The organism is Luteimonas campi (assembly GCF_051162505.1).
Lineage (GTDB): Bacteria > Pseudomonadota > Gammaproteobacteria > Xanthomonadales > Xanthomonadaceae > Luteimonas.
Genome location: NZ_JBNWEM010000005.1, coordinates 169,436 through 224,828, shown reverse-complemented (window position 1 = coordinate 224,828; position 55,393 = coordinate 169,436). Strand labels below are relative to the sequence as shown.

General features: G+C 70.7%; 55 protein-coding genes, 1 tRNA gene and 1 pseudogene (2 of these 57 cut by a window edge). 32 read left to right on the top strand and 25 right to left on the bottom strand.

What is annotated here, in order from left to right; all coding sequences use genetic code 11:
- The 8 genes and pseudogenes from ychF to ACQYVW_RS15050 all read right to left on the bottom strand — a co-directional run.
- Positions 1-189 carry the 5' end (the start) of a redox-regulated ATPase YchF gene (gene ychF / locus ACQYVW_RS15085; protein ID WP_434932314.1) on the bottom strand. It extends 903 nt beyond the left edge of the window, so 189 of the gene's 1,092 nt are visible here — the first part of the coding sequence; it begins with the start codon at positions 187-189; its stop codon lies off the left edge, out of view.
- Positions 190-257: 68 nt separating this feature from the next.
- On the bottom strand, positions 258-839 hold the full coding sequence (gene pth / locus ACQYVW_RS15080) for an aminoacyl-tRNA hydrolase (RefSeq protein ID WP_434932313.1): 582 nt from the start codon (positions 837-839) through the stop codon (positions 258-260).
- Between the two features lie 122 nt (positions 840-961).
- Complete coding sequence (locus ACQYVW_RS15075) at positions 962-1,612, bottom strand: 50S ribosomal protein L25/general stress protein Ctc (RefSeq protein ID WP_434932312.1); 651 nt, start codon at positions 1,610-1,612, stop codon at positions 962-964.
- Positions 1,613-1,691: 79 nt separating this feature from the next.
- Positions 1,692-2,651, bottom strand: a complete 960-nt coding sequence (locus ACQYVW_RS15070) for a ribose-phosphate diphosphokinase (RefSeq protein ID WP_434932311.1) — start codon at positions 2,649-2,651, stop codon at positions 1,692-1,694.
- Between the two features lie 122 nt (positions 2,652-2,773).
- Positions 2,774-2,849, bottom strand: a tRNA-Gln gene (locus ACQYVW_RS15065).
- A 67-nt stretch (positions 2,850-2,916) separates the two neighbouring features.
- The gene (gene ispE / locus ACQYVW_RS15060) at positions 2,917-3,807 is read right to left on the bottom strand and encodes a 4-(cytidine 5'-diphospho)-2-C-methyl-D-erythritol kinase (protein ID WP_434932310.1); all 891 of its coding nucleotides are present in this window, start codon (positions 3,805-3,807) and stop codon (positions 2,917-2,919) included.
- 369 nt (positions 3,808-4,176) lie between these two features.
- Positions 4,177-4,794: pseudogene (gene lolB / locus ACQYVW_RS15055) on the bottom strand (lipoprotein insertase outer membrane protein LolB); the annotation flags it as partial.
- Positions 4,791-6,470, bottom strand: a complete 1,680-nt coding sequence (locus tag ACQYVW_RS15050; protein ID WP_434947556.1) for a tetratricopeptide repeat protein — start codon at positions 6,468-6,470, stop codon at positions 4,791-4,793. The gene ACQYVW_RS15050 and the pseudogene lolB, both read right to left, overlap by 4 nt.
- Positions 6,471-6,566: 96 nt before the next feature.
- Here ACQYVW_RS15050 and hemA point away from each other — a divergent pair, with 96 nt between their 5' ends.
- The 5 genes from hemA (at position 6,567) to ACQYVW_RS15025 (ending at position 10,699) form a co-directional block, all read left to right on the top strand.
- The gene (gene hemA, locus ACQYVW_RS15045) at positions 6,567-7,862 is read left to right on the top strand and encodes a glutamyl-tRNA reductase (protein ID WP_434947555.1); all 1,296 of its coding nucleotides are present in this window, start codon (positions 6,567-6,569) and stop codon (positions 7,860-7,862) included.
- On the top strand, positions 7,840-8,925 hold the full coding sequence (gene prfA / locus ACQYVW_RS15040; protein ID WP_434947554.1) for a peptide chain release factor 1: 1,086 nt from the start codon (positions 7,840-7,842) through the stop codon (positions 8,923-8,925). The genes hemA and prfA overlap by 23 nt, the downstream gene beginning before the upstream one ends.
- A 3-nt stretch (positions 8,926-8,928) precedes the next feature.
- On the top strand, positions 8,929-9,375 hold the full coding sequence (locus ACQYVW_RS15035) for a GNAT family N-acetyltransferase (protein ID WP_434936569.1): 447 nt from the start codon (positions 8,929-8,931) through the stop codon (positions 9,373-9,375).
- Positions 9,376-9,440: 65 nt separating this feature from the next.
- Complete coding sequence (gene moaB / locus ACQYVW_RS15030; RefSeq protein WP_434947553.1) at positions 9,441-9,965, top strand: molybdenum cofactor biosynthesis protein B; 525 nt, start codon at positions 9,441-9,443, stop codon at positions 9,963-9,965.
- Positions 9,966-10,189: 224 nt separating this feature from the next.
- Positions 10,190-10,699, top strand: coding sequence for a hypothetical protein (locus tag ACQYVW_RS15025; RefSeq protein ID WP_434947552.1), 510 nt, complete (start codon positions 10,190-10,192; stop codon positions 10,697-10,699).
- Positions 10,700-10,803: 104 nt separating this feature from the next.
- On the opposite strand, the gene yccX is transcribed toward ACQYVW_RS15025, so the two are convergent.
- The 3 genes from yccX to ACQYVW_RS15010 are packed head-to-tail and all read right to left on the bottom strand — an operon-like array spanning position 10,804 to position 12,964.
- Entirely contained in the window at positions 10,804-11,076 is a 273-nt protein-coding gene (gene yccX, locus ACQYVW_RS15020; RefSeq protein ID WP_434947550.1) for an acylphosphatase, read from the bottom strand.
- Complete coding sequence (locus ACQYVW_RS15015; RefSeq protein WP_434947549.1) at positions 11,073-11,693, bottom strand: TlpA family protein disulfide reductase; 621 nt, start codon at positions 11,691-11,693, stop codon at positions 11,073-11,075. Before ACQYVW_RS15015 ends, yccX begins: the two co-directional genes overlap by 4 nt.
- The gene (locus ACQYVW_RS15010) at positions 11,690-12,964 is read right to left on the bottom strand and encodes a YihY family inner membrane protein (protein ID WP_434934948.1); all 1,275 of its coding nucleotides are present in this window, start codon (positions 12,962-12,964) and stop codon (positions 11,690-11,692) included. The genes ACQYVW_RS15015 and ACQYVW_RS15010 overlap by 4 nt, the downstream gene beginning before the upstream one ends.
- A gap of 89 nt (positions 12,965-13,053) precedes the next feature.
- Here ACQYVW_RS15010 and wrbA point away from each other — a divergent pair, with 89 nt between their 5' ends.
- The 3 genes from wrbA (at position 13,054) to ACQYVW_RS14995 (ending at position 14,559) form a co-directional block, all read left to right on the top strand.
- Positions 13,054-13,644 carry an NAD(P)H:quinone oxidoreductase gene (wrbA, locus tag ACQYVW_RS15005; protein ID WP_434934950.1) on the top strand — a complete coding sequence of 197 codons (591 nt, stop codon included), beginning with the start codon at positions 13,054-13,056 and terminating at the stop codon, positions 13,642-13,644.
- Entirely contained in the window at positions 13,644-13,988 is a 345-nt protein-coding gene (locus tag ACQYVW_RS15000) for a DUF2069 domain-containing protein (protein WP_434947548.1), read from the top strand. Before wrbA ends, ACQYVW_RS15000 begins: the two co-directional genes overlap by 1 nt.
- Before the next feature lie 82 nt (positions 13,989-14,070).
- Positions 14,071-14,559 (top strand): asparaginase domain-containing protein, encoded by a 489-nt coding sequence (locus tag ACQYVW_RS14995; protein WP_434934955.1) that lies wholly within the window; start codon positions 14,071-14,073, stop codon positions 14,557-14,559.
- Between the two features lie 10 nt (positions 14,560-14,569).
- Here the strand turns inward: ACQYVW_RS14995 and ACQYVW_RS14990 are convergent, their stop codons facing one another.
- From ACQYVW_RS14990 to sufT, 4 genes are all read right to left on the bottom strand, one after another.
- Entirely contained in the window at positions 14,570-14,998 is a 429-nt protein-coding gene (locus tag ACQYVW_RS14990; RefSeq protein WP_434947547.1) for a hypothetical protein, read from the bottom strand.
- A 220-nt stretch (positions 14,999-15,218) separates the two neighbouring features.
- On the bottom strand, positions 15,219-17,534 hold the full coding sequence (locus ACQYVW_RS14985) for a proprotein convertase P-domain-containing protein (RefSeq protein ID WP_434947546.1): 2,316 nt from the start codon (positions 17,532-17,534) through the stop codon (positions 15,219-15,221).
- A 113-nt stretch (positions 17,535-17,647) separates the two neighbouring features.
- Positions 17,648-19,993 (bottom strand): S8 family serine peptidase, encoded by a 2,346-nt coding sequence (locus ACQYVW_RS14980; protein ID WP_434947545.1) that lies wholly within the window; start codon positions 19,991-19,993, stop codon positions 17,648-17,650.
- Positions 19,994-20,247: 254 nt separating this feature from the next.
- On the bottom strand, positions 20,248-20,799 hold the full coding sequence (gene sufT, locus ACQYVW_RS14975; protein ID WP_434947544.1) for a putative Fe-S cluster assembly protein SufT: 552 nt from the start codon (positions 20,797-20,799) through the stop codon (positions 20,248-20,250).
- Between the two features lie 95 nt (positions 20,800-20,894).
- On the opposite strand from sufT, the gene ACQYVW_RS14970 reads away from it, so the two are divergent.
- Positions 20,895-21,308, top strand: a complete 414-nt coding sequence (locus ACQYVW_RS14970) for a hypothetical protein (protein ID WP_434947543.1) — start codon at positions 20,895-20,897, stop codon at positions 21,306-21,308.
- A 6-nt stretch (positions 21,309-21,314) separates the two neighbouring features.
- On the opposite strand, the gene ACQYVW_RS14965 is transcribed toward ACQYVW_RS14970, so the two are convergent.
- A complete protein-coding gene (locus tag ACQYVW_RS14965; protein WP_434947542.1) occupies positions 21,315-22,712 on the bottom strand; it encodes an NAD(P)(+) transhydrogenase (Re/Si-specific) subunit beta in 1,398 nt (465 codons plus the stop codon).
- A complete protein-coding gene (locus ACQYVW_RS14960; protein WP_434947541.1) occupies positions 22,709-23,008 on the bottom strand; it encodes an NAD(P) transhydrogenase subunit alpha part 2 in 300 nt (99 codons plus the stop codon). Before ACQYVW_RS14960 ends, ACQYVW_RS14965 begins: the two co-directional genes overlap by 4 nt.
- A gap of 211 nt (positions 23,009-23,219) precedes the next feature.
- Between ACQYVW_RS14960 and ACQYVW_RS14955 the strand changes: the two genes are divergently transcribed.
- Genes ACQYVW_RS14955 through ACQYVW_RS14945 form a run of 3 tightly spaced genes read left to right on the top strand, consistent with a single transcriptional unit; the run spans position 23,220 to position 24,595 of the window.
- The gene (locus ACQYVW_RS14955; protein WP_434947540.1) at positions 23,220-23,774 is read left to right on the top strand and encodes an RNA polymerase sigma factor; all 555 of its coding nucleotides are present in this window, start codon (positions 23,220-23,222) and stop codon (positions 23,772-23,774) included.
- Positions 23,771-24,157, top strand: coding sequence for a hypothetical protein (locus ACQYVW_RS14950; RefSeq protein ID WP_434947538.1), 387 nt, complete (start codon positions 23,771-23,773; stop codon positions 24,155-24,157). Before ACQYVW_RS14955 ends, ACQYVW_RS14950 begins: the two co-directional genes overlap by 4 nt.
- Before the next feature lie 3 nt (positions 24,158-24,160).
- Positions 24,161-24,595 (top strand): DUF3106 domain-containing protein, encoded by a 435-nt coding sequence (locus tag ACQYVW_RS14945; protein WP_434947537.1) that lies wholly within the window; start codon positions 24,161-24,163, stop codon positions 24,593-24,595.
- A gap of 335 nt (positions 24,596-24,930) precedes the next feature.
- On the opposite strand, the gene ACQYVW_RS14940 is transcribed toward ACQYVW_RS14945, so the two are convergent.
- Both ACQYVW_RS14940 and ACQYVW_RS14935 read right to left on the bottom strand, forming a co-directional pair.
- The gene (locus ACQYVW_RS14940) at positions 24,931-26,025 is read right to left on the bottom strand and encodes an NAD(P) transhydrogenase subunit alpha (RefSeq protein ID WP_434947536.1); all 1,095 of its coding nucleotides are present in this window, start codon (positions 26,023-26,025) and stop codon (positions 24,931-24,933) included.
- Between the two features lie 103 nt (positions 26,026-26,128).
- Positions 26,129-28,528, bottom strand: a complete 2,400-nt coding sequence (locus tag ACQYVW_RS14935) for a DUF1631 family protein (RefSeq protein WP_434947535.1) — start codon at positions 28,526-28,528, stop codon at positions 26,129-26,131.
- 115 nt (positions 28,529-28,643) lie between these two features.
- Here ACQYVW_RS14935 and ACQYVW_RS14930 point away from each other — a divergent pair, with 115 nt between their 5' ends.
- Genes ACQYVW_RS14930 through ACQYVW_RS14915 form a run of 4 tightly spaced genes read left to right on the top strand, consistent with a single transcriptional unit; the run spans position 28,644 to position 31,547 of the window.
- Positions 28,644-29,243, top strand: coding sequence for a nitroreductase family protein (locus ACQYVW_RS14930; protein ID WP_434947534.1), 600 nt, complete (start codon positions 28,644-28,646; stop codon positions 29,241-29,243).
- Positions 29,244-29,273: 30 nt separating this feature from the next.
- On the top strand, positions 29,274-30,218 hold the full coding sequence (locus ACQYVW_RS14925) for a 5'-3' exonuclease (protein ID WP_434947533.1): 945 nt from the start codon (positions 29,274-29,276) through the stop codon (positions 30,216-30,218).
- Positions 30,215-30,769, top strand: a complete 555-nt coding sequence (locus tag ACQYVW_RS14920) for an NUDIX hydrolase (RefSeq protein ID WP_434947532.1) — start codon at positions 30,215-30,217, stop codon at positions 30,767-30,769. The genes ACQYVW_RS14925 and ACQYVW_RS14920 overlap by 4 nt, the downstream gene beginning before the upstream one ends.
- Entirely contained in the window at positions 30,741-31,547 is an 807-nt protein-coding gene (locus ACQYVW_RS14915; RefSeq protein WP_434947531.1) for an N-formylglutamate amidohydrolase, read from the top strand. Before ACQYVW_RS14920 ends, ACQYVW_RS14915 begins: the two co-directional genes overlap by 29 nt.
- A gap of 7 nt (positions 31,548-31,554) precedes the next feature.
- Here the strand turns inward: ACQYVW_RS14915 and pip are convergent, their stop codons facing one another.
- A complete protein-coding gene (pip, locus tag ACQYVW_RS14910; RefSeq protein WP_434947530.1) occupies positions 31,555-32,502 on the bottom strand; it encodes a prolyl aminopeptidase in 948 nt (315 codons plus the stop codon).
- 123 nt (positions 32,503-32,625) lie between these two features.
- A complete protein-coding gene (gene prmC / locus ACQYVW_RS14905) occupies positions 32,626-33,465 on the bottom strand; it encodes a peptide chain release factor N(5)-glutamine methyltransferase (RefSeq protein WP_434947529.1) in 840 nt (279 codons plus the stop codon).
- 402 nt (positions 33,466-33,867) lie between these two features.
- Between prmC and ahpC the strand changes: the two genes are divergently transcribed.
- From ahpC to rnk, 4 genes are all read left to right on the top strand, one after another.
- A complete protein-coding gene (gene ahpC, locus ACQYVW_RS14900; protein WP_434934765.1) occupies positions 33,868-34,431 on the top strand; it encodes an alkyl hydroperoxide reductase subunit C in 564 nt (187 codons plus the stop codon).
- A gap of 183 nt (positions 34,432-34,614) precedes the next feature.
- On the top strand, positions 34,615-36,210 hold the full coding sequence (gene ahpF / locus ACQYVW_RS14895) for an alkyl hydroperoxide reductase subunit F (RefSeq protein WP_434947528.1): 1,596 nt from the start codon (positions 34,615-34,617) through the stop codon (positions 36,208-36,210).
- A 4-nt stretch (positions 36,211-36,214) separates the two neighbouring features.
- Positions 36,215-37,168 (top strand): LysR substrate-binding domain-containing protein, encoded by a 954-nt coding sequence (locus ACQYVW_RS14890; RefSeq protein ID WP_434934768.1) that lies wholly within the window; start codon positions 36,215-36,217, stop codon positions 37,166-37,168.
- A 148-nt stretch (positions 37,169-37,316) separates the two neighbouring features.
- Positions 37,317-37,727: a nucleoside diphosphate kinase regulator gene (rnk, locus tag ACQYVW_RS14885; RefSeq protein WP_434934770.1), complete on the top strand. Its 411-nt coding sequence runs from the start codon at positions 37,317-37,319 to the stop codon at positions 37,725-37,727.
- A 262-nt stretch (positions 37,728-37,989) separates the two neighbouring features.
- Here the strand turns inward: rnk and msrA are convergent, their stop codons facing one another.
- Positions 37,990-38,643, bottom strand: coding sequence for a peptide-methionine (S)-S-oxide reductase MsrA (gene msrA / locus ACQYVW_RS14880; protein ID WP_434947527.1), 654 nt, complete (start codon positions 38,641-38,643; stop codon positions 37,990-37,992).
- Between the two features lie 68 nt (positions 38,644-38,711).
- Complete coding sequence (locus tag ACQYVW_RS14875) at positions 38,712-40,841, bottom strand: diguanylate cyclase (RefSeq protein WP_434947526.1); 2,130 nt, start codon at positions 40,839-40,841, stop codon at positions 38,712-38,714.
- Positions 40,842-41,128: 287 nt separating this feature from the next.
- On the opposite strand from ACQYVW_RS14875, the gene ACQYVW_RS14870 reads away from it, so the two are divergent.
- The 6 genes from ACQYVW_RS14870 (at position 41,129) to ACQYVW_RS14845 (ending at position 46,870) form a co-directional block, all read left to right on the top strand.
- Complete coding sequence (locus ACQYVW_RS14870) at positions 41,129-42,892, top strand: glutamine--tRNA ligase/YqeY domain fusion protein (RefSeq protein ID WP_434947525.1); 1,764 nt, start codon at positions 41,129-41,131, stop codon at positions 42,890-42,892.
- 2 nt (positions 42,893-42,894) lie between these two features.
- Positions 42,895-43,278 (top strand): hypothetical protein, encoded by a 384-nt coding sequence (locus ACQYVW_RS14865; protein ID WP_434934778.1) that lies wholly within the window; start codon positions 42,895-42,897, stop codon positions 43,276-43,278.
- Positions 43,275-43,856, top strand: a complete 582-nt coding sequence (locus tag ACQYVW_RS14860; protein WP_434934780.1) for a nucleoside deaminase — start codon at positions 43,275-43,277, stop codon at positions 43,854-43,856. The genes ACQYVW_RS14865 and ACQYVW_RS14860 overlap by 4 nt, the downstream gene beginning before the upstream one ends.
- 33 nt (positions 43,857-43,889) lie before the next feature.
- Positions 43,890-44,948, top strand: a complete 1,059-nt coding sequence (gene rlmM, locus ACQYVW_RS14855) for a 23S rRNA (cytidine(2498)-2'-O)-methyltransferase RlmM (protein WP_434947524.1) — start codon at positions 43,890-43,892, stop codon at positions 44,946-44,948.
- A 95-nt stretch (positions 44,949-45,043) separates the two neighbouring features.
- Entirely contained in the window at positions 45,044-45,793 is a 750-nt protein-coding gene (locus ACQYVW_RS14850; protein ID WP_434947523.1) for an EF-hand domain-containing protein, read from the top strand.
- 135 nt (positions 45,794-45,928) lie between these two features.
- On the top strand, positions 45,929-46,870 hold the full coding sequence (locus ACQYVW_RS14845) for a DUF808 domain-containing protein (protein ID WP_434947522.1): 942 nt from the start codon (positions 45,929-45,931) through the stop codon (positions 46,868-46,870).
- Positions 46,871-46,885: 15 nt separating this feature from the next.
- On the opposite strand, the gene ACQYVW_RS14840 is transcribed toward ACQYVW_RS14845, so the two are convergent.
- Both ACQYVW_RS14840 and ubiH read right to left on the bottom strand, forming a co-directional pair.
- Positions 46,886-48,064 carry a UbiH/UbiF family hydroxylase gene (locus ACQYVW_RS14840; RefSeq protein WP_434947521.1) on the bottom strand — a complete coding sequence of 393 codons (1,179 nt, stop codon included), beginning with the start codon at positions 48,062-48,064 and terminating at the stop codon, positions 46,886-46,888.
- A complete protein-coding gene (gene ubiH, locus ACQYVW_RS14835; protein ID WP_434947520.1) occupies positions 48,061-49,278 on the bottom strand; it encodes a 2-octaprenyl-6-methoxyphenyl hydroxylase in 1,218 nt (405 codons plus the stop codon). Before ubiH ends, ACQYVW_RS14840 begins: the two co-directional genes overlap by 4 nt.
- A 108-nt stretch (positions 49,279-49,386) precedes the next feature.
- On the opposite strand from ubiH, the gene ACQYVW_RS14830 reads away from it, so the two are divergent.
- From ACQYVW_RS14830 to pdxA, 6 genes are all read left to right on the top strand, one after another.
- Positions 49,387-49,983 (top strand): DUF6580 family putative transport protein, encoded by a 597-nt coding sequence (locus ACQYVW_RS14830; protein WP_434934918.1) that lies wholly within the window; start codon positions 49,387-49,389, stop codon positions 49,981-49,983.
- Between the two features lie 14 nt (positions 49,984-49,997).
- Positions 49,998-50,546, top strand: coding sequence for a cob(I)yrinic acid a,c-diamide adenosyltransferase (locus ACQYVW_RS14825; RefSeq protein WP_434934916.1), 549 nt, complete (start codon positions 49,998-50,000; stop codon positions 50,544-50,546).
- A gap of 19 nt (positions 50,547-50,565) precedes the next feature.
- Positions 50,566-51,495 carry a histone deacetylase family protein gene (locus ACQYVW_RS14820; protein ID WP_434934923.1) on the top strand — a complete coding sequence of 310 codons (930 nt, stop codon included), beginning with the start codon at positions 50,566-50,568 and terminating at the stop codon, positions 51,493-51,495.
- 80 nt (positions 51,496-51,575) lie between these two features.
- Positions 51,576-53,945: an LPS-assembly protein LptD gene (gene lptD / locus ACQYVW_RS14815; RefSeq protein ID WP_434947519.1), complete on the top strand. Its 2,370-nt coding sequence runs from the start codon at positions 51,576-51,578 to the stop codon at positions 53,943-53,945.
- Complete coding sequence (locus ACQYVW_RS14810) at positions 53,942-55,258, top strand: peptidylprolyl isomerase (protein ID WP_434947518.1); 1,317 nt, start codon at positions 53,942-53,944, stop codon at positions 55,256-55,258. Before lptD ends, ACQYVW_RS14810 begins: the two co-directional genes overlap by 4 nt.
- A 1-nt stretch (position 55,259) precedes the next feature.
- A protein-coding gene (gene pdxA / locus ACQYVW_RS14805; RefSeq protein ID WP_434934910.1) for a 4-hydroxythreonine-4-phosphate dehydrogenase PdxA crosses the window boundary here: on the top strand, positions 55,260-55,393 show its start. The gene runs 838 nt beyond the window's last position; 134 of the gene's 972 nt are visible here — the first part of the coding sequence; it begins with the start codon at positions 55,260-55,262; its stop codon lies off the right edge, out of view.

Below are 55,393 nucleotides of genomic sequence, written 5' to 3'. Positions count from 1 at the left end.
GACCTTCTCAGGCTTGACGATCTCCGCCAGCGCGCCGAGGCGCGGGTCGGGCACCGGCACCACGCCGACGTTGGGTTCGATCGTGCAGAACGGGAAGTTGGCCGCGGCGATGCCCGCCTTGGTCAGCGCATTGAAGAGGGTCGACTTGCCGACGTTCGGCAGGCCGACGATGCCGCATTGGATGCCCATGAGAATCCGGGATTGGGAATTCGGGATTGGGGATTCGGAGAACGCTCCGAATCCCCAATCCCCAATCCCTAATCCCTGCTCGTATGCAGCCGCTTCATTGCCTCGTTGAAGTCGCCGGCCACCGCCAGCGGCAGTACGGCGCGCGCGTCGTCGATGGCGCGGTTGATGAGGATGTCGTCGTCACTGCCGGGCCGGCCCAGCACCCAGGACACCACGCGGTCCTTGTGGCCCGGATGGCCGATGCCGATGCGCAGCCGGTGGAAACGGCCATGCCCGAGCAGCTTGATCGTGTCGCGCAGGCCGTTCTGGCCGCCGTGGCCGCCATCGAACTTCAGCCGCGCCACGCCCGGCGGCAGGTCCAGCTCGTCGTGGGCCAGCAGCGCCTGCTCCGGCTCGATCTTCCAGTAGCGCAGGGCCGCCGCGACCGACTTGCCGCTGAGATTCATGAAGGTGGCGGGCCGCAGCAGCCAGACTGGACGCCCGCCGATGTCCACCCGCGCGGTCTCGCCGAACAGCTTGGCCTCGATGCCGAAACGCACGCCGGCGCTGTCGGCAAGCGCGTCGACGAAGCGGAACCCGGCGTTGTGCCGGGTCCGCGCATGCTCCGGCCCCGGATTGCCGAGGCCGACGATGAGTCGCAATCCTTCCATCGGGACAGCCCCGGGCCGCAAGGCGGGCTCCGAACGCAGGAACGGCGGGCGCGGAACACGCCACGCCGCCCCTGGACCGGCCCCCTCGCCTGCGGCTCGGGATGGCCTTCGCTAGGCGAAGGTCACTTGTCGTCGCCGACCTTGCTGGCCGGCACGTCGCCGCCCTCGGCCGCCTCGTCGTCGGCGGACTCCTCGCGGCCGTGCTTGGCGATCACCACGGCGTCGTCGTGGTCCTTGCCGAGCTTTAGCTGCGGGATTTCCACGCCTTCGGGCAGCTTGAGGTCGGACAGGTACACGATGTCGCCCAGCTTCAGGTCCGACAGGTCGACTTCGATCGACTCCGGCAGGTTCGACGGCAGGCACTCGACCGCGACTTCCTTGAGCTCGTGGGTCACCACCACGTCGGCGGACTTGCCGGCGGGCGAGGTGTCCTCGTTGACGAAGTGCAGCGGCACCGAGGTGCGCAGCAGCTCCTTGTCGTTCACGCGCTGGAAGTCCAGGTGCATGATCAGCTGGCGGTAGGGATGGCGCTGGATGTCGCGCAGCAGCACCTTCTGGATGTCGCCGCCCAGGCTCAGGTCGAGGATCGACGAGTAGAACCATTCGTGCTGGCTGGCCAGCCACACCGGCTCGTGGTCGAGCTGGATGCTGACCGGGGCCAGGTCGCCGCCGTAGACGACGGCCGGGATCTTGCCCGCGTGACGGAGGCGGCGGCTCGCACCCTTCCCTTCGTCTGCGCGGCGCTCGACCTTGATTTCATGAGTCGTTGCCATGTTTGCTTCTCTTCTTTGCGTAGGTAGACCGCCTCGCGGCGGTCGATAACGCTCACCCGCGACCAGGTGAGCGGCGGTGTCAGTCCAGGTAGAGCGAACTGACGGATTCTCCGAAGGCGATCCGGCGGATCGTCTCGGCCAGCATCTCGGCGACGCTGAGCTGGCGGATGCGGCTGCAGGCGCGCGCGGCATCCGACAGCGGAATGGTGTCGGTGACCACCAGCTCGTCCAGCTGCGAGCGGGTGATGTTGTCGATCGCCGCGCCCGACAGCACCGGATGGGTGCAGTAGGCCACGACCTTCTGCGCGCCATTGGCCTTGAGCGCGCCGGCGGCGGCGCAGAGCGTGCCGGCGGTATCGACGATGTCGTCGACCAGCACGCAGGTCTTGCCGTCGACGTCGCCGATGATGTTCATCACCGTCGCCACGTTGGCCTTCGGACGGCGCTTGTCGATGATCGCCAGGTCGGCATCGTCCAGGCGCTTGGCGATCGCACGGGCGCGGACCACGCCGCCGACGTCCGGCGAAACCACCACCATGTTGTCGGTACCGTGCGCCCGCCAGATGTCGGCCAGCAGCAGCGGCGAGGCATAGACGTTGTCGACCGGGATGTCGAAAAAGCCCTGGATCTGATCGGCGTGCAGATCCACCGTGAGCACGCCGTCGGCGCCCGCGGCGGTGAACATCTTGGCCGCCAGCTTGGCGGTGATCGGCACGCGCGAGGAGCGCATGCGGCGATCCTGCCTGGCGTAGCCGAAGTACGGCACCACCGCGGTCACCGACGAGGCCGAGGCGCGCTTGAGCGCGTCGATCAGCGCCAGCAGCTCCATCAGGTGCTCGGCCGAGGGCGCGCTGGTCGGCTGGATGACGAACACATCCTGCCGCCGCACGTTCTCCTCGATCTCGACCTGCGCCTCGCCGTCGGAGAACGTCGAGACCAGGGCCCTGCCCTGCCGCACCCCGAGCTCGCGGCAGACCGACTGCGCCAGCGGCCGGTTCGCGTTGCCCGAGAAGATCAGCAGGTTTCGATCTTCCTTCATTGTGCTGCTCCGCTCCGCTCTGACCGTGCGGTTGGGTGTGTAAAGCGATGGTGGACCGGGACCGGAACCTCGGCCCGGGGGCCGACCTCCTTTCGGATCATCCGTTCTCCATCACGGCAATCTGGCAGGGGCGGAAGGATTCGAACCTACGCATGCCGGGATCAAAACCCGGTGCCTTAACCACTTGGCGACGCCCCTGTTGAGACGCGATGGATGACCGGTGATTCGTGATGGCCAGCAGCCCGGCGCTCCTGGCCATCACGAATCACGACTCATCCCTCACGACTCCCCACGCTTCGAGCGCATCCAGCAGCGGTGAGCGCGCCGCACCCGCCGCCACCCACGCCCTGAGCGATGATGGCAACGCCGCCAGCGCGGCTTCGGCGGACTCGCGCGTGGCGAACTCGACGAAGCAGCCGCTGCCCGACCCGGTCAACCGCGGCGTGCCGACCCGCGCCAGCGCATCGAACACCGCCTCCACGGCGGGTTCGCGGCGGCGCAGCACCGGCTCGAACGCATTGCCGAGCCCAGCTCCCGAAACGAAGTCCGCTATTGTCGCGGGTGCGGCATTTCGCGTCAATTCAGGGGCTTGGAAAAGGGCGGCGGTCGGTACATGAACCCCAGGGTCCGTCAGCAGATACCAGGCCGGAGGCAGGTCGAGCGGAGTCAGGATCTCGCCCACCCCTTCGGCCCAGGCGTTGCGACCGCGGACGAACACGGGCACATCCGCCCCCAGTCGCAGGCCCAGCGCGGCAAGCCGGTCTTCCCCAAGATCCAGCCCCCAGAGCCGGTCCAGAGCGAGTAGCACGGTGGCGGCATCGGAGGAGCCGCCACCCATTCCGGCCCCGGACGGAATCCGCTTTTCAACCCGGATGTCGACACCTTCGGCGACTTTAGCCTCGCATGCCAGCAATTTGGCGGCGCGAACCACCAGGTCGTCCGCCTCAGCCACGCCCGGTGCCGAGGTCCCGATCCGGCGTACCTGTCCATCCGCGCGCAGCCGCAGGTGCACGGTGTCGCCCCAGGCGAGGATCCGGAACACGGTCTGCAGGTCGTGGTAGCCATCCGGCCGGCGCCGGGGAATGCGCAGGAACAGGTTGAGCTTGGCGGGCGCCGGCCATGACGACCAGCCCTCGCCCGCGGGGGGCCTCGCCATGCCTCAGTCCGCCGCGTCGACGCCGGAGGCGGTGGGTCGCGACCGCAGCCAGGCGGCCAGCGCACGGTTGTAGGTCTCGGCGTAGGCCTGGGCCTGCCGCTTGAGCGCCAGGTGCCGCTCGCCGAGGATCGCATCGCCGCTGCCGTCGATGACGCGCAGGTCCTCCGCCCGTCCGGCCACGGCCCCGCCCTCCGGGCCATAGCCCGGTGCCAGGCAGGCAAAACCGCAGACCGCGACCGGGCGCAGGTCTCCTGCCGAGGTGCGTTCGCGCATGTCTGCGGCAGGATCCTGCAGGCGCAAGGACTGCAGCGTCCGCGCCAGCGCCGCGTCGGGCGCCTCGTCCTCAGCCGCGGTCGCGGGCGCCGCCCCGGGCACCACCGTCCAGCTGTCGACCAGCAACCGCACCCGGGCCTCTCCGCGCGCGGCCTCGATCCGGCGAGGCAGCGCGGGCTGGCCGATACCGGCCTCGTACCAGTCGCGGTATTCGATGCGCCAGCCCGCCTGGTCGATGCGCGCGGGAAGTCCATTGGCGCCGGCACTGAGCTGGGCCGGGCCATGCCTGTCTTCCGCCGCCGCGACCGCACGCACCCAGTCCACCATCGCCCGCACGGGCACGTCCCAGCCGGTGGCGGCATACAGCAGTTGTTCGACATCGGCGCTTTCGCGCGGGCCGCCCTCGACCCCGTCGAGTCGCGCCGAGCCGGCATCGCCGCTCAGGCGCCAGCCCTGCCGGGTGATGGGGGCCGCGAGGGTGATGTCGTAGCGGTCTGCGCGCTGGGTCCAGTCGATCCGGCCGCTGCCGCCCTGGCGAGTACCCGAGATCGCGACCCGCCCGGACAGGCTCCAGTCGGCCAGTGCAGCGCGCTGCGCCGCGGCCTGCCGCGCCTGCTCCGGATCCACCGGCGGCGTGCGGACCGGCTGCGATACGCAGGCGGAGAGCGACAGCGCCGCGAGCGCGGCCAGCAGCGGAATGCGCATACGGCTCATGCCCCGGTCTTCTCCAGCGCGCGCCGCAGCGAGCGGTTGTCCGGATCGAGCCGCCGCGCGTCGTCGAAATAGCGGCGCGCCTCATCGCGCCGGTCCAGCATCCACAGGACCTCGGCGATATGCGCGGCGATCTCGGCGTCCTTCTGCAGGGTGTAGGCACGGCGCAGTTCCACCAGCGCCTCGTCCAGGCGGCCCAGCCGGTACAGCACCCAGCCGTAGCTGTCGATGATCGCGGCGTTGCCCGGCTCCGCCACCCGCGCACGGTCGATCAGCTCGAGCGCCTCGTCATAGCGGTCGGTGCGGTCGGCCAGGGTGTAACCCAGGGCGTTGAGCGCGGCCACGTTTTCCGGCTCGGCCACCAGGATGCGGCGCAGGTCCGCCTCGGCGCGGGCGATATCGTCGCGCCGCTCCCACATCAGGGCGCGCGCGTAGAGCAGCGAGGGTTCGTCGGGCCAGTCGCCGAGGCCGCGGGCGTAGGCATCGTTTTCCGCGTCCAGATCTCCATCCTTGACCCGCAGCTCGCCTTCGAGCAGGTACGCGGCGCGACGCGCGCTCTCGTCGATCGAACCGTCCACCTGCAGCCGCTGCAGCGCGGCATACGCCTCTTCGCCGCGCCCCAGTTCGTGCAGCACGTTGGCCGCGCGCAGCCGGGCCTGCAGGCGCGCCTCGCCACCGGGCACGCCGTGGTACCAGTCCAGCGCCTCGGCGTGGCGATCGAGGAATTCGGCCACCTGGCCCAGCAGCAGGCGTTGCTGCGGCTCGGGATCGGCCGCGCCGCGGCGCAGCTCGTCGTACAGCGCGGCCAGCGACACCTTGTCTTCCGCGCGCGCCAGCAGCGAGGCGCGCAGGGCGTAGCTGCGACGGTCCTGCGGGCCCTGGGCGAGCACCCGCTCGGCAGCGACCAGGTCGCCCAGCGCGTCGTACTCGGCGGCCATGGCCAGGCGCAGTTCGGGAGCGCCGGCGGCGGCATCGCCCACGCCCGCCAGCGCCTCGCGGGCACCGGCGAGGTCGCCCGCCTCGCGCAGCAGCGAGGCCCTCAGCAGCCCGATGCGGGGTTCGCCAGGGAACCGCTCGACGATGCGTTCGACCACCAGGCGGGCGAGTTCCGCCTGCTCCAGCCGCTGGGCGAGGTCGCCGAAGGCCAACCAGGCCATCAATTCGTCGGGCACCGCTCCGGCCTCGAGCAGGCGCCGCATGATCCGGCCGGACACCTGCGGATCGCGTGGCCCGGTAGCGATCACCGACAGCGCGTGGCGCCAGCCGGACCGATCGGGCTCGGCGATCAGCCGCTTCAATCCGCGCAGGGCGGCCCGCTCCCGGCCCTGGCGTAGGGCCAGGGTGGCCTCGGCCGCACGCATGGCCATCGAATCGGGCGCGCGCGCGCTCCACAGCGCCAGGGCGCGTGCCGCCAGATCGTCGTCCTGGCCCAGCAGGGCGATGCGGGTGGCCCGCTCGGCCAGGCCGGCCTCGTCGTCCCCGGCGGCGCGGGCGGCGTCCAGGTACCAGGCCGCGGCCTCGTCCAGCCGGCCCGCCTGCAGCGCGAATTCGCCGGCCATGGTGGCGCCCAGCACGTCCTCGCGCAGCGGGTCGGCGCTCGCGGCAAGCGCGCCGGCCGACATGGCCAGCAGCAGGCAGGACAGCGCGATCCGGCGGACTGGGTTCGGAAAAGCGGGCATCGACGTCGGCCGGGCCTTAAAATGGTGTCCTGACGACCCGGAAGCTTATCGCAACCGCCTGAACGGCAATCGCCGGCGGGCAGCCAGCCAACGCGCATGACCCTGTACGCCCTCGGCATCAACCACCAGACCGCCCCGGTCGCCCTGCGCGAACGCGTGGCCTTCTCCGACAGCACGGTTCCCGCCGCGCTGGACGAGCTGCGTGCGCTGCCCGGCGTGCGCGAGGTGGCGCTGCTGTCCACCTGCAACCGCACCGAGCTGTACGCCGCGGCCGAGGACGATGCGGTGCTGGCCGACTGGCTGGCGGCGCAGCCGGGCGCGGGCGAGGCCGGGCAGGATCCGGCGCAGGGGCTGCATGCCTATCTGTACCGCCACGCCGGCGACGCCGCGGCGCGGCACCTGTTCCGGGTGGCCTGCGGGCTGGATTCGATGGTGCTGGGCGAACCGCAGATCCTGGGCCAGGTGAAACAGGCCTGGTCGATGGCGCGTGGCGCCGGCGCCCTGGGCAGCGAACTCGACCGCCTGTTCCAGCACGCCTTCGTGACCGCCAAGCGCGCGCGCACCGAGACCCGGATCGGTTCGAGTCCCGTCTCGGTGGCGTCGCTGGCCGTGCGCCTGGCGCAGGAGTCGTTCGCCAGGCCGGATGACTCGGTCGCGCTGCTGATCGGCGCCGGCGAAACCATCGAGCTCACCGCGCGCCATCTTTCCCAGGCACGGGTGAAGCGCCTGCTGATCGCCAACCGCACCTACCGCCACGCGCAGGAACTGGCCGAGCGGCATGGCGCGGTGGCCTTGCCGCTGGACGAACTGGAGCGCCACCTGTTCCTGGCCGACGTGGTGTTCTCGGCCACCGCCAGCCAGACGCCGATCCTGACCCGGAGCCAGGTCGCCCAGGCGCTGGCCCTGCGCAAGCGCCGGCCGATGCTGCTGATGGACCTGGCGGTGCCCCGCGATATCGAGCCGGAAGTGGCCGACCTGGAAGACGCCTTCCTCTATACCGTCGACGACCTGGACCGGGTGGTCGAACAGAACCGCCGCAGCCGCGGCGACGCCGCGCAGCAGGCCGAGACCATCGTCGACCTGCAGGTCGGGCGCTACGCGCAGGCGCAGGCGCTCGGCGCGCGCAACGAGCAGCTCAAGCGCCTGCGTGCCCACGGCGAGGCCACGCGCGCCGAACTGGTGGCGCGCGCGCGCCAGCAGCTCGCTTCCGGGCAGGACGCCGGCGCGGTGGTCGACCAGCTGGCCCACGCCCTGACCAACCGGCTGCTGCACGTGCCCACCGCGGTGCTGCGCGACGCGGCCGCGCGCGGCAACCTCGACCTGCTGCGCAGCTTCGAACCCCTGCTGCCCGCTTCCACGCCCGACGACGATGCTGCCGACCCTGCGCCGTAAGCTGGAGGCGCTGGCAGAACGCCGCGACGAACTGGAACGCCTGCTCGCCGACCCGGCGGTGGCCGGCGACCAGGCGCGCTTCCGCGTCCTGTCGCGCGAGTTCTCCCAGCTCGAACCACTGGCCGCGGCCCTGGCCGACGAGCGCCGCGCGCGCGAAGACCTGGCCGCCGCCGAGGCGATGCGCGGCGACCTGGAATTGCGCGACCTGGCCGAAGAGGAGATCGCCGCCGCGCAGGCGCGCCTGGCCGAGCTCGACGACACCCTGATGGCGCTGCTGGTGCCGCGCGACGCGCGCGACGATGGCGGCCTGTACCTCGAGATCCGCGCCGGCACCGGCGGCGACGAGGCGGCGATCTTCGCAGGCGACCTGCTGCGCATGTACACCCGCTACGCCGAACGGCAGGGCTGGCGGGTGGAGGTGGAATCGGCCAGCGCGGGCGAGCACGGCGGTTTCCGCGAAGTGATCGCCCGCGTCGATGGCGAAGGCGCCTACGCCCGGCTGAAGTTCGAGTCCGGCACCCACCGCGTGCAGCGCGTGCCGGAAACCGAATCCCAAGGCCGTATCCACACCTCGGCCGCGACCGTGGCGATCATTCCCGTGGAGGAAGACGGCGAGCCGATCGAGATCAACCCGGCCGAGCTGCGCGTCGACACGTTCCGCTCCTCCGGCGCCGGCGGCCAGCACGTGAACAAGACCGACTCCGCGATCCGCATCACCCACCTGCCCAGCGGCATCGTGGTCGAGTCGCAGACCGAGCGCAGCCAGCACGCCAACCGCGACAAGGCGATGAAGCGCCTGCGCGCCACGCTCGCCGAGGCCGAGGCCGAACGCCGCGCCGCCGCCACCGCCGCCAGCCGCAAGCTGCAGGTGGGCAGCGGCGACCGCAGCCAGCGCATCCGCACCTACAACTACCCGCAGGGCCGCATCACCGACCACCGCGTCGAGGGGCTGACCCTGTACGACCTGCCCAATGTGCTGGAAGGCAATATCGACGCCCTGGTCGACCGCCTCTCGCGCGAACACCAGGCCGACGAACTTTCGCGGCTGACCCAGGGACACTGATCGATGGACACCACCGTCACCCACGCCCAGCCCGCCGATCTCGACGCACTCGCCGCGCTGTTCGATGCCTACCGGCAGTTCTACGGCCAGGCGTCGGACGTCGCCGCAGCGCGCGACTGGCTGCGCAACCGCCTGCGTTTCGGCGAATCCAGGGTGCTGCTGGCGCGCCGCGGCCGCGATGCGGTCGGTTTCGCCCAGCTCTATCCGATGTACTCGTCGGTGCGGATGGCCCGCATCTGGATCCTCAACGACCTGTTCGTGCTGCCGGCCACGCGCCGGCAGGGCATCGCACGCAGCCTGCTCGACGCGGCCGCCGGATTCGCGCGTGAGGACGGCGCGGCCGCGATCCAGCTCGAGACCATGCGCGACAACGCGGCCGCCCGCGCCACCTACCGGGCCGCCGGCTGGCAGGAGGACGCGACCCAGTGGTACTCGCTGTCGCTGCGGTGAGCGGTGCACGCGGTGTCGCCGGGAGTCCCGATCCGGTTTGCTCCGGTGTGCGGTAGGCTGCCGGCATGACCGCTACCCAGGACAGGATCCCGCTCGCGCTGTGCGTGCTGACGGTATCCGATTCGCGCACGCTGGCCGAGGACGGGTCCGGCGAGTATCTGGCCACCGCCCTGCAGGCCGAGGGCCACCGCCTGGTCGAGCGCGCGCTCCTGCCGGACGATCGCTACGCCATGCGCGCCCTGGTGTCGAAATGGATTGCCGATCCCGACGTGGACGGCATCCTGGTCACCGGCGGCACCGGCTTCACCGGCCGCGACTCGACGCCCGAGGCGCTGCTGCCGCTGCTGGACAAGCAGATGCCCGGCTTCGGCGAACTGTTCCGCGCGATCTCGTTCGAGAAGATCGGCACCTCCTCGCTGCAGTCGCGCGCGTTCGCAGGCCTCGCCAACGCGACCTTCCTGTTCGCCCTGCCCGGCTCCACCTCGGCTTGCCGCACGGCCTGGGAGCGGATCATCCGCACCCAGCTCGACTCGCGCACCCGCCCCTGCAATCTCGCGACCATCCGGCCGCGCCTTTCGGAGCCGGCCTGAACGGTGCCGGCCCGCCGTACCGCGCCTGTCGCCTGCCGGCGGCCGTCACCCGGTGCCGCTGACCCGCTGACGCGGGACGCGGGCCTGGTCGGCGTCACGCGCGGAGGGCGCGACGCGCGGCCCGGATCCGGGGTCGACTGATGCGCGCAGGACGCCGCGCCGATGCCGGGCTTGCCGCGACCATCTGCCGGTGGCGACCGCTTGCACGACCCTGCGCTCCGCTTGTGCTCCGCCGCCGTGCCGACCCGGCCGGCCTGCTCGCCCGCTACCGGCGCCATCCAGACACCGACCTGCGCCGCCCACTCGCCGCCCTGACGCTGTTGCTGGCCCTGCATGGACACGCCCAGGACCTTCCCGAGGCTGGCGACGGGCAGGCGGCGCACCCGCCCGCGACCGAGATGGCGCCGGTGCGTGTGATCGGGCACCGACCCGATCCGTTCGGCTTTCGCAATCCGGTGGAGACGGACTCCACCGTGTTCGATCGTGCCTGGGACGAGCCGCCGGGCCTGGAAGAGATCGGCATGCGTGGCGGAATCGTGCAGATGGGGATCAACAAGGGCCTGGAACTGGCCGCGAAGGGCATCCGCTCCCTGCCCAACTGGCAGAACCAGGTGATCGGCGCCGAGGCGCGGCCCCCGCCGCTGGACGAAGCGCAGCTCGAACGCGCGATGCGGCTGCACGAGGGCGGCCGCCCTGCCGCGGCCAGCAGCCCGCCCTCCGACACGCCCAGGTGACCCGGCCCGGGCCTCGCCAGAGGTCGGCGACGCGTCCTGCCCGGTGGACGCCGGAGACCCGCCCTGCGCAGGCCGCGGGGCGGCACCGGCGCCAGGGCACGCGTTCAGAGCACGTGGAAGCCAGTGTCTGGCGCGGGGCCGGCATGGACGAACCGCTGCACGTGGTCCACCCGCGCTGTAGGCGGGCCGTCCTCGAGCCACTGCGCCAGGGCCTCGATCGCCTGCGTCTCGCCCGCCGCGAGGACCTCGACGCAGCCGTCGTCCAGGTTGCGCGCGTATCCGGCCAGGCCGAGGCGCAGTGCCTGTTCGCGGGTCGAGGCACGGAAATAGACGCCCTGCACCTGCCCGCTGACCAGGAAGCGAACCGCGCTGCTCACGCCTGCGTGGGCTCTGCCGCCGGCGGCGCGTCGAGCTTCGGACCGCCGCTCCCCTCGATCGCGGTTTCGATTTCCTTCGCCGTGACCGGGCCGAGGAACTGGCGTGCCACCTTGCCATCCGGGCCGATCAGATAAGTCATCGGCAGCCCGCGCGGCGTCTCGAAGTCCGCCGGCGGGTCGTACACATCGATGATCGCGATCGGATAGGCCACCGGGTGCTCGGCGAGGAACGACTGCATGGCCGGGACATCGATCTCCTCGTAGGCCAGGCCGACCACGCTGATGTGTTCGCGCATGGTGTGCAGCGCAGACAGCTCGGGCATCTCCTTCAGGCAGGGCGAGCACCAGGTGGCCCAGAAGTTGACGACCACCCACTGGCCCCGCAGTTCCGCCAGGTCGTACTGGCTGCCGTCGAGCGTGGTGACCTTGAGGGTGGGTTCGTCCGGCCGCTCGGGCTCGGCCGCCTGCACCGGGTTGGCAGGCGCTGCATCGGGCGCTGCCGGTGCATCCGGGCCTTCGGCCGGCTCGGCGGCGGCGCCGGCCGGCGCGTCCGATGCCTGGCGGCAGCCGGCCAGGAGCAGTGCGAATAGGACGGTGGCGACGGCGGCGCGGTTCATGCGGAGGTCCCTGCGGTTGGATAGAGGTGGGAGACGTTGCGCTTGAGGAGGTCGCGCAGCGGCAGGCGGAGTTCGTCCAGTGCGGCGATCGCCGCCGCACCGAGCGGATCGTCCCTGCAAGGCAGCCAGGCTTCGGACACCGGCACGCGCAGCTGGCAGGCCTCGTAGAGGTCGGCCAGCGACAGGGTGTCGAGGTCGCGGGCGAGCAGCCATTCGCCGGTTTCAGCGCGCTGCAGCAGCTGGATCTCGCCGAGCTGGCAGAGGAACTGCTGCAGCTGGCTGTCGGTGAGCATCGGCTCGAGCTCGAGCATCTGCGCGGTGTGCAGGCCGCGGCCGGAGCGCCGCGCCTCGGCGAAGCGGCCGAGCAGGCGCAGCAGGCCATACATCTCGTACCCCTCGGGCAGGCGCATCGCGGCCGGCTGGTAGCGGAAGGCCGAGATCGCCGAGGCGAAGGAGGCGCCCAGCAGCACCGCCACCCAGCCCAGGTAGATCCAGATCATCAGGATCGGCAGCGCCGCCAGCGCGCCATACAGGCGCTGGTAGGTCGTGAACATGCCCAGGTAGACGCCCAGCCCCCACTTCACCAGCTCCAGCAGCACCGTTGCGAGCAGCGCCCCGGCGAAGGCGTGACGCAGCGCCACCGAGCGGTGCGGCACCACCCGGTACAGCGCCGTGACCAGCAGCAGCTCGATCGTGAACGGGGCCAGGCGCAGGGCGACGCCCGACAGCACCTGGCCTTCGCTGGTGCTGAACACCGGCAGCGCGAACAGCCAGGCGGACATCGCCAGCGACGCGGCGGCCAGCAGCGCGCCCAGGGTGAGCACCGTCCAGTACACCAGGAACCGGCCCAGCTGCGGCCGCGACGAAGGTACGCGCCAGATCTGGTTGAAGGTGGCCTCGACGCTGTTGAGGGTGATCAGCAGCGATGCGATCAGGCCGACCGCGCCGGCCACGGTGAGCGTGGTGGCGTCGCCCACCAGTCGCAGCAGCGTCTCCTTGACCGTGCTGGCGGCGCTGGGCACGAAGTTGGAGAAGATGTATTCGGTCAGCTGGTCGCGCCACTCGCCGAACATGGGGAAGGCGGACAGCACGCCCAGCACCACGATCGCCAGCGGCACCAGGGCGAAGATGGTGGTGTACGCCAGCGCGGCCGAGGCCTGGAACAGGCGGTCGTCGAGGAAGCGACGCGCCAGGAAACGGGCGAACGTGCCGACGCGCTCGCGGTCACGCACCCGGTCCATCCAATGTTCGAGCGTTGCCAGCGGCTGCATCGGCGCAGCGTAGCAAAGCCGCGCGTCCTGCCGGTGAGCCGCACGGCAAAGCCTGTCAGAATTGGCGGCCTGTTTTCGCGGAGCCGCGCATGCCCGACATCCTGGTGCTCTACTACAGCCGCAACGGCTCGGTCGCGCAGCTGGCCAGGCAGGTGGCGCGCGGCGTCGGCGAGGTGCCCGGCATGAGCGCACGCCTGCGCACCGTGCCGCCTGTGGCCGCGGTCACGCGCACTGCCGAGCCGCCGGTGCCCGACAGCGGCGCGCCCTACGTGGATGCGGCCGACCTGGAGGAGTGCGCCGGCCTGCTGCTTGGAAGCCCTACCCGTTTCGGCAACATGGCCGCGCCGCTCAAGCATTTCCTCGATGGACTGGGGGCGCAGTGGGCCAGCGGCACCCTGGTGGGCAAGCCGGCCGGCGTATTCACGTCCACCGCCTCCATGCACGGCGGCCAGGAATCGACCCTGCTGACGATGCTGCTGCCGCTGCTGCACCACGGCTGCGTGATCGCGGGGATTCCCTTCACCGAGCAGGCGCTGAGCAGCACCCGCAGCGGCGGCACGCCCTACGGCGCCAGCCATGTGGCCGGTCAGTCCGACGATCCGGCATTGACCGACGAGGAGGCGGTGCTGGCGCGCGCCCTGGGCCGGCGCGTGGCCACGCTTGCCGGGAAGCTCGCCTGATGGTGGCCCGCGCCCGCAACCCGCGACGCATGCTCGCAGCGACCCTGCTGGCGCAGGTGGCGCTGTACGTCGCATGGTTCCATGACGACCGCCACCTGCTGGCCGCCATGCTGGTATTCGTGCTGCCGCCGGCGCTGCTGCTCGTCGCCACCCTGGCGGGCAGTACCCGCGCCGCGTTCTGGGCCGGAGTGCTGGGCCTGTTCCTGTTCTGCCACGGGGTGATGACCGCATGGGCCGAACCTGGGCAGCGCTGGTTCGCGCTGGGCGCCACCGTCCTGTCCGTGCTCGCGGTCTTCGCCTCGAGCTGGGACGGGCTGCGCGCGCGCTTCGGCCCGCGACGCTGACGCCCGGCGGGCAGCTGCCGCGGTCCGCGTTGTCCGACAATCAATTCAAGCGCTTGCGCGCGTCGCAGGCAGGAGCTGTGCAATGGAAGAGCTGCTGATCGTCACCACCGGTGGCACGATCGACAAGATCTACTTCGACGACAAATCCGACTACCAGGTTGGCGATCCGCAGATCGGACGCATCCTCGAGGAGCTCGGGGTGGCGTTCCGTTTCCGCGTGATCCCCATCCTGCGCAAGGACTCGCTGCACATCAGCGACGAGGATCGCGAACTGGTGCGCGCCACCATCGCCGCGCAGCCGGCGCGCCACGTGCTGCTGACCCACGGCACCGACTCGATGGTCGAGACCGCGCGCGTGCTGGCTTCGATCCCGGACAAGACGATCGTGCTCACGGGCGCGCTCAATCCCGCCCGCTTCCGTGGCTCGGATGCCGAGTTCAACATCGGTACCGCGGTAGGCGCGGTCCAGTGCCTGCCGCCGGGCGCCTACATCGCCATGAACGGCCGCATCTGGGATCCCGCGAAGGTCCGCAAGAACGTGCTCGCCAACCGCTTCGAGGCCGCCGGCTGAGCGGCGGGCGTCAGTCGCCGTCGCGCAGCGGCATGCGTGGCTGCGGCCAGATGCCCATCATCCGGTCGACCTCGATGTACTCCACGTCCGGGTCGCGGCTGAAGGCCGTCATCAGCGCCATGGCCGACGCGCGGTCGAGCGGCCGGTCCAGGGTGAACACATCCGCGCCGACCGCCAGGCGCCGCTGCCAGTGTGGCACCGGGGCCGGACTCAGCGACGCCGCCATGGCGCTCTGCTGGAGGCGCGCTGGTACCCGCTCGCGATCCTGCGCCGGAACGCTGCCATCGCGATAGCGCACGATGAAACGCTGGAACGGGCCGTCGCCCTGCAGTTCGAACGGTGCCATGGCCTGCTCTCCCGTCGCCGTCGCACATGCTGCCATCAGCAGTCCCGGCAGCAGGACCGCCAGGGCCAGTTGGCGTCGCAGCGCATTCGTCATCGTCTCCGTCCTTTTGCGATCCGCCGAAGGGGCGGATCGTGGGCAACGCCGGGTTTGCGCCAGGTGAACGGCCGCCGTCAGTCGCTCTCGCTATGTGCGCCGCGCAGCTTGCGGATCCACGGCATGCCGCGGTCGCGACCGGCGACCCGAAAGAAAGACCCCGGCCAGGGCCGGGGTCCGGATCGCGGATGGGCTCCGCCACGCGGAGCCCTCGCCCGCATCAGAAGGTGATGCTCCACTGGTTCAAGGTGCCGGTGTCGGCGCCGGCGTTGTCCGACACGTGCAGGCGCCAAGAGCCGTTCTTGGGCTCGCTCGACAGGTCGACCGTATAGGTCGCCACGATGTTGTCGGCGCTGCCACCGGTGCGGTTGTGCAGCACGTAGGCCGTGCCATCCGGCGCACGCAGGGTGACGATCAGATCGCCGATCCAGGTGTGGGTGATGTTGACCGACACCTCGGTCTCCGAGGAGGCATTGCCGGTGGCGCCGGACACGGTGATCGGGCTCTCCACGCCCGCACTGCTGTTGTCGGGGATCGGATATGCGGTGGTGTTGCTGTAGGTCTCGCTCAACCCGTGCGCGGCCCCCAGGCGCACGCCCGAGTACGCGCTCTCTCCGCGCACCAGCACGTAGTACACGCCGGGCTCCGGATCGGCGATGACGATGGCCTCGTTGTTGCCCGGACGGGTGGAACGCCAGTCATAGGCGCTGGTGGTGGGCACGTCTTCATGGCTCACGTACAGCGAAACGTTGCCGCTGCCGCTGTAGGTGCGGAAGCTGAGCGGACCGGTCCCGTTCTCCGGAACTTCCAGGCGGTACAGCGTGTCGCTGCCGGCGGCCCCCGAGATGGTGCTCACCTCGCCATTGACCAGTTCGATCGCATCCGGGATCGCCTCCACGTCCACGGTCGCGGTGTGCGTATCGGTGTTGCCGTCGGCGTCGGTCACCGTCAGCGTGACCGTGTAGCTGCCATCGGCGGCGTAGGTGTGGACCGGATTCTCCTCGGTCGAACTGTTGCCGTCGCCGAAGTCCCAGGCATGGGTCAGGTCGGCGCCGTCGTCGGTGGAGGTATTGCTGAAGGTGACCGTCAGCTCCTCCGCCGTCCAGGTGAAGCCGGCGACAGGCAGGGTCGGGTCGGTGGGCGTGGAATCGAGACCGTCGATGAACTCGGCGCCGGTGCCCGCGGGATCCAGCCAGTTGCTCAGGCGCGAAGCGTCGGTCCCGCCGCCGGTCCACGACACGAACACGCGGCCGTAGTAGTCGCTGTGGTCGGCGCCGCTGGTCGCGCACGAGGCCAGGCCACCGTGCAGCTGCCCGATCACGCGACCGTCGGGGCTGTACAGCGGCGAGCCCGAAGAACCGCCCTCGGTCGTGCCGGGCTGGTCCCAGAACACGTGCAGGTGGCTGGTGCCGGTGGCGAAATAGCCACTGATCTCCAGGGGATTGGAGGAATGGGTGATGCGCTTCTCGGCCACGCGCGGGTGGTGGATGCCGGTCGCGCCCGGGAAGGTCGTGTCGCGGCGGTCCCAGCCGGCCCAGTAGAGGTTGAACTCCTCGTTCGCCGGCGCATCCAGTTCAAGCAGGGTGAAGTCGGATGCGGCGTAGCTGGCCAGCGGGGTCGCGCCGGTCTGGTTCTGCGCCAGGCTGCCATCGCCGTTCTGCCCGCTCTCGGCGCTGCCCGGCGTACGGCAGAACGAGTTCTGGTAGTTCCAGTACACGACGATGCTCGCCGCCGCTTCCGGCGTGCCCATGCTGCAGTGGTTGGCGGTGAGGAAGTACATGCTCTGGTCGTTGGCCGTGTTGTTGACCAGCGAACCGGAGCAATAGAACGTGCCGAATCGCGAATAGGCGCCGACCGAGCGGATCTGGTCGCGCCAGCCGTCGCCGGCCGGGCACGCCACGTCGATGTTGCAGCTGCCCGACACGCCCTGCGGCTGCACCAGCCCGCTGCGCGCCAGACGGTCGAAGCCGACGTAGTCATGGTTGACGCTGGTCAGGCGCAGCCGCAGTTCGCCCGCGCGCGCCTTGGGCACGGCCACCTCGATGACGGCATGGTCGCCCGGCACCACCGGCGTCCACAACCGACCATGCGTCTTGTTGTCGGCGCTGGTGAAGGCGCGGATCAGGTCCGGGCTGGCATTGCTGCGCAGGCCGGCCGGATAGATCAGCATGTGCCCGCCTTCGGGCATGTGGTATTCGCTGAAGCCGAAGTTGAGCGTCAGCGCATCCCTGGACTGCACGCGCAGCCGCCAGACGAGCATGTCGCCGGCCTCGTCCCAGTCGCCTGCCGTGGCGGGCGTGATGTCGACCGCGAGCGGGGCGGCGAACCGCACCGGGGCATTGGCGAGCTTGGCCGAGCGCCGGGCATCCTCCGCACGGAGACGCGCGACGTCCACGCCGGGCAGGCTCTTCACCTCGACGGTGTGCTCCGCGGGCAGCCTGTGATTGAACGCTGCTGGCCGCGCATCGCTGGTGGCGGCCTGCGCCGCCCCCGCTGCCAGTAGTCCCGCGATGATCCAACCGGTGAACCGTTTCATTCCTTCGACTCCTCTTGCGGTGGGCTTCGCCCCGATAAGGAAAGACGGCACGCCGGTTGCCCGGCGTGCCGCCCCTTGTCACCCTGCCTTGCGGTGGTTGCTGCGCGGGCGCATCAGAATGTGATGCTCCAGCTGTTGATGTAGCCGGTGTCGCCGGCCGCGTTGTCGTTGACCCGCAGCCGCCAGTTGCCGTTGAGAGGCTCGCTGGAGAGATTGAGCGTGTAGGTACCGATGATGTTGTCGGCACTGCCGCCGCTGCGGTTGTGCAGCACGTAGACGCTGCCGTCCGGCGCCACCAGGTCGACCTTGAGATCCCCGCGATAGGTGTGGCGGATATCCACCGCGACCGGCGTGCTGGCCGGCGCGTTGCCGCTGCGGCCGGAGACGCTGATCGGGCTTTCGACCGTAGCATTGCTGTTGATCGCGTAATCGGTGCCGTTGCTGTAGGTCTGGCTGCCGCCGCCTCCGCCGGCGCTGTAGCTGCCCACCAGGCTCACGCCGGAGAACGCGCTGTAGGCGCGCAGCGACACATGCCAGGTGCCGGCCTGCGGCGATGCGAACGTGCAGGTCTCGGTATTGCCGGTGCGGTAGGGACGGCAGTCGTAGGCGCTGGTCGTGGGCTGGCTGCCGTAGCGCACATGCAGGTCGGCGTCGCCACTGCCGCCGGAAGCGCTGATATTGAGGTTGGACGCGCCCGCCGGCACGACCATCGTGTAGTGCACCCAGTTGCCGCTGCTGGCAGACAGGCCCGTGACCGGCACGCCGTTCTGCAGCACGCTGCCGCCGCCACCACCGCCGCTTACCGTGACCGACTGGGTGCGCGTGTTGCTGGCACCGTCGTCGTCGGTGACGGTCAGCGACACACTGTAGGTGCCTGCCGCGGCATAGGTCTTGGACGGGTTGGCGGCGGTCGAGGTGGTGCCGTCGCCGAAGTTCCAGCTGCGCGAGGCGATGGAGCCGTCGCTGTCGGTGGAGGTGTCGGTGAACTGCACGGTCAGCCCGTTGACCGTCGATGTAAAGGAGGCGGCCGGCGCGGCATTGCCGGGCGTGCCGCCCATCACCGCGGTCACCGCGGCATTGGCGTCGATGATGCCCGCGCCGATCGGCTGGCTAGGCGTGGACGGGAATGCGCGCGCCGTCTGCTTGATGATCGTTTCGATCTCGGCCGGAGTCTTCGGCGAGGACGCCGCCGCCTGCATCAGCGCCACCACGCCGGCCACGTGCGGCGCCGCCATCGACGTGCCGCTGTTGTTGGCATAGGCGGGGCTGGAGCCGGAGCGATAGGTCGACAGGATGTTGGTGCCCGGCGCGGCGATATCGATCAGGTTGCCGTAGTTGGACGCCTGCCCGCCGGTCCAGATCGAGCGCGCGCCGTTCTGGTCGTTGGCGGCCACCGAGATGATGCTGTTGCAGTTCGCCGGCGATGCGCCCGACACGTTGACGTTGCTGTTGCCGGCGGCGATCACCACCGTGCTGCCGCGCGAGATCGCACTGTTAATCGCGTTCTGGTAGGTGGCGCTGCACGAGCCGCTGCCGCCGAGGCTCAGGTTGATCACCTCGGCCGGGTTGGCGTTGGCCGGCACGCCCGAAACGCTGCCGCCCGAAGCCCAGACGATCGCATCGACGATGTCGGAGGTGCTGCCGTAACCGTTGTTGCCCAGCACCCGCAGGTGCAGCAGCCTGGCGTCGGGCGCGGTCCCGGCGACGCCGGTGTTGTTGTTGGTGACCGCGGCCACCGTGCCGGCCACGTGGGTGCCGTGCAGCACGCCCGAGGCGTCGGTGGGGTCTGGATCGCGGCCGTTGCCGTCGCCGGAGCCTGCATTGCCGGTGCTGGTGGAGCTGACGAAGTCGTAGCCCCCGACCGAGTTCGCGTCGAGATCGGGATGGGCGATGATGCCGCTGTCGACGATCGCCACCACCACCCCGGCGCCGGTGGATTCGTCCCAGGCCGCAGGTGCGCGGATGCCGCCGGCGCTGCTGTGGAAGCCCCACTGCTCGGCGTAGCGCGGATCGTTGGGCGTCATCAGCGCGCGCATCAGCTGGTCGACCTCGACGTACTCGACGTTGGGGTCCGCCGCCAGCTGGCGCATCAGCGTCTCGGCGTCGGCGCGGTCGAGCTTGCGGTTGACGCGGATCACGTCGGCACCCACCGACAGGCGCCGCTCGTGCGCGACGCGCAGCGCACCGGCACGCACGCCCTGGCGTTGCAGGGTGGACGAGACCGCCGCGAGCGAGGCGGCCGCGTCATCGAGTCCACGCGCGCGCAGCGCGGCATCGGCGTGCTCGGGCGCGCCGTCGCGGTACTTGACGATGAACTGGTCGAACGCGGTGTCCGATTGGAGCCCTTCGAGGTTGGCCTGCCCGGCCGACGCCGGCGCGACCACGAGGACGGACAGGGCGACCGCGGTCGCCGCGGCAAGCGCGTGCAGGCGGATGGGACGCCTGGGAGAGTGCTTCATCTGGATGACCCCCGGAAAAGGAGCAAGCCGCCTCGGCGGCGAAATGCCGGCGGGCACGGGACCAGGCAGATGGACGAATCGTGGAACATCCCTGTGTCCTCGCGTCAGTCGGACGTGTGCGAACTGACAAAATCGTCCGCAAACTGACGCTACACGACAGCTGAATGGTGCCGCAACGGGATGACGAGAATCAGTTGCATGTGAAATCGCGACTCCCGTCACGAATCCAGCATGTCGAGCGCTGTCTGCGCCCCTCAGAGCATGCCCGTTTCCAGCCTAGCGGCCTCGGACATCATCGACCGGTTCCACGGCGGATCGAATACCAGCTCGACGTCCGCCTCCTCCACCGTCGGAATCAGCTCCAGCTTGCTGCGCACGTCCTCGACCAGGATGTCGCCCATGCCGCAGCCGGGGGCGGTCAGGGTCATCTTCACCTCCACCGCACGTCCGCCGGCTTCCAGCGCGCGCACGTCGGCCTCATAGACCAGGCCGAGGTCGACCACGTTGATCGGGATCTCGGGGTCGAAGCAGGTCCGCAGCTGCTTCCACACCAGCTGCTCCACGGCGGCATCGTCCGCGCCTTCCGGGAGTTCCAGCGGTTCCGGCGGCTCCTTGCCGATGGCGTCGGCGTCCTTGCCGGCGATCCGGAACAGGTTGCCTTCTACGAACACGGTCCAGCTTCCGCCCAGCGCCTGGGTGATGTAGCCGACGCTGCCGGCAGGCAGGGTGACCTGTTCGCCCTGCGGGACGAGGACGGCATCGGAGTCGCGCTCGAAGCGCACCGGTTCGCTGCTGCGGGAATACATGCGGGGAAGATGGGGCCGCCGGCCCGAGGTGCAATGCGCCATTGTACCGTCGTGCGCCCGGTATCCTGTGCGACCTTCCGCAACGCAGCCTTCCGATGCCGCCAGCGCGCCGCCCCGTCTCACCGATCTTCGCCGCGGCATTGCTGGGGCTGGCCAGCCTGGGCGTGGCCGCCGTCTGGGTGATGCTGTCGATGCGCCTGGACCGGCAGTGCAGCTGGATGGCGGTGGTCGCGGCGCTGGACGCCGCACTGGTGGTGCGGCTGTTGCGCATGCGCCCGGGCGCGGTGCGCGCCGTGTGCGGCGTGCTGGCCACGCTGCTGGCGATCCTCGCCGCCAACTGGGCGATCGTGGCCACCTGGCTGGGCAGGCACATGGGCCTGCTGCCGTGGGAATCCCTGGTCAAGCTGGGACCCGAACTGGGCGCCCTGCTGGTGCGCCTGTTCAACAGCCCGGCCGACCTGGCCTGGATGGCGGTCGCGCTGGTCGCCGCGGTGCTGGCGTCGCGCTGACGGCGGTCAGTGGCCGCCGTCGAGCGCCTTGAGTTCGCTCACCAGAGCGCTGGCCATCTCCGCCCCGTCGCCGTAAAGCATGCGGGTGTTGTCGGCGTAGAACAGCGCGTTCTCGATACCGGCAAAACCCGTACCCTTGCCACGCTTGATGACGATGGTGTTCTTCGACTCCACCACGTCGAGGATCGGCATGCCGTAGATCGGGCTGGCGGGGTCGGTCTTGGCGACGGGGTTGACCACGTCGTTGGCGCCGATCACCAGCGAGACATCGGTATTGGCGAACTCCGGGTTGATGTCGTCCATGTCGGCGATGAGGTCGTAGGGCACCCCGGCCTCGGCCAGCAGCACGTTCATGTGCCCGGGCATGCGCCCGGCGACCGGGTGGATGGCGAACTTCACCTTGACCCCGCGCTCGACCAGGCGCTGGGTGAGCTCCCAGATCTTGTGCTGCGCCTGCGCCACGGCCATGCCGTAGCCGGGCACGATCACCACGCGCTCGGCGTAGGCCATCATCGCCGCCACGTCGCCGGCCTCGATCGGCTTCTGCGCGCCCTCGATCGCCTGCGCCTCGCCACCACCGCCGAAGTTGGAGAACAGCACGCTCTTGATCGAGCGGTTCATCGCCTTGGCCATCAGGCGCGTCAGCAGGATGCCGGCCGCGCCGACCATCATGCCGGCGATGATCAGCGCCTCGTTGCCCAGCACATAGCCCTCGAAGGCCACCGCCAGGCCGGTCAGCGCGTTGTACAGCGAGATCACCACCGGCATGTCCGCGCCGCCGATCGGCAGCGTCATCAGCACGCCCAGCGCCAGCGCCGCGACGAAGAAGGCGACGATCCAGGGCACGCCCAGCGACCAGATCACCAGCCCGCCCAGCACCACCGTGCCCAGCGCCACCAGCGCATTGAACGCCTGCATCCCGGGGAAGGCGTAGCGCTTGTCCATGCGACCGTCGAGCTTGGCCCAGGCGATCACCGAACCCGACAGCGCCACCGAACCGATCAGTGCGCCCAGCACCGCCAGCACCAGCGGCACCGGCCCGCTCGCCTGGCCCAGCGCGGACCAGCGCAGCAGTTCGACCGCGCCGATCGCCGCCGCCGAACCGCCGCCCAGGCCGTTGTACAGGGCCACCATCTGCGGCATGTCGGTGATCGCCACGCGCCTGCCCGACACCCAGGCCAGCGCGGTGCCGATCGCCACCGCCGCCAGGATCAGGGGAATGTTGTGCAGATCGGGCAGGAAGAAGGTCGCGACGGTGGCGATCACCATGCCCAGGCCCGCCCAGCGGATGCCGCTGCGGGCCGTCATCGGCGAGGCCATGCGCTGCAGCCCCAGCAGGAACAGGGTCGCGGCCACCAGATAGCTGGCCTTCACCACGAACTGGAGGATCTCCGCGCCGCTCATGCCTTCGACCCCGGCGTCTTCGAGGACTTGAACATCTCCAGCATGCGTTCGGTGACCACGTAGCCGCCGGCCGCGTTGCCCGCGCCCATCAGCACCGCGAAGAACCCGATCGCCTTCTCAAGCGTGGTGTCGGCGTGGCCCAGGACCACCATCGCGCCGATCAGCACGATGCCGTGGATGAAGTTGCTGCCCGACATCAGCGGCGTGTGCAGGATCACCGGCACCCGCGAGATGATCACGTGCCCGGCGATCGCCGCCAGCATGAAGATGTACAAGGCCACGAACCCGTCGCTCATCCCCTTCCCCAAGGCCGCTGCAAGAGGCCCGCATCATAACCGCGGCTGAACCCGGCGGGTGCCGGTCAACCTCCCCGCTGTCCGCGCGTTGTCAGTCCCCGACCCCACGGGAATTCCGGTGCGACCGGCGATGGATGGCGGCTACGACATGAGTCCTGCAGGGCGCGGTACAACGGCGCGCGCGGACGCGGCACCGGTTAGGCTGGCTGGCGTGGACAGCCCCGCCTTCACAGCGCCCGTTTCCGCAGCGGCGCCCGCCGCCAGCCTGGAGCAATTCCTGGCAGGCGTCTCGGCCCGCGCCTTCCGCTTCGCCGAGCTCGGCCTGCGCCATCGCGAGGATGCGCTGGACGCGGTGCAGGATGCGATGGCGAAGATGCTGGGCTACCGCGACCGCAGCCCGGAAGAATGGACCCCGCTGTTCTGGTCGGTGCTGCGCAGCCGGATCATCGACCTGCAGCGCCGGCGCAGCTTCCGCCTGAAATGGATGAGCGATGCGCGCGACCCCGACGGCGAAGAGATCGACTGGTCCGACGAATCCACGCCGGACCCGTCCCGGGCTCACGACAGCCGCGAGGCCTGGGGCCGGCTGGCCGCCGCGCTGCGCGGCCTGCCCACGCGCCAGCGCGAGGCCTTCAGCCTGCGGGTGCTGGAGGAACTGGACGTCGGGGCCACCGCAAAAGTCATGGGCTGCAGCGAGGGATCGGTGAAGACCCACCTGTTCCGCGCCCGCGAGGCCCTGCAGAAACAACTGGAGGATTTCCGATGAACCGTTCCGACCCGGGCCAGGCAGGCTTCGACCAGGCTGCCCGCGCCGCGCATTCCAACGCGCTGGCGCACGTGTCCGCCAGCACCATGGCGCAGCTGCATCGCCGTCGGCATGCCGCGCTGTCCACGGTGCCCGCCCGCGGCCTGAAATGGCGTCTGCCGGCCGCGGCATTCGCCTCGGTGCTGGTGGTCGCCGTCGGGCTGGGCGTTGGCCTGAACTGGTCCGGCGACACGCCGCAGGCGCCGGCGGTGCCGACACCGGCACTCGCTGCCGCGCCAGTTGCCGAGCCGGGGATCGAGGCGGTGCTCGACGATCTGGACCAGGCCCCCGACTTCTACGTCTGGCTCGCCTCGGGCGATGCCGACCTGATCGCGATGGAGTGAACCATGTCGCCACGCCGCTTCCTGCCTGTCCTCGTCCTGCTCATGGCCCCGCTTGCGGCCAGCGCAGCACCCGCCACCACCACCGCACTTCCGGCCTGGGACCAGCTCACCGCCGAGCAGCGCGAACTGTTGCTGGCGCCGGTGCGCGAGCGCTGGAACCGCAGCGAGCCGGCCAAGCGCGCGCACATGCTCGAGCATGCGCGCCGCTGGCAGACCATGACGCCGGAGCAGCGCGAACACGCGCGCCATGGCATGAAGCGCTGGCGCGACCTGCCGCCGGAGAAACGCCACCAGGCGCGCGCGCTGTTCGAATACACCCGCGGCCTGCCGGAGGCCGAGCGCAAGGCGATGATCCAGCGCTGGAAGGCGATGACGCCCGAACAGCGCAAGGCCTGGGTGGACGCGAATCCGCCGCAGTCGCCGGAGCGGTCCAACTAGGCCGCAGGCCGGTCCCGCCTCGCGGCGCATCCGTTCGCCGTTGCGGCAGGCCGGCGCGCGATCTTCAGCCGCGGATCGGCCGGCCGCCGCGACGCGCGCCGGATCGTCACGCCGATGGCCGCCTGCTCCCGCGCGCGGTCACCCGGACCGGGCCAAGGGCAATCGTCTCCCTGCGGACCCGGATCCAGCCGGCCAATCCGGAGCAGTCGGGTCTCCCTGCGCAGGGAGACCACGTCATGCGGCAAGTCCCGCGGGTCCAGCCTGGCCGGTAGCGTCATCGCCGGCAGCAGGGAACCAGTGACACCGGCTAAAGGACGTGCGACCCGGGAGACCCCTCAGCCTGGCGGCGCCCGCTCCGGCCACACCGTCCTGGACAGCAGTTCGTCGTCCCAGTCGAACGTGAGCGCGCCGTCCCGCAGCAGCAGCGACACGAAGTTGTAGACGTTGCGCGCAAACATCTCGCTGGCGTGCAGTGCGCCCTGGCTCGCCAGGTCGAGCGGACCGGCAATGGTGACGCCGCCGCTCTCGATGGTTTCCCCTCGACGGGTCAGTTCGCAGTTGCCGCCCGTCTCGGCCGCCAGGTCCACCAGCACGCTGCCGGGCTTCATACCGGCCACCATCGCCGCGGTCACGATCCTGGGCGCGGGGCGCCCGGGCACGGCCGCGGTACAGACGATCACGTCGATTCCGCGGAGGTGCTCGGCCAGGCGCTGCTGCTGCAGCGCGCGCTCATCGTCGGTGAGCTGGCGCGCGTAGCCTCCCTCGCCTGCCGCGCTCACGCCGAGGTCGAGAAAGCGCCCGCCCAGCGATTCGATCTGCTCGCGCGTCTCGGGTCGCACGTCGAAGCACTCGACCTGCGCGCCCAGGCGCTTGGCCGTCGCCACCGCCTGCAGGCCGGCCACGCCGGCGCCGATGACCAGCACCTTCGAGGGCCGGATCGTGCCGGCGGCGGTGGTGAGCATGGGGAAGTAGCGCGGCGCCAGCTGGGCCGCGATCAGCACCGCCTTGTATCCGGCGATGCCGGCCTGCGAACTGAGGATGTCCATGGCCTGGGCGCGCGTGGTACGCGGCAGGCGCTCCAGCGGGAAGGCGAATACGCCGGCACTGCGGATGGCCTCGGCGCGGGCGTCGTCGGCCTGCGGATGCAGGGCGCCGACCAGCACCGCGCCGGGCTTCATGCGCGCGATGGCGGCGGGCGGCGGCGACTGCACGCACAGCACGATGTCGGCGCCATCCAGGACGTCCCCGTCGACCAGCGTCGCGCCGGCATCGGCATACGCCTGATCGGGGAAGTGGGCGAGCGCGCCCAGGCCCTGCTCCACGCGCAGCGTGGCGCCGGCCGAGGTCAACTTCTTCGCCGTTTCCGGGGTCAGCGCCACGCGCCGCTCGCCCGGCGCGCGCTCGCGCGCGACCGCAATGATCACTGTCATGCATCCACCCCCGCGAAAGTCGCGCCATCCTAGCGAATCGCCCGCGCAGGCGCGACGCGCCGGCCGTGGGGTGCCCCACCCGGAAAGGCGCCTGCCTTGTCGCTCAGCCCAGCCGGCGCCTGGGCTGCTGGGTGGCCGCGGCATCCTCCGCGACGGCGTTGATCCGCTGCCACAGCTGCTTCATCGCCTCGTCGAATGGCGAATCCACCGAGCGGACCTGGGCATTGCCCTGCGCCACCATCACCGCGAGTTCCTCGGGAGAGACCACGGTCTTGCGCAGGCCGCGACGGTTGACGATCAGGAAACGGCCCGTCAACGGGCTGATCCAGGCGATGCGCCCGGCGCTGTCCTGGCCGTCCTCATCGACCAGCCGCAGCCCCTGCCCCACCCGCAGCCGGCGCATGCGCGCGGCGATCGCGGGATCGAACCCCAGCTGCGCACTGCCGCCGGCCACGCGCAGCACGCCGTCGGATTCCGGCGCCTCGCCCTCGTCGAGCTGCGGCTGATGCACGGTACGCGGGGTATCGGGCAGCGCCAGCGCGGAAATGATGCGGGCCATCGCATCGCGCGCGCTGCCGGCCTCCATGCCACAGTTGGCGTAACACTCGCCCAGCGGCACCTGCAGCGCCAGCAACTGCCGGGCCACGACCGCGCCACGCACCTCGGCGGCGTCGGCATCGACCTGCACCATCGCATCGCCAAGCTGGATCGCCGCCAGGTGGCGCTCCGAATCGGCACCGTCGCGCAGCCAGGTCTGGGTCAGGTGGTGGCGCCAATGGCGGTCTAGGAAATGGGCGACCGCGGCGGTCAGCGGCCGACCCGCCAGGCGCGAGGCGACCAGGTCGGCCGCGCTGCGACGCGCCTGCTGCAGACGTTCGCGCCCATGGATGGCTTCGGCGGCGCGCTTCTCGGTGAGTTCTGCGCGGCGGCGCTGCTGATCGAGGTGGTCGCGCAGCTCCGAGGCGGCCAGTTCGAAGATCGCCTGGTCGTCCTGGTATTCCTCGACCACGCGATCGACGGCATGCCCGGCCTGGTTCAAAGTTTCCTGATCCTGCGGGGTCTTGCCCTCGTTGCCGTCGCAGGCCTCGGTCACCGCATCCAGCAGGCGGCGCGCGGGATGACTGCGGCGGTTGAACAGGGAGTCGTCGGTCAGCGCCACCTTCAGGTAGGGCACCACCAGCTTGCCGTAGAGCTGGCGGGCGTCGCCGACCAGGTCGTTGGCGTCGAACAGCGACTGGAACAGGATCCCGATCAGGTCGATCGCGTCTTCCTCGTCGCCACTGAAGTGGGTGTGGGCCGGGTCGAAGCCGATCTGGCGCACGCCGTCGAGCAGCGAATGCCGGATCACGTCGGCCAGCGGGCGCGAATCCTCGCCGGCCAGCACCTTCTCGAACGGGGCCGGGTCGTCGCCCTGCAGCAGCGAGGCGAGGCTGATCAGCTCCTGCGTGTCGAGCACATGCCCGCCCTCCTGGGTCGCAGGCGGCTGCACCGCCGCGAACGCGGAGCGGGCCAGGCCGTGGGCCGGCATCGCGTCGGCCGACCCGGCGGACCGTTCGCGCCAGGCGCGAAGCTGGTCGCGCACCAGGTCGCGGTAGCGCAGCGGACGGCCGCTGGCCAGCGCTTCGGCGACGACCTGTTCGCGCACGCGGCTGGTGGCTGCGCTTTCGCCACTGGAGGGGCTGGCCGCGGCTCCTGCCACCGGGCCCGCAACGCCACCGCCACCTGCGCCTGGGCCGAACCCCTGGTCGACCTGGGCGCCGACGGGGCCGGCCGCGCCGGGTGCAACGCCCGGTCCGGAGTGCGGCACCACGCCCCCGTCGGGTACCCATTCGCCGGACGCGTCCTGCGCCGCGGGTGCGGGGCGTGGCGCGGCGCGGGGTGCCGCCGGCGCCGACGCGGCAGCGCTGAACGCGGCCGCGTCGAGGGTGGCATTGGCCTTCTCGTAGAGTTCGCCCAGCACCTTGGGCAGGCGCTTGTCGAACTGCTGGAACACCATCGAGCGCAGGCCGGAGGTGAGATCGTCCTCCTCGAACAGCGCGACGAACGCCGTCACCGCGACCTCCGGGCGCAGCGGATTGGGCCGCTTGCGGCCGATCCCCAGCGCCTCGGACAGCTGCCGCAGGCGCTCGTCGAGCTGGGCCAGCGGATGCAGGAACTGGTGGTCGAGCAGTTCGACGATCTGCTGCCCGGCGAGGTGGATCTCGAGCTCGGATTCCGACATCAGCGTCAGCGAGCGCTCGCGCTGCGGCGAATCCTCCGCATCCAGCCAGCGCGCGAACTCCTTCTCGATCGACTCACGAAAGCGCGTCGCCAGCTCCAGCGCGCGGTGGCTCAGCGCCATCACTGCAACGCGGTCTTCCTGCGCGGCGACGTAGTCGTGGCCGGCCAGTGCGGCCAGCCGCACCTGTTCCTCGATCGCGCTCCAGAAACCGGACAGCAGGCCGCCCAGCTCGGTCATCGCCTCGTGTTTGAGCGTTTCCAGCACCCGGGCAGGCGCCCGCACGGGATCTCCCCGGCCGGCTGGCTGACCTGTCGGAACGGAACGAGGCATCATTCTGGGGGACAATGCGTCACGTTTAGACGCCGCAACATCATTCAGTTTTCATAGTGCACAGTCTGTGACTGCATCCGCAAATAACTCCCCGACCGCCCTGGCCGCGCTGGATCAGCGCCGCTCCGTCCCCGCCCGACAGCTCGGCGAACCCGGGCCCGACGAGGCCACCCTGCTGCGTATGCTGGGTTCGGCGGTGCGCGTGCCCGACCACGGCAAGCGCGTGCCCTTCCGCTTCATCCGCGTGGCCGGAGAGACGGCCGGCCGCCTGGGCGAGGCGCTCGCCGCGATCAGCCTGGCGCGGGATCCGGAGGCGCCGCAGGCCGCGCTCGACAAGGACCGCCAGCGCTTCACCCACGCCCCGCTGGTGATCGTGGTGGTGGCGGTGCTGGACCCGGAGGACCGGCAGATCCCGGAGGTGGAGCGCCTGCTGAGCGCGGGAAGCGTCTGCTTCGCCCTGCTCCAGGCCGCGCAGGCGCTCGGTTTCGGCGCCTGCTGGCTGACCGGCTGGCCGGCCCACGATCCGCAGGCGCAGCAGCTGATGGGGCTGGGAGCGCACGAGCAGGTCGCCGGCTTCATCCACATCGGCACCCCGCTGCAGGAGGCACCGGAACGCAACCGCCCGGATCCGCAGGCGCTGCTGAGCGATCTCGCGCTCCCCGGCTGACCGGTGCGGCACGGCGCCTACAATGGCGGGATGAGCCGCCCCACGCTGTACCTGGTCGATGCCAGCCTTTACGTGTTCCGCGCCTGGCATTCGATGCCCGACGAATTCCGCGACGCACAGGGCTGGCCCAGCAACGCGGTCCACGGCTTCGCGCGTTTCCTGCTCGAACTGGTCGAGCGCGAGCGCCCGCGCCACATCGCCGTGGCCTTCGACGAGGCGCTGGACAGCTGCTTCCGCAACGCGCTCTACCCGGCCTACAAGGCCAACCGCCCGCCCGCGCCGGACGATCTGCGGCGCCAGTTCGCGCACTGCAAGTCGCTGGCCGCGGCGCTGGGCCTGAACGTGCTGGCGCACAGCGAGTACGAGGCCGACGACCTGATCGGCAGTGCCCTGCGCGGCGCGCGCGGACTCGGGCATCGCGGCCTGATCGTGTCGGCCGACAAGGACCTCTCGCAGCTGCTCGAAGACCTCGACGAGCAATGGGACTTCGCTCGCGGCCAGCGCTGGGGCGCGGCGGGCGTGAAGGCGCGGCACGGCGTGGAGGCGCGGCAGATCGCCGATTACCTGGCGCTCTGCGGCGACGCGATCGACAACATCCCGGGCGTGCCCGGCATCGGCGCGAAGACCGCTGCGGTCCTGCTGGCGCATTTCGGCACGCTCGACGCGCTGCTGGCGCGGGTCGACGAGATTCCGTTCCTGCGCCTGCGCGGGGCCGCGCAGGCGGCGGCGCGTCTGCGCCAGCACCGCGAACAGGCGTTGCTGTGCCGCCGCCTGACCACCATCGCCTGCGATGCGCCGCTGGGCGACGCGGCGCCCGTCTTCGCGCGCGCGCCGGCCGACGGCGATGCCATCGCCGGCCTCTGCGAACTGCTGCGTTTCGGGCCCCTGACGCGCCGCCGCCTGTATGCCGCGGCGGGCCTGGACTACACGCCACCGCTGGCCGATGCGGCCTGGGAAGGAGCCTTGCCGGCATGAGCACGCCGCCCTCGGATGCCGAACTGCTCTACGAAGGCCAGTGGCTGCGGCTGGTCCGCCGCGGGCGCTGGGAGTCGTGCGAACGCACCCACGGCCGCGATGGCCTGGCGGTGCTGGTGATCGCGGTCACGCCGGATGACGAGGTGCTGTTCGTCGACCAGTACCGCGTGCCGCTGGGTGCGCGCACCATCGAGATGCCGGCAGGCCTGGTGGGCGACAGCCACGACCTGGACACGCTCGAATCCGCCGCCCGGCGCGAGCTGATCGAGGAAACCGGCTGGGAGGCCGGGCGCGTGGACGTGCTGCTGATCGGGCCTACGTCATCGGGCATGAGCAACGAACGCATCGCCTTCGCGCGCGCGCTCGACCTGCGCAAGGTCGGCGACGGCGGCGGCGTGGACGACGAGGACATCGTGGTGCACACGGTGCCGCGCGCGCAGGCGCCGGCCTGGCTGATGCGCAAGCATGCCGAGGGCTACGAACTCGACCTCAAGCTCTGGGCCGGCCTCTGGATGATCGACCATGACCCCGACGGTTCCCCGCGCCGCTGACCCCGTCGCCGCCGGCCTGCTCGGCCCGGACGATCCGCCGCCGGTGCAGGTGCTGCGCGCCGATGCCGCGTCGCCCTGGCTGCTGATCGCCGACCACGCCGGCCAGGCGGTGCCCGCGGCGCTCTCGCGGCTGGGCCTGCCGCAGCACGAGCTCGACCGCCACATCGGCTGGGACATCGGCATCGCGGGGGTGACCGCGCGCCTGGCCGAACGCCTCGACGCCTGCGCAATCCTGCAGGCCTATTCGCGCCTGGTGATCGACTGCAACCGACCGCTGGACGCGCCCGGCTCGATCGTCGAACGCAGCGACGGTACGGAGGTTCCCGGCAATGCCGGCATCCACGCCAGTGCGCGGCAGCGCCGCATCGACGCGATCTTCCGCCCCTACCATGCGCGCATCGCGGTGGAACTCGATCGGCGCGCCGCTGCCGGACGGCCCACGCTGCTGGTGGCGATGCACAGCTTCACCCCGGAGATGGGCGGTCACCGGCGGCCCTGGCACGCTGGCGTGCTCTACCAGCGCGACACCCGGATGGCGCACGCGCTGCTGGACGCATTGCGCGACGAAGGCGACCTGGTGGTCGGCGACAACGAACCCTACGCCGTCAGCGACGCGACCGACTACGCCATCCCCGTCCACGCCGAACGGCGCGGGCTGCCGCATGTCGAACTCGAGATCCGCCAGGACCTGATCGCCGATACGCGCGGCCAGCAGGCCTGGGCCGACCGCCTGGCGCGCCTGTTCGCGCGCCTGCAGGACCGCTTCGCAGCGGGTTGAGCCGGCGTCAGGCGCCGGCGAAGGCGTCGGTGGCGCGCACCAGCGCGTCCACGTTCTCGGCTTCGAAGGCCGAATGCCCCGACGCGGGAGTGATCACCAGCTCGGCCTTGGGCCAGACCTTGTGCAGGTCCCAGGCGTTCTGCACCGGGCAGACCACGTCGTAGCGGCCATGCACGATGACCCCCGGGATGCCGGCGATGCGATAGGCATCGCGCAGCAGCTGGTCGTCGACCTCGAAGAACCCCTTGTTGGTGAAGTAGTGGTTCTCGATCCGCGCGAACGCGAGCGCGAACTGCGCGTCCTCGTGGCCGCTGACGAAGTCCTGGTCGACATGGAGGAACGAGGTCGCCCCTTCCCAGACGCTCCAGGCGCGCGCGGCGGCCAGGCGGGTGGCTTCGTCCTCCGAAGTCAGGCGGCGGTGGAAGGCGGCGATCAGGTCGTCGCGCTCGTCCTCGGGGATCGCGCCGATGTAGTGCTCCCAGGCCTCGGGGAACAGCCGCGATGCGCCTTCCTGGTAGAACCACTGCAGCTCCCAGTGGCGCAGCATGAAGATGCCGCGCAGCACCAGTTCGGTCACGCGCAGGCTGTGGCTCTGCGCGTAGGCCAGGGCCAGGGTCGAGCCCCAGGAGCCGCCGAACACCTGCCAGCGCTCGATGCCCAGATGTTCGCGCAGCGCCTCGATATCGGCGACCAGGTGCCAGGTGGTGTTGTCCACCAGGTCGGCATGCGGCGTCGAACGCCCGGAGCCACGCTGGTCGAACAGCACGATGCGGTACTTCGAGGGGTCGTGGAAGCGGCGCATCTTGGCGTTGCAGCCGCCGCCCGGACCGCCGTGCAGCAGCACCACCGGCTTGCCCCTGGGGTTGCCGCATTGTTCGTAGTACAGGGTGTGGCGGTCGTCGACCTGCAGGCTGCCCGTGTCGTAGGGCGTGATCTCCGGGTACAGCGTGCGCATGCGGCGCCTCCGTAAAAGCAGTGCCGCCAGTCTAGTGGGCGCGTCGCGGTGGCGCGACCGCATCGCCCGAGACGTTCCGACGCGCGCACGCCGATTCGGGCCGCGCGGCCGTCGTACAGCCGGCTATCCCGGCCAGCGACCGAGGCTGACGCGGTCGCGCCGCTCGAGGTCGGCGTGGGTGGCGACCTCCGACAGTCCCGCCGCCTCGAGCAGCGCGCGCACCGCCGCGCCCTGGGTCCAGCCGTGTTCAAACAACAGCCAGCCGCCGGGAACCAGGTGCGCAGGCGCCGCCGCGGCGATGGCACGGATCGCGTCGAGTCCGTCCGGCCCCGAGGCCAGCGCGGCCGGCGGCTCGTGGCGCAGATCGCCCTGGCCCAGGTGGGGATCGTCGCTGGCGATGTAGGGCGGGTTGCTCGCCACCAGGTCGAACCGCTGCCCCGGCACGGCGCCGAACCAGTCGCCCTGGCCGAAGACGAGGTTGCGCAGGCCGAGGCGGGCGGCGTTGGCCTGCGCCACTGCCAGCGCGGCCGCGCTGGCGTCGGTCGCCACTACCTGTGCGCGCGGACGTTCGCTGGCCAGCGCCAGGGCGATGGCGCCGCTGCCGGTGCCCAGGTCGGCCACGCGCGCTGCTGCCTCGGCCGGAAGGCGCTCCAGCGCCAGTTCCACCAGCAGTTCGGTTTCCGGGCGGGGAATCAGCGTGTCGGGCGTCACCGCAAGGTCGAGGGTCCAGAAGCCTTGGCGGCCGCACAGGTAAGCCACCGGCTCGCCCCGCTCCCGGCGGTCCAGCAGATCCGCGAACGTCGACGCATCCGCGGCTGCGACAGCATCCCCGGCATGGGCGAACAGCCAGGCCCGCGGGCGCTCCAGCACATGCGCCAGCAGCACGGCCGCATCGACCGCGTCGATCCGCGCGCGGGCGGCGTCGAGCAGGCAGCGGACAGTCGGCTGGGGGCGATCGGTCATCGCAGGCATCGTAGCGAGGGCGCCCCCTGACAGCGCCGGACAAAGAGAAGGCGGCCGAAGCCGCCTTCAAAGATTCCGTACGCGTGTGGGAGGGAGGAACGAATACGGAACGCGGCGGGATCGGCGTGCGGGCACGCCAGATCCGATGCCCTGCACTGCCCCGGAGGCTCCGAACCTGCGTCCTCCCCGGACTGCAGTGCGTGAACGAAATATGCTGCACTGCAAAAAGAGTTGCAAGCATTTCCAGCACGGTTCGGGGTGGATTTATCGCCAAAATTGATAGATACTATCTATCGGAAGAATAAACATATTCGATTTTGCTTATTGATAGTCGAGGTCTATCATTTGCCGGTCGATCCAAACCCGGATCGAAGCACGTCCATCCGCAACCAAGAGGTGCCCATGTCCCTGATCAACACCGAAATCAAGCCGTTCAAGGCCTCCGCCTACCAGAACGGCGAGTTCATCGAAGTCACCGATGCCAGCCTCAAGGGCAAGTGGTCGGTCCTGATCTTCATGCCGGCCGCCTTCACCTTCAATTGCCCGACCGAGGTCGAGGACGCCGCCAACAACTACGCCGAGTTCCAGAAGGCCGGCGCCGAGGTGTACATCGTCACCACCGACACGCACTTCTCGCACAAGGTGTGGCACGAGACCTCCCCGGCGGTGGGCAAGGCCCAGTTCCCGCTGGTCGGCGACCCGACCCACCAGCTGACCCGCGCCTTCGGCGTGCACATCGAGGAAGAAGGCCTGGCTCTGCGCGGCACCTTCGTGATCAACCCGGAAGGCGTGATCAAGACCGTCGAGATCCACGACAACGCCATCGCCCGCGACGTCACCGAGACCCTGCGCAAGCTCAAGGCCGCCCAGTTCGTCGCCGCCAACCCCAACGAGGTCTGCCCGGCCAAGTGGAAGGAAGGCGAGAAGACCCTGAAGCCGTCGCTGGACCTGGTCGGCAAGATCTGATCCACCGCGACACCCGCTCCACCGATTGAACCCCGCCCCGTGCCGCCGCCCGGCGGCGCGGGAGCGGATCGGAGCCGATGCCGGCCCAGCCAGCGGCTGGAGTCCCTCCCCTCGTCCGGCGGCAAGCCAAGCCGGCGTCGGTTCCGATCCGCTTCCGCAGCGCCCTCCCCCAAGGAGTCCCACGTGCTCGACAACGATCTCAAGGGCCAGCTCAAGGCCTATCTCGAACGACTGCAGCGTCCGGTCGCGATCGTCGCCTCGGTCGACGACGGCGACAGCTCGAAGGAGATGCTGGAACTGCTGGAGGACATCCGCGCCCAGTCCGATCGCATCACGGTCGAAGTGCGCCGCGACGATGCCGAGCGCAAGCCCTCGTTCGCGCTGACCTCCCCGGGCCATGACATCGCGCTGCGCTTCGCCGGCCTGCCGATGGGCCACGAGTTCACCTCGCTGGTGCTGGCCCTGCTGCAGGTGGGTGGCCACCCGTCCAAGGCCGCGCCGGAACTGCTCGAGCAGGTGCGCGGGCTGAAAGGCGAGTTCCGCTTCGAAACCTATTACTCGCTCAGCTGCCAGAACTGCCCGGACGTGGTCCAGGCGCTCAACCTGGCCGCGGTGCTGAACCCGAACATCTCGCACGTGGCCATCGACGGCGCCCTGTTCCAGGACGAGGTCGAGTCGCGCCAGGTGATGTCGGTGCCCTCGATCTTCCTCAACGGCGAGCTGTTCGACCAGGGCCGCATGAGCCTGGAGCAGATCGTGGCCAAGCTCGACACCGGCGCTGCGAAGCGCGAGGCGGCGAAGATCGCCACCAAGGACGCGTTCGACGTGCTGGTCGTCGGCGGCGGCCCGGCCGGCGCGGCGGCCGCGGTCTACGCCGCGCGCAAGGGCATCCGCACCGGCGTGGCGGCCGAGCGCTTCGGCGGCCAAGTGCTCGACACCATGGCCATCGAGAACTTCATCTCGGTGCCGCATACCGAAGGTCCGAAGCTCGCCGCGCAGCTCGAGCAGCACGTGCGCGAGTACGACGTGGATGTGATGAACCTGCAGAAGGCCACCGCCCTGGTTCCCGCCGGCGCCGACGGCCTGGTGGAGGTGAAGCTGGAAAGCGGCGCCTCGCTGAAGTCGAAGACGGTGGTGCTCTCGACCGGCGCACGCTGGCGGCAGATGGGCGTGCCCGGCGAGGACCAGTACCGCAACAAGGGCGTGGCCTATTGTCCCCACTGCGACGGCCCGCTGTTCAAGGGCAAGCGCGTGGCGGTGATCGGCGGCGGCAACTCCGGCGTCGAGGCCGCCATCGACCTGGCCGGCATCGTCGCCCACGTCACCCTGATCGAGTTCGATTCGAAGCTGCGCGCCGACGAAGTGCTGCAGCGCAAGCTGCGCAGCCTGCCCAACGTGCGCATCATCACCAGCGCCCAGACCACCGAGGTGCTGGGGGACGGCAGCCGGGTCACCGGCCTGGCGTACAAGGATCGCGCCGGCGGCGACACGCACCGGCTGGAACTGGAGGGCGTGTTCGTGCAGATCGGCCTGCTGCCCAACACCGAATGGCTCGAGGGGACGGTGGCCCTGTCGCCGCGCGGCGAGATCGTCGTCGACGACCGCGGCCAGACCAGCGTGCCGGGTGTGTTCGCCGCGGGCGACTGCACCACGGTGCCGTACAAGCAGATCGTGATCGCGATGGGCGAAGGCTCCAAGGCCGCGCTGGCGGCATTCGACCACCTGATCCGGACCTCGGCCCCCGCCGCGGCGGCGCCGCTCGAAGCGCATACGGCCTGATCCGGTGAACCTGCGCGACCTCAAGTATCTGATTGCGGTCGCCGACCATCGCCACTTCGGCCGTGCCGCGGCGGCGAGCTTCGTCAGCCAGCCGACGCTGTCGACCCAGATCCGCAAGCTCGAGGACGAACTCGGCGTGTCGCTGATCGAGCGCGCGCCGCGCAAGGTGATGCTGACTCCGATCGGGGTCGAGATCGTCGAGCGCGCACGCCGGGTGGCCTCGGAAGTCGAGCAGATGAAGGAAGCCGCGCGGCGCAGCCAGCGGCCGGAAGCGGGCGCGGTGCGCCTCGGGATCTTTCCCACCCTGGGCCCTTACCTGCTCCCGCACGTGATCCCGCCGATCCGCGAGCGCTATCCCGACCTGCAGCTGCTGCTGGTGGAGGAGAAGAGCGACGAGCTGCTGGCACGGCTGCGCGACGGACGCCTGGACGCGGCGATCCTGGCCATGCCGGTGCACGACGACCAGTTGCACCATGAGTACCTGTTCGAGGAACCCTTCCTGCTGGCGGTGCCCGAGCAGCACCGCCTGGCCCGCCGCGACGCGCTGAGCCTGGACGACCTGTCCAGCGAGAACCTGCTGCTGCTGGAGGATGGCCATTGCCTGCGCCGGCAGACCCTCGATGTCTGCCACCTCGCCGGCGCGCAGGAAAAGAGCGAGTTCCGCGCCACCAGCCTGGAAACGCTGCGGCAGATGGTCGCGGCCAACGTGGGGATCACCCTGCTGCCGGCGCTGGCGGTGCAGCCGCCGGTGTCGCAGCCCTCGCACATCCGCCTGCTGCCGTTCACGGGAGCGCAGCCGAGCCGCCAGATCGCCATGTTCTGGCGGCGCAGTTCGGCGATGTCGGGTTTTCTGTCCGGCCTGGCGGCCGTGTTCGGCGCCGTCCCGCCTGCCCTGCTCGGCCCGCCGGGCCGCACCCGCGAGCTTGCGGCCGCGCCGCCACCGCCCGACATGCTCTGAGCGAGGCGCGCGCCCGCCACTTGATGCGCGCCGCCGGGAGCGCTACCGTTATCGGGACACCGAAGCGGGCGACGCGCTGGACGCGCCGTCCGTTTTTCTTTGGGAACGGGCCCTGCCCGTCCCGACCTGCCACGGAGCAAGACCGAACATGACCTCCCAATCCACCGGCGGCCTGCCGCCCCCGATCGTCGTCTCCCGCCGCGACGCGGCGCGACTGGAGGCCCTGATCGATTCGCCGCGTTGGCAGAACGACGCCACGGCGGAAGCCTTGCTGGGGGAACTGACCCGCGCGGAAGTCGTCGACGACGCGGCCATGCCTGCGGACGTGGTCGGCATGCATTCGCGGGTCGAATGCGTGGACGAAAACAGCGGCGAGACCCATACCCTGACCCTGGTGTACCCGCAGGAGGCCGATGCCGGCGCCGGCAGGATTTCGATCATGGCGCCGGTGGGCAGCGCGCTGCTGGGCCTGTCGGTGGGCCAGTCGATCGACTGGAGCACGCCCCAGGGCCGTCCGCTGAAACTGCGCGTCACCGGCGTCCACGCGGCGACAGCCTGACGCTTGTCGCCTCGCGCCGGCGCTGCCGGCGCGCGCGGCTGCCTGAGTCGACCTGGTTGCCTGACCCTGATGCCTGCCTGCCCTTGACGGGCGCACCTCACGGTCGCCCTCGCACCGCCGCCACGGCGCGCCCGGCCCGCGCCGCGCCGCCGGCAGGCGGCGCTGACACCGTCGTCGCGGGCTTCGCATCGATCTGCCGCGCGCAGTCGCGTACCCGGCGTCGCGTCCACCGGCACGCCGGGGCGAGGGGCTCCGTCGCGACCTAGCCGAAGCTCCCGACCGGGCAACTCACCCCGGTGCCGCCCAGGCCGCAATAGCCGGCCGGGTTCTTCGACAGGTACTGCTGGTGTTCGTCTTCGGCGTAATGGAACACCGGCGCCGGGAAGGCGATCTCGGTGGTGATCGTGCCCCGCCCCGCCTCGCTCAGCCGCTGCTGGAACGCATCGCGGCTGCGCAAGGCCTGTTCGTGCTGCGCCGGGGTGCTGCAGTAGATCGCCGAACGGTACTGGGTGCCGATGTCGTTGCCCTGGCGCATGCCCTGGGTTGGATCGTGATTTTCCCAGAACGCCTGCAGCAACTGCGCGAACGGCAGCGTCGCCGGGTCGTAGACCACCAGCACCACTTCGGCATGGCCGGTCTGGCCGGAACAGACCTCGCGGTAGTTCGGGTTGGGGGTCTGGCCGCCGGCATAGCCGACCGCCGTCGTGGCCACGCCAGGCAGGGTCCAGAACTTGCGCTCCGCGCCCCAGAAGCAGCCCATGCCGAACTGCACCTGCGCCAGGCCGGGGAACGCATCCCGCAGCGGCGCGTTGAGCACGTGGTGGCGATTCACGCGCAGCGGCATGATCGTCTCCCGCCCAGGGAGGGCTTCGCCAGGCAGCGGCAGGCGTTGTTTCCAGGCTCCGATTCCGGGCATCGCGAAAACTCCTCGGGGGACGGGCAGGATGTGCGGCCGCGCGGGCGCGCTTCAAGCCATCGGCACGGTCACGTGAAGACTGCCGGCGCCACCTGCACGCAGTTGCGACCATGCGACTTGGCCGCGTACAGCGCGCGATCGGCGCGCGCCACGGCACCCTCTGGCGTGTCTTCGTTGGGCAGTCGCGTCGCCACTCCCACGCTCACGGTCAGACGCAGCGGCTTGCCGTTCCAGACCGGGCGCAGGTTCTCCACCGCCATGCGCAGATGTTCGGCCGCCACGCGCGCCGCGGCGCCGTTGCGCCCCGGCAGCACGGCGATGAACTCCTCGCCCCCGTAGCGGCCGAACAGGTCGCCCTGCTCCAGCGCTCCACGCAGCGCGACCGCGACATGGCGCAGGCAGAAGTCGCCACCGGCGTGGCCATGGCGGTCGTTGACCGCCTTGAAATGATCCAGGTCGATGAACAGCACCGACACCGGCTGCTGGTCGCGGGCGGCCTCGGCGAAGCTGCGCGCCAGCCACTGGTCGATCGTGCGCCGATTCAGGCTGCCGGTCAGCGCGTCCAGTTCCGCCGAGCGGCGCAGGTTGACCGCGGCGACGGCCTGGTCCACGTGCTGGACCGCCAGTTGCGCGAACTCTCCCGCCAGCGACAGTTCCTCGGTGGCGAAGCCCTCGCCGCCTTCGCGCCTGAGCAGCAGCACGCCCCAGGCGGGCGCGCGGATCTGCAGCGGTACCACGGCCTCCATCGCGACGATCGAGGACTGCCCTTCCTCGGTGACCGGCTGCTGCAACGCCACCCCGCCGGCCGCCTGGCGCCTGAGCGCCAGTTGCCGCCGCGCGATTTCCGGATGCACGGCCAGCAGGTGCCGGGACGGCTCGGCCAGCACCAGGTCCAGACCATGGTAGCCCTGCACCACCACGGTGCAGGCCTGTACCGGCAGCAGCGGCAGCAGCCGGTCGATCAGCAATCGGAACGCGGTGGCCTGCATCTCGGCCGCAGGCAGCGCACGCAGCTGGGCCTGCAGCTGCGCCGCGAGGTCCGAGCGCGCGGTCTCGCGCGCCATCCGCCGCTCGGTGTCCGCGCGCGCGAGCAACTCGCGGTCGCGCTGGTAGCGGTATTCGCGGATCCGGCCCACCAGTCCCACCGCCAGGATCGCCACGCCCAGGGCGATCGCCAGCTGGTAGCCGTAGCGGACCACGAGGGTGTCGATGACATGGCCGCGAATCGCCAGTTCGGCGAAGACCACGCCGGCAAGGGTGCACAGCGTGAGCGCCACCATCGGCCAGGCCATCGCGATGCGCCGCCTGCCGCCGTCCACCAGCAGCGCCAGGGCCAGCAGCAAGGCCAGGCAGTAGGCGACGATCTGGCCCTGCAGTACCGGCCGCACCAGCGCGGGGAGATTGAGCAGGCACAGCCCCGCCAGTGCGACCGCGGCAAGCGACACCCCGTCCACCCAGGACTTCCAGGCCATGCGGCCCTGATGCATCTCCACGTACCTGAGCAGCATCTGCAGCCAGGCCGCGCACAGCAGCAGCGACAGCGCGATCACGCCCTGGCTGCGCCAGAACGCGAACAGGCGCAGGCCCGGGAACTGGTAGAGATGGCCATTGACCGCCGACAGCGTGAGCAGGGTGGCCAGGGCGAAACCGAACAGGCCCAGGAACAGCCGGTCACGCGCGGCCGAGTACAGCGCCAGCGCCAGCAGGCCGATGGTGAACAGACAGGCGTAGATCATCGCGCTGGCGGCCACGCCGTACTGCTCCAGGCGCATGGCCCGGGTCTGGTCCATCACCTCCGGGCGCAAGGCCCGGCGGCCACTGCCGTGGGCGTGCAGTTCCAGTTCCACCGGCCCCTGCCAGTGGGCGGGCAGCGTGAACAGGAAGCTGCTGGGCAGGAGTCCAGCGTCGTCGATGGGCGAAAAGAAGCTCCGGGTCTCGCTGCGCCAGTCGCCGCGCTGCAGCCAGACCGCGTCCAGCGCGCTGCGCTCCAGCCGGACGACCCAGCGCGACCCGTCCCCGGCCGCCGGCAGTTCGAACCGCATCAGCAGGGACGCGGGACGCGGGCCATCGGCGCCGGGCGGGCTCGTCGCATCCGCAACCAGCGGCGCGAGCGCGACCGGCACGCCCTGGCCCTGCGGCACGCTGCCGGCCACCGCCGTGGCCAACAGCCACAGCAGCAGGGCGACGCCGAGCGCCACCAGGCCATCGTGGCGCGACCCGGTTTCACGCGGCCCGATCAGGATCCACCCCCGCCGGCACCGCACGGCCGCCCGCTGCCCCCGCAAGGCAGGCCAGGGACACGCATGGCGGGGTATCGGACAGCGGGCATGCCGGGCTTCATCCTGCGCGCAATGCGCCTGCGGATGGTAAGCAAGCATCGTGCCCATGCTGGCGAGGCCCTGTCCACACCCGCCGTACGCGCGCAACCGCGGGCAGGCAAGACAGGCCGCTCGGCTACACTGGCGTTTTCCCCTCAAAGCGCGTCATGACCTCAGCCGAACCGGCCGCCACCCCCCCGGCGCCGTCCACCGAGCCCAGCCCGGCCCGCCACGACTTCATCCGCCAGATCGTCCGCGACGACCTGGCCAGCGGCAAGCACAGCGCGATCCGCACCCGTTTCCCGCCCGAGCCCAACGGCTACCTGCACATCGGGCACGCCAAGGCGATCTGCCTGGACTTCGGCATCGCCGAGGAGTTCGGCGGGGCGTGCAACCTGCGGTTCGACGACACCAACCCGGCCAAGGAAGACCCGGCCTTCGTGCGCGCCATCCAGGAGGATGTGCGCTGGCTGGGCTTCGACTGGGCCGAGCTGCGCCACGCTTCCGACTATTTCGAGGTGTACTACCTGGCCGCCGAGAAACTGGTCCGCCAGGGCGACGCCTTCGTCTGCGACCTCACGCCCGAGGAGGTGCGCCAGTACCGCGGCAGCCTGACCGAACCGGGTCGCAATTCGCCCTTCCGCGACAGGTCGATCGAGGACAACCTGGACCTGTTCCGGCGCATGCGCGCGGGCGAGTTCGCCGACGGCGCCCGCACCCTGCGCGCCAAGATCGACATGGCCAGCGGCAACATCAACCTGCGCGACCCGGCCCTGTACCGGATCAAGCACATGCCGCATCCGATCGCCGGCGCCGGCTGGTGCATCTATCCGATGTACGACTTCGCCCACGCCCTGGGCGATGCCATCGAGGGCATCACCCACTCGCTGTGCACGCTGGAGTTCGAGGACCACCGGCCGCTGTACGACTGGTGCGTGCAGAAGGTGGACCTCGCCGGCGACCCTGGACTGCTTGCGCCGCTGGTCGACAAGGGGCTGCCCAACGTGGCGGCGCGTCCGCGCCAGATCGAGTTCTCGCGGCTCAACATCAACTACACGGTGATGAGCAAGCGCAAGCTCACCCAGCTGGTCGCCGACGGCCTGGTCGACGGCTGGGACGATCCGCGCATGTACACCCTGCAGGGCCTGCGCCGGCGCGGCTACACGCCGGCCGCGCTGCGCCTGTTCGTGGACCGGATCGGCATCAGCAAGCAGAACTCGATGATCGATTTCTCGGTGCTCGAGGGGGCGCTGCGCGAGGACCTGGACGCTTCCGCGCCGCGGCGCATGGCCGTGGTCGATCCGCTCAGGCTGGTGCTGTCCAACCTGGCGGAGGACCACGAGGAAACGCTGGTCTTCTCCAACCATCCCAAGGACGAGTCCTTCGGCACGCGCGAAGTGCCGTTCTCGCGCGAGCTGTGGATCGAGCGCGAAGACTTCGCCGAAGTGCCGCCCAAGGGCTGGAAGCGCCTGGTCCCGGGCGGCGAGGTGCGGCTGCGCGGCGCCGGCATCGCGCGCGTGGACGAGGTGGTGAAGGACGCCGACGGCAACGTGGTGGAACTGCGCGGCTGGCTCGATCCCGAATCGCGTCCGGGCATGGAAGGCGCCAATCGCAAGGTCAAGGGCACCATCCACTGGGTCAGCGCCCGGCACGCGGTGGAAGCCGAAGTCCGTCTGTACGACCGCCTGTTCTCGGTTCCCGATCCGGACGACGAGAGCGAAGGCAAGAGCTACCGCGATCATCTCAATCCCGACTCCAGGCGCAGCGTGCGCGGCTACGTGGAGCCAGCCGCGGCGATGGCCGGCGCGGAACAGTCGTTCCAGTTCGAACGCCTGGGCTATTTCGTCGCCGACCGCGTCGACCACCGCGCCGATGCGCCGGTGTTCAACCGCAGCGTCTCGCTGCGCGACACCTGGGCGGCCAGGACCTGAGCATGGCGAGCGCACTACGCCATTCCGCGACGCTGCTGCTGGCGCTGCTGCTCGGGGCCTGTGCGCCGCGTGCGGACATCTCCGCGCCGGCCGCGGCCCCGCCCGCGGAGACGCAGCCGGACATTCCCGCGCCGTCCGCGACCGCCCTTGCGCCGGACCGCTCCTGCCGGCTCGCCAGCGACTGCACGGTCAGGAACGTCGGCAACTGTTGCGGCTATTTTCCGGCATGCGTGAACAAGGACGCCGAGGTGGACCCTGAGGCGGTCCGCGCACAGTGCGAACGCGACGGTCTGTCGTCGGTCTGCGGCTGGCAGGAGATCGAGGCCTGCGACTGTGTCCAGGGCCAGTGCACAGCGTCCAATGCCCTGAAGCCGGTGACGCGATGACGACGGTCGCCCAGGTCCAACTCACCCTGCCCGACTGGGTGCACACCCGCGTCGATCTGGCGCGCGCCTATCCCGGCGACGACGCCAAGGTGGCGCTGGCCATCGAGCTGTCGCGCCTGAACGTCGAGGCCGGCAGCGGTGGCCCATTCGGAGCCGTGGTCTTCGACGCCGGCAACGATCGCGTCGTGTCGGTCGGCGTCAACCGCGTGCTGCCGCAGAACTGTTCGGTCGCCCATGCCGAGACCATGGCTTACATGCTGGCGCAGCAGCGCCTGCAACGCGCACGCCTCAACCGCGACCTGGACGACAACGTCGTCGGGCGCTTCGTGCTGGCAACGTCGGCGCAACCCTGCTGCCAGTGCTATGGCGCGACGGTGTGGGCCGGCATCGACCGGCTGCTGATCGGCGCGCGCTCCCAGGACGTGGAAGCCCTGACGCCGTTCGACGAAGGTCCGCTCCCGGCCGACTGGGTCGGCGAACTGCAGCGGCGCGGCATCGAGGTGGTGCGCGATCTCCATCGCGACGCGGCCTGCGAAGTGTTGCGGGCCTACGGCGCAGCCGATGCCGGCCGCTACTGAGCCGGCCGCGCCCGGCTCCCGCCCGGGCCGCGCATGAACGGCCTGTTGTGCTACTGCCGCGCCGGCTTCGAACCCGACCTCGCGGCCGAGCTGGGCGAGCGCGCCGCGGACGCGGGCGTCGTCGGCTATGCCCGCGCCGGTCGCGGCGAGGGCCATGTGCTGTTCCTGGGCGACGCGACGGACATGTCCACGCGCCTGCCGTGGCGCTCGCTGGTGTTCGCGCGGCAGTCGCTGTCGCTGTTCGCCGAACTGCGCGCGCTCGATCCAGGCGATCGCATCACGCCGATGCTCGAGGCGATCGAAAGCGCGGGCAGCGCGCGTCGTTACGGTGCGTTGTGGGTGGAACACCCCGATTCGGACGCCGGCAAGCCGCTGTCGGCCCTTGCGCGCAGCTTCGCCAATGCCCTGCGTCCCGCGCTGCGCAAGCGCGGCCTGCTGGCCGCGAACGATGATCCAGCGCTGCCGCGCCTGCACGTGTGCTTCCTGGCCGGCGACCATGCCCTGCTCGCCAGCGCCGATCCGGCCCGCACGTCGCCCTGGCCGCTTGGCGTGCCGCGCCTGAAGCTGCACGCCGACGCGCCCTCGCGTTCGGCGCTCAAGCTGGAGGAGGCGCTGCTTGCGCTGCTCGATCCGGTGCAGCGGCGCGAGCTGCTGCAGCCAGGCATGTCCGCGGCCGACCTCGGCGCGGCACCGGGCGGCTGGACCTGGGTGCTGGCCCGCCAGGGGCTGCGCGTCACCGCCATCGACAACGGCCCGCTGCGCGCGCACCTGTTCGACACCGGGCTGGTCGAACACCTGCGCGCGGACGGTTTCCGCTGGCATCCTCCGCGGTCGCTCGACTGGATGGTCTGCGACATGGTCGAGCAGCCTTCGCGCGTCGCGCGGCGGATGGGCGAGTGGTTCCGCGAAGGCTGGTGCCGACAGTCGATCTTCAATCTCAAACTGCCGATGAAGAAGCGCTGGCTGGAAACGCAGCGCAGCCTGGAGGCCTTCCGCGAAGCAGCCGGCGTGCCCGTCGAGGTACGCGCGCGGCAGCTCTACCACGACCGCGAGGAGGTCACGGTCTTCGCCAGGCGCATGGCCGGCGCCTGAATGCGGCGGGCCGTTCAGCCCGCGGCCGGTCGCGCTTGACGCGTGTTTCATCGCGCGCTGCGGAGCATGGCCCTGTCTTCAACGGGAGTCCGGTCATGAACCAGCGCATCCTGCGTTGCACTGCCCTCGCCGCCGCGATCGCGCTCGCCTCAGGAGACGTCGCCGCCCAGTCGGCCGGCACGCCGCGAGCCAAGGCAGTCAGCAGCGTGGCAACCGATGCCGCACGTGCAGAAGCTGGAGCCGCACGTGCGGTCGCCCGTGACGCGCAGCAGGCCGCTGCGGAGGCCGCCGCGGCAGCGCGGACGCCCGCAGTGACGGCACGCGGCGAGGCCAGCGCCGATTACCACGCCCATGTGGCGCGGGAAGCCGCACTACGTGCGCAGGCATCGGCCCAGGCGGCCGAAGACGCGGCCAATCGCACCGGCGCCGCCCGCGGCGCCGCCTACTCGGGTACCGCGCAGCCGCTTGGCGCCATGGCCGAAGCGACCACGGCCCGCCTCCACGCCGCGGCCGCGAGCACGACCGCGCAGCAGGCCGCCGCCGAAGCTGTGGTGTCCTCGCGGGCGGCGGTCGAAGCGGCCAGCGCGCCGCCGGTGCCACCACAGCCGCCGGTCACGACCAGCACCGCGCTGCCCGAGCCCATGGTCACGGTGACCTCGCACAACACCAGGCCGGCGATGGTGGCGGCCAGCCGTGCCTTCAACCAGCTCGATACGGACGGCGATGGTGCCGTGTCGAAGGCCGAGGCCTCGGCCGAACCCGCGCTGGCAGGCAGCTTCGACGTAGTGGACAGCAACCGCGACGGCCGCATCGACCGCGACGAATACACCGCCCGGATCCGCTGACGCGCCCAGCGCAACGCCTTCCGCCCGGCCGGCCGGCGGCCGCCTCCCGGCGACGGCGCATCACGTTCACCCCGTCACCTTCGCCGGAGCGGCCTGGCCCTACAATCCACCCGGTTTCCCACACGGCGCCTATCCATGGCTTCCAGCCTGCTTGTCCTGCTCGACGACATCGCCACGATCCTGGACGACGTGTCGGTGATGACCAAGGTGGCGGCGAAGAAGACGGCAGGCGTACTGGGCGACGATCTGGCGCTCAATGCCGAGCAGGTCAGCGGGGTGCGCGCGGACCGCGAGTTGCCGGTGGTCTGGGCAGTGGCCAAGGGCTCGGCGCTCAACAAGCTGTTCCTGGTGCCGGCGGCGCTGGCGATCAGCGCCTTCCTGCCTTGGCTGGTGACGCCCCTGTTGATGGCGGGTGGCCTGTTCCTGTGCTACGAGGGCGCGGAGAAACTGCTGCACCGCTTCCTGCACGGCAAGGCCGAGCGCGACCAGCGCCATGCCGCCCATGCCGCTGCCCTCGCCGCGTCCGATGCGGACCTGCTGCAGCTGGAAAAGGACAAGATCAAGGGCGCGATCCGCACCGATTTCATTCTCTCGGCGGAGATCATCGTGATCTCGCTGGGCACCGTGACCGACAAGGCCTTCCCGGTGCAACTCGGCGTGCTGGTCGGGATCGCCGCGCTGATGACGGTGGGCGTCTACGGCCTGGTGGCCGGCATCGTGAAGCTGGACGACTTCGGCCTGTACCTGAGCCGCAGCGTCAGCAGCGCTGCGCGCGCCATTGGCACCGGCATCCTGCGCATGGCGCCCTGGCTGATGAAGGGCCTGGCGGTGGCCGGCACGGCGGCGATGTTCCTGGTCGGTGGCGGCATCCTCACCCATGGCTTCCACGCAGTCAGCGAATGGATCGGCGATGCCGCGATGGAGGCCTCCCATGTGCCGGGCGTGGGCGTGGTGCTGGGGGCGCTGACCCCGATGCTGATCAACGCCGCGGTCGGCATCGCCGCAGGTGCCGCGGTGGTGGGCGTGGTGACGCTGGTCCGGCGGCTGCGCGGCGCGCCGGCCGAAGCCACGCATTGAAGGCTCTCCGCCGGTTCAGAGCCCGGCAGCGCGTCGCCAGAACATGCCCAGCAGCGGCGGCAGCCGGCCGGCAATGCCGAGCAGGTGGCCGCGCACCAGCGTGGGCAGCATGGCGTCGTTGGAGAACAGGTGGTTGATGGCTTCGAAGCTGTAGGCGGCGATCGTGTTGTCGCTGCGGCGGCCGCGCGCCCAGCGGGCTAGCCGCTGCGGCGTGTCCCAGGCGGCGCGCAGACGCCCGGCATCGCGCACCGTAGCCTGCAGCGCGGCGACGTCGCGCAGGCCGAGGTTCACGCCCTGCCCCGCCAGCGGATGCACCGCATGCGCGGCATCGCCTACGACCAGCACGCGACCCTGTACCTGCCGCGCCGCCAGTTGCCGCCGCAGCGGGAAACCGACCCGGCGACTGACCGGCTGGATCGGGCCCAGCCGGGCGTCGAAAGCCACGGTGAGCTCCCTGCCGAACGCCGCATCGTCCAGTGCCAGCACGCGCGCGGCCTCGTCCTGAGGCAGGGTCCAGACGATCGAGCAGGTGCCGTCGGCACAGGGCAGCAATGCCAGCGGGCCGGTCGGCAGGAAACGCTGCCAGGCGGTGTCCTGGTGTGGCTGCGCGGTGCGCACGTAAGCGACCACGCCCTGCTGCGCATAGTCGTGCGTCTCCACCTCGATGCCCGCCAGCGCACGCAGGCGCGACGCTGCCCCATCGGCGGCGACCGCGATGCGGGCCGATACCCGGCTGCCGTCGTCCAGCCGCAGGCGCAGGCCGTCGACGTCCTCCTCCAGCGCCTCGACCGCGGCCGGGCACTGCAGTCGCACGCCGGACTGTTCCAACCGCTGCCACAGCGCGTCCACCAGCAGGCCATGTTCGACGATCCAGCCCAGTTCGGTACGCGCCAGCGCGTCGGCATCGAACACGGCCGGGCCGCCGCCAGCAGCATCCCAGACATGCATGCGGCGATAGGGATGCGCGCGCGAGGCCTGCACGCTCCGCCATGCGCCCAGCGCATCCAGCAGGGCGACGTTGTCCGGCGCCAGCGCGTAGACACGCAGGTCGGGGGTGTCGCGCGACCAGGCCGGCGGCCGCCGCGCCTCCACCAGGCAGGCGTCGAGGCCGGCCTGCGCCAGCGCCAGCGCGCAGGCCGCGCCCACCACGCCGCCGCCCACCACCACCACGTCGTGCGGACCCCGCCGGCTCATGCAACGCCTCCGCGGCACAGGGCCGGCACATCGCCGCGATAGCCCATCGCCCCACCCGCCAGCATCGACTGCAGCGAGGGCACCGCGCCCAGCGCGGTCAATCCCAGGCTGCGCAGCGGACGCAGCAGGGGTGACGGGTTGGCGGTGAGCCGCGCCAGCCCGTCCGAGAAGGCCACGGTGCGGCGGCGATCTTCCGCGCGTCGCCGCGCGTAGGCGTCCAGCAACGTCTCTGCACCGGGATCGCCGGCGCCGGCGAGCAGCTCGGCCAGCGTCAGCGCATCGCGCAGGCCAAGGTTGAAGCCCTGCGCCCCGAGCGGATGCAGGGCCTGCGCGGCGTTGCCGACCAGGACCACACGCCGGGCCGCGGTGCGCTCGGCCACGACGCGTATCGCCGGATACACGCTACGTTCGCCCACCTCCAGGAAGCGCCCTGCGCGCCATCCGAAGGCGTCCTGCACCCGCGCCAGGAAGCCGCGGTCGTCCAGCGCCGCGACCGTATCCGCGCTGCCCGCGGCCACCCCATGGACCAGGCCATAGCAGCCGTCGCCGCGTGGCAGCAGCGCGGTCGGGCCGTCATCGCCCAGGCGCTCGTAGGCGGTCCCGTCCGGCGCTCGCTGTGTGCGCAGCCGCGCCACGAACAGGCGCTGCCCGTAGTCGTGCGTCGCCGCACCGATGCCGGCGGCTGCGCGCACCAGGCTCGTGGCGCCGTCGGCGGCCACGACCAGCCGCGCGGCCAGCCGCTGCTCGCCGCCGTCGCCGGCCACGCGCACGTAACGGAGGTCAGCGTCCGGACCGGCGTCGAAACCGAGGAAACGGACCGGCCGCAGCCGCGTGAGCCGCTGCGCGTCGGACAGCCGCCCCTCCAGCGCCTCGCCCAGGTCGCGCGCCACCACCACCTGGCCGAACGCTTCGCGTCCGAAATCCACGGCCTGCAGCCAGGCCTGTCCGAAATCGCCCGCGCGGCTGATGTGGATACGCCGGATCGATCCGGCCGGCCGCCGCAGGCGTGCCATCACCCCGAGCGCGCCCAGCGCGTTGACCGTGGCCTCGGCGAAGCTGAGGTTGCGCTGGTCGAACACCGCGGGCATCGCCGCGGGCGGCGTGACCTCGAGCAGGGTCGCGGCCACCCCGGCGCGGTCGAGCGCCAGCGCCAGGCTGGCACCGACCAGGCCACCGCCGATGATCAGTACGTCGTGGATCTGCAGGTCTGCCATGTCGCGGCATCATACCGGCAGGGCCCTGGCCACCCGCGTCGTGGCGGGCGCCGCCCCCCACGCGAACGGGTAGAATGCCGGGGTTTCCAACGCCTGCGACCGCACGCCATGACCCGATCCGTTCCCGACACCCCGTTCGCACCCGGCCCGATGGTCCTGACGGCGATGATCCTGCTGGCCGCATTCTCGCGCCTGCTGCCGCTGCCGCCGAACTTCGCGCCGATCGAGGCGATCGCGCTGTTCGGCGGCGCGTACTTCGCACGTCGCAGCCTGGCCTTCCTGGTGCCGGTGCTGGCGATGCTGGTGGCCGACCTGGCCCTGGGCCTGCTGCGCGGCGATACCTACCTGGCCTACTTCACCAGCACCGGCTACCTGCCCAGCCTGCTGGCCAACTACCTGAGCATCGCCGCCACCGTGGCGCTGGCCTTCGGACTGCGCGGCCGGGTCAACGGCGCGCGCGTGCTGGGCTACTCGCTGGCCGGTTCGGTGCTGTTCTTCCTGGTCAGCAACTTCGCGGTCTGGCTGACCGCGTTCATGGTCCCGGGCTACCCGGCCTGCAGCACCGGCCTGCTGCCCTGCTACGTCGCGGCGCTGCCGTTCTTCAAGACGACCCTGCTGAGCACGCTGGCCTATTCGGCCCTGCTGTTCGGCGGGTTCGCGCTGCTGCGCGGGCGCCTGCCGGCGCTGCGCGCGCAGACCGTCTAGGCGTCGCGCCCGCCGTGGGCAACCGCCTGTCGAAGATCTACACCCGGACCGGCGACGACGGCACCACGGGCCTGGGCGACGGCAGCCGCATCGTCAAGGACGCGCCTCGGGTCGCTGCCTACGGCACCGTCGACGAAGCCAACTCCGCGATCGGCCTCCTGCTGGCCGCGCCGCTGCCCGAGGACGTACGTGAGCTGCTGGTCTCGGTGCAGCACCAGCTGTTCGACCTCGGCGGCGAACTCTGCATCCCCGGCCATGCCGCCATCTTCGACGCCGACATCGCGCGCCTGGAGGAACGGCTGGACCACTACAACCAGGCGCTGCCACCGCTGAAGGATTTCATCCTCCCCGGCGGCGGCGAGGCCGCCGCGCGCTGCCACATCGCCCGCACCGTGGTGCGTCGCGCCGAGCGCGAGGCGGTCACCCTGTCGCGGCAGGAGGCGGTGCGGCCACAGGCGATCGGCTATCTCAACCGCCTCTCCGACCTGTTGTTCGTGCTGGCGCGGGTGCTGGCCCGGGCCGACGGCCACGGCGAAGTGCTCTGGCGGCACGACCGCCGCTAGGCAGGCCGCGATGGCGCGCATCCTCGGCTACACCCACCCCGCGTGCCTGGAGCACGATACCGGGCCGGGACACCCCGAATGCGCCGACCGCCTGGGCGCCGTGCTCGAAGCCCTGCACGAGGCCTTCCCGCAGATGGAGTGGATGGAAGCGCCCCGCGCCACCCGCGGCCAGTTGCTGCGCGTGCACGACCCGCGCCTGCTGGCCACGGTGCTGGCGCCGCACCCGCCCGACCGGATCCGCCTGGACCCCGATACGGTCGTATCGCCCGGCTCTCCCGAGGCCGCACTGCGCGCGGCCGGCGCGGGCGTTGCCGCCACCGAGGCGGTGATGCACGGCGAGGCCGACGTCGCCTTCTGCGCCGTGCGGCCACCGGGCCACCACGCCACCATCGACGCGGCGATGGGATTCTGCCTGTTCGACAACATCGCAGTGGCGGCTGCCCATGCGCTGGACCGTTTCGGCCTGGCGCGGGTGGCCATCGTCGATTTCGACGTCCACCACGGCAACGGCACCCAGGCGATCTTCGAGCAGGACCCGCGCGTGCTCTATCTCAGCTCCCACCAGGCGCCGCTGTATCCCTGGACCGGCGCGGGCAACGAGCGCGGCACCGGCAACATCGTCAACGCCCTGCTGGCCGCGGGAGACGGCAGCGAAGCATTCCGCCGCTGCTGGCGGGACCAGTTGCTGCCCGCGCTCGACGCCTTCGCGCCGCAGCTGCTGCTGGTTTCGGCCGGCTTCGACGGCGACCGCCGCGACCCGATGGCCCAGCTCGAGCTGGTGCCCGACGATTTCGGCTGGCTGACCGGCGAGCTGCGGCGGCTGGCCGCACGCCATGGCGAGGGCCGCATGGTCTCGATGCTCGAGGGCGGCTACCACCTGCAGGCGCTGGGGGAATGCGCCGTCGCCCACGTCGCCGCGCTGGCCGCATCCTCGCCCGATCCTGCATGAACCGGCGCTGGCGGCCTGCATTGCCGCTGCACAAGGCTTCCGGCAAGCTAGCGGCCTTTCCGTCCCCGGGATCCCGTCGCGTGCGACCTGCGTTCCGCCTGCTGCCCCTGCCGCTCTGCATCGCCCTGTCGCTGGCAGCCCACGCGGACGACGATATCCCGGTCGACTGGTCGATGTGCCCGATCGAGGACGCGGTGCCCCTGTTCCCGGATGCGCAGCCGCCCGTGGGCAATATCGCCGACCGCGAGAACCTGCCGACCGACATCCAGGGCGACCAGACCATGGGCGTGGACGGGGGCGTCTACAACGTCACCGGCAACGTCACCCTGCGTCGCGGCGACCAGTTCCTCGGCACCGACAACATCGAGTTCTCGCAGGAGACCGGCACCTATACCGCGACCGGCAACGTGCGCTACCAGGATTCGGGCATGCGGGTGGTGGCCGAGCGGCTCGAGGGCGACCAGAACAACGACTCGCATCGCATCGACAACGTGCGCTACCAGCTCACCGAACGCCGCGGCAACGGCGGCGCCGAGCGGATCGAGATGCAGCAGTCGACCGGACGGATGTTCGGCTCGACCTATTCCAGTTGCCCGCCCAGCCAGCGCTGGTGGGAACTGCGCGCGCAGCGCATCGACATCGATACCGCCGAAGGGACCGGTGTGGCACGCAACGCCACCCTGCGCGTGGGCAAGGTGCCGCTGCTGTACATCCCCTGGGTGGCGTTTCCGATCGACGACCGCCGCCGCACCGGCCTGCTGTACCCGAGCATCGGCCTGTCCAGCCGTAACGGTTTCGACTGGCGCCAGCCGGTCTATTTCAACCTCGCGCCGAATTACGACCTCACCCTGACGCCGCGCTGGATGAGCAACCGTGGCCTGCAGCTGGGCACGGAGTTCCGCTACCTGACCGAACGCGGCGGCGGCGTGGTCGACCTGCAGGTGCTGCCGTCCGACGACCTGACCTGGCGCGAGCGCCCCGACGAGATCGCCGACCCGCGGATTCCGCCGGAGAACTACCGCGAGGAAAACCGCGGCATGTTCAACTACTCGGCGTTCCAGAACCTCGACGGCACCTGGCAGGCGCGCGCCAATCTGTACTGGCTGAGCGATCCCCGGTGGATCGAGGATGCCAGCAGCAACGCCGAGGGCATGTCCGCCTATTCGCTGACCAGCAACCTCGGCATCTACGGGCGCAGCCGGTACTGGAATGCCGGCCTGATGGCCGACTACCAGCATCTGGCCGACTACACACTTAGAGAGCAACAGCTCCCCTACAACCGGCTGCCGCGCGCGTATTTCCGTTGGGAGCAGCCGTTCGGACGCTTCCTCGCAGGCGCCGATACCGAAGCGGTCCGCTTCAACCATGTCGAGTCTGCGCTCAAGGCGGGCGGCGTGCGCGTCGACCTCAAGCCGTGGATCAGCATGCCGCTGGAGGGAGCGAGCTGGTATGTGACGCCGACGCTGGCCTGGCGTTACACCGCCTACCGGCTGGACGAGGAGTTCGCGAACCGCTCGCCGTCGCGCAGCCAGCCGATCGGCAGCGTCGACGCGGGCCTGTCCTTCGAACGAGACACGCGTTTCCGCGGCGAGAGCTTCCTGCACACCCTCGAGCCTCGGCTGTTCTACCTCAACTCGCCCTATCGCGAGCAGGACGACATGCCGCTGTTCGACACCCGCCCGATGACGTTCAGCTGGGGCCAGCTGTTCCGCGACAACCGCTATTCGGGCGCGGATCGGCAGGGCGATGCCAACCAGCTGACCATGGCCCTGACTACCCGCCTGATCCGCGAGTCGGATGGGCGCGAGAAGCTGTCGGCCAGCATCGGCCAGATCCGCTACTTCGAGGATGCCAGAGTGACCCTCGGCGGCGAAGTGCCTGTGGAGAAAGGCAGTTCGTCCTGGGTGGCCGATGCCAACTATGCGATCAACGACCGCTGGACGCTGGGCGCCTCCTACCAGTGGAACCCCGCCAGCCGTCGCGAAGACCTGGCCAGCGTCCGCACCCGCTACCTGGTTGGCGACGACGGCATCATCAACCTTTCCTACCGCTACCGCCGCAACGTGCGCAACCAGAGCGATCTGCTCGAGCAGGTCGACTTCTCGTTCCTGTACCCGATCAATCAGACGTGGAGCCTGGTGGGCCGCTACTACTACTCGCTGCTGGACAACCAGGTCATCGAAGGCATTGCCGGCGTGCAGTGGGAAAGCTGCTGCATCGCCGCGCGCCTGGTCGGGCGCCGCTACGTGCGCAATACCCGCGGCGAGATGAACGATTCGATCCAGCTCGAGATCGAACTCAAGGGCCTGGGCTCGGCCGGCCCGGACAATCGGGGCCGGCTGCGCCGTGCTATCCTCGGCTATCACCGCGACGACCTCTATCTCGTCCCGCCGTCGGAGCTGCGCACTGGCCTGGACGACGACGAATATCCCGCAGAACTCTCCCCATGAAGACCCGCATCGCATTCCTGTGCGCCGCCCTGCTGTTCGTGGGCAACCTCCAGGCGCAATCCGTCCAGCCGCTGGAACGCATCGCGGCGGTGGTCGACGAGGACGTCATCCTGCAGAGCGAACTGGACCGGGCGGTCGCCAACATCCTGGCCCAATATGCCAACCGCCAGACCCAGCTGCCGCCGCGCCAGGTGCTCGAGCGCCAGGTGCTCGAGCGCCTGGTCCTGGTCAAGCTGCAGACCGCGCGCGCGGCCGAGACCGGCGTGCGCGTGAGCGATCCCGAGCTGGACGCGGCGATGGGCAACATCGCCCAGCAGAACAACCTGTCCCCCGACCAGCTGCGCCAGCAGCTGGCGCGCGACGGCATGTCGCTCGACGACTTCCGCAGCTCGCTGCGCGACGAGATGCTGATCCAGCGCCTGCGCCAGCGCTTCGCGCAGAGCCGGGTGAGCGTCAGCGACGCTGAAGTCGACGCGGCGATGGCCGCGCAGGCCGGCGGCGCACAATACCAGCTCGCCCATATCCTGGTCGCCCTGCCCGAAGGCGCCACGCCCGAACAGATCGCGACCGGACAGCAGAAGATCGACGGCATCAAGGGCCTGCTGGACCGGGGCGAGATCGAGTTCGCCGCCGCCGCGGTGCGCTATTCCGACAGTCCCAACGCGCTCGAAGGCGGCAGCCTGGGCTGGCGCAGCCTCGACGAGATCCCGGTGGCGTTCGCCAACGCGATCCGCACGATGTCGCCGGGCGACGTGATCGGGCCGACGCGCGGACCCAGCGGCTTCCAGCTGCTGCAGCTGGTGGACATGCGCGAGAGCAATCCGGAGGCGGCCGGCGGCACGGTCACCCAGTACAACGCCCGTCATATCCTGATCCGTCCGGCCGAGGGCGCAGGCGGGGACGGCGAAGCCAAGGCCCGCATCGATACGCTGCGCGCGCGCATCGCCGGTGGTGCCGACTTCCAGGAAGTCGCGCGCGAAAGCTCCGACGACACGGTCAGCAAGGCCGAGGGCGGCGACCTGGGCTGGTTCACGCAGGATGAGTTCGGCCCCGAGTTCGGTGGCCAGGTCTCGGCGCTGGAAGATGGTCAAGTCTCGGCTCCGTTCCGCACCCAGGCCGGCTGGCACGTGGTGCAGCGGGTCGCAAGCCGCCAGACCACGGCCGGCGACGAGAACCGCCGCAACCAGGTGCGCGAGGCGATCGGCCAGCGCAAGCTGGAGGACGAGTGGGACCGCTACGTGCGCGAGATGCGCGGCGAAGCCTACGTGGACATCCGCTCCGGCAACGCCCAGGCGACGGGCGACGGCAGCTGAGATGCGTCCGCGGCTGGCGCTGGTGCCGGGCGAACCGGCAGGCGTCGGGCCGGAGCTGTGCGTGCGCGCGGCGCAGCGCAGCTGGGACGCCGAGCTTGTCGCTTTCGGCGATCCCGCCTCGCTGCGGGACGCGGC

Coding starts and splice junctions, on each gene's coding strand:
- pth (WP_434932313.1), bottom strand. CDS start 839: ATGGAAGGATTGCGACTCATCGTCGGCCTCGGCAATCCGGGGCCGGAG.
- ACQYVW_RS15075 (WP_434932312.1), bottom strand. CDS start 1,612: ATGGCAACGACTCATGAAATCAAGGTCGAGCGCCGCGCAGACGAAGGG.
- ACQYVW_RS15070 (WP_434932311.1), bottom strand. CDS start 2,651: ATGAAGGAAGATCGAAACCTGCTGATCTTCTCGGGCAACGCGAACCGG.
- ispE (WP_434932310.1), bottom strand. CDS start 3,807: ATGGCGAGGCCCCCCGCGGGCGAGGGCTGGTCGTCATGGCCGGCGCCC.
- ACQYVW_RS15050 (WP_434947556.1), bottom strand. CDS start 6,470: ATGCCCGCTTTTCCGAACCCAGTCCGCCGGATCGCGCTGTCCTGCCTG.
- hemA (WP_434947555.1), top strand. CDS start 6,567: ATGACCCTGTACGCCCTCGGCATCAACCACCAGACCGCCCCGGTCGCC.
- prfA (WP_434947554.1), top strand. CDS start 7,840: ATGCTGCCGACCCTGCGCCGTAAGCTGGAGGCGCTGGCAGAACGCCGC.
- ACQYVW_RS15035 (WP_434936569.1), top strand. CDS start 8,929: ATGGACACCACCGTCACCCACGCCCAGCCCGCCGATCTCGACGCACTC.
- moaB (WP_434947553.1), top strand. CDS start 9,441: ATGACCGCTACCCAGGACAGGATCCCGCTCGCGCTGTGCGTGCTGACG.
- ACQYVW_RS15015 (WP_434947549.1), bottom strand. CDS start 11,693: ATGAACCGCGCCGCCGTCGCCACCGTCCTATTCGCACTGCTCCTGGCC.
- ACQYVW_RS15010 (WP_434934948.1), bottom strand. CDS start 12,964: ATGCAGCCGCTGGCAACGCTCGAACATTGGATGGACCGGGTGCGTGAC.
- wrbA (WP_434934950.1), top strand. CDS start 13,054: ATGCCCGACATCCTGGTGCTCTACTACAGCCGCAACGGCTCGGTCGCG.
- ACQYVW_RS15000 (WP_434947548.1), top strand. CDS start 13,644: ATGGTGGCCCGCGCCCGCAACCCGCGACGCATGCTCGCAGCGACCCTG.
- ACQYVW_RS14995 (WP_434934955.1), top strand. CDS start 14,071: ATGGAAGAGCTGCTGATCGTCACCACCGGTGGCACGATCGACAAGATC.
- ACQYVW_RS14990 (WP_434947547.1), bottom strand. CDS start 14,998: ATGACGAATGCGCTGCGACGCCAACTGGCCCTGGCGGTCCTGCTGCCG.
- ACQYVW_RS14985 (WP_434947546.1), bottom strand. CDS start 17,534: ATGAAACGGTTCACCGGTTGGATCATCGCGGGACTACTGGCAGCGGGG.
- ACQYVW_RS14980 (WP_434947545.1), bottom strand. CDS start 19,993: ATGAAGCACTCTCCCAGGCGTCCCATCCGCCTGCACGCGCTTGCCGCG.
- sufT (WP_434947544.1), bottom strand. CDS start 20,799: ATGTATTCCCGCAGCAGCGAACCGGTGCGCTTCGAGCGCGACTCCGAT.
- ACQYVW_RS14970 (WP_434947543.1), top strand. CDS start 20,895: ATGCCGCCAGCGCGCCGCCCCGTCTCACCGATCTTCGCCGCGGCATTG.
- ACQYVW_RS14965 (WP_434947542.1), bottom strand. CDS start 22,712: ATGAGCGGCGCGGAGATCCTCCAGTTCGTGGTGAAGGCCAGCTATCTG.
- ACQYVW_RS14960 (WP_434947541.1), bottom strand. CDS start 23,008: ATGAGCGACGGGTTCGTGGCCTTGTACATCTTCATGCTGGCGGCGATC.
- ACQYVW_RS14950 (WP_434947538.1), top strand. CDS start 23,771: ATGAACCGTTCCGACCCGGGCCAGGCAGGCTTCGACCAGGCTGCCCGC.
- ACQYVW_RS14945 (WP_434947537.1), top strand. CDS start 24,161: ATGTCGCCACGCCGCTTCCTGCCTGTCCTCGTCCTGCTCATGGCCCCG.
- ACQYVW_RS14940 (WP_434947536.1), bottom strand. CDS start 26,025: ATGACAGTGATCATTGCGGTCGCGCGCGAGCGCGCGCCGGGCGAGCGG.
- ACQYVW_RS14925 (WP_434947533.1), top strand. CDS start 29,274: ATGAGCCGCCCCACGCTGTACCTGGTCGATGCCAGCCTTTACGTGTTC.
- ACQYVW_RS14920 (WP_434947532.1), top strand. CDS start 30,215: ATGAGCACGCCGCCCTCGGATGCCGAACTGCTCTACGAAGGCCAGTGG.
- ACQYVW_RS14915 (WP_434947531.1), top strand. CDS start 30,741: ATGACCCCGACGGTTCCCCGCGCCGCTGACCCCGTCGCCGCCGGCCTG.
- pip (WP_434947530.1), bottom strand. CDS start 32,502: ATGCGCACGCTGTACCCGGAGATCACGCCCTACGACACGGGCAGCCTG.
- prmC (WP_434947529.1), bottom strand. CDS start 33,465: ATGACCGATCGCCCCCAGCCGACTGTCCGCTGCCTGCTCGACGCCGCC.
- ahpC (WP_434934765.1), top strand. CDS start 33,868: ATGTCCCTGATCAACACCGAAATCAAGCCGTTCAAGGCCTCCGCCTAC.
- rnk (WP_434934770.1), top strand. CDS start 37,317: ATGACCTCCCAATCCACCGGCGGCCTGCCGCCCCCGATCGTCGTCTCC.
- msrA (WP_434947527.1), bottom strand. CDS start 38,643: ATGCCCGGAATCGGAGCCTGGAAACAACGCCTGCCGCTGCCTGGCGAA.
- ACQYVW_RS14870 (WP_434947525.1), top strand. CDS start 41,129: ATGACCTCAGCCGAACCGGCCGCCACCCCCCCGGCGCCGTCCACCGAG.
- ACQYVW_RS14865 (WP_434934778.1), top strand. CDS start 42,895: ATGGCGAGCGCACTACGCCATTCCGCGACGCTGCTGCTGGCGCTGCTG.
- ACQYVW_RS14860 (WP_434934780.1), top strand. CDS start 43,275: ATGACGACGGTCGCCCAGGTCCAACTCACCCTGCCCGACTGGGTGCAC.
- rlmM (WP_434947524.1), top strand. CDS start 43,890: ATGAACGGCCTGTTGTGCTACTGCCGCGCCGGCTTCGAACCCGACCTC.
- ACQYVW_RS14850 (WP_434947523.1), top strand. CDS start 45,044: ATGAACCAGCGCATCCTGCGTTGCACTGCCCTCGCCGCCGCGATCGCG.
- ACQYVW_RS14845 (WP_434947522.1), top strand. CDS start 45,929: ATGGCTTCCAGCCTGCTTGTCCTGCTCGACGACATCGCCACGATCCTG.
- ACQYVW_RS14840 (WP_434947521.1), bottom strand. CDS start 48,064: ATGAGCCGGCGGGGTCCGCACGACGTGGTGGTGGTGGGCGGCGGCGTG.
- ubiH (WP_434947520.1), bottom strand. CDS start 49,278: ATGGCAGACCTGCAGATCCACGACGTACTGATCATCGGCGGTGGCCTG.
- ACQYVW_RS14830 (WP_434934918.1), top strand. CDS start 49,387: ATGACCCGATCCGTTCCCGACACCCCGTTCGCACCCGGCCCGATGGTC.
- ACQYVW_RS14810 (WP_434947518.1), top strand. CDS start 53,942: ATGAAGACCCGCATCGCATTCCTGTGCGCCGCCCTGCTGTTCGTGGGC.